Origin of the sequence: Pseudomonas syringae (genome assembly GCF_001698815.1) — a bacterium.
In the GTDB taxonomy this organism is placed as follows: Bacteria; Pseudomonadota; Gammaproteobacteria; order Pseudomonadales; family Pseudomonadaceae; genus Aquipseudomonas; species Aquipseudomonas syringae_A.
Map to the genome: position 1 here is coordinate 1 of NZ_LGSI01000072.1, position 57,671 is coordinate 57,671.

General features: G+C 59.0%; 48 protein-coding genes and 1 pseudogene (1 of these 49 running past the window's edge). 33 read left to right on the forward strand and 16 right to left on the reverse strand.

All coding sequences use genetic code 11. The features are described from left to right. Positions 1-231: 231 nt before the first annotated feature. The 5 genes from AFK24_RS26860 (at position 232) to araD1 (ending at position 6,228) form a co-directional block, all read left to right on the forward strand. Positions 232-1,581, forward strand: a complete 1,350-nt coding sequence (locus tag AFK24_RS26860; RefSeq protein WP_065836132.1) for an MFS transporter — start codon at positions 232-234, stop codon at positions 1,579-1,581. Beyond that, complete coding sequence (locus AFK24_RS26865; RefSeq protein WP_065836133.1) at positions 1,574-2,542, forward strand: amidohydrolase family protein; 969 nt, start codon at positions 1,574-1,576, stop codon at positions 2,540-2,542. The genes AFK24_RS26860 and AFK24_RS26865 overlap by 8 nt, the downstream gene beginning before the upstream one ends. Continuing rightward, positions 2,539-3,543 (forward strand): 4-hydroxythreonine-4-phosphate dehydrogenase PdxA, encoded by a 1,005-nt coding sequence (locus AFK24_RS26870; RefSeq protein WP_065836134.1) that lies wholly within the window; start codon positions 2,539-2,541, stop codon positions 3,541-3,543. Before AFK24_RS26865 ends, AFK24_RS26870 begins: the two co-directional genes overlap by 4 nt. A gap of 393 nt (positions 3,544-3,936) precedes the next feature. Then, complete coding sequence (locus tag AFK24_RS26875; protein ID WP_065836135.1) at positions 3,937-5,112, forward strand: L-rhamnonate dehydratase; 1,176 nt, start codon at positions 3,937-3,939, stop codon at positions 5,110-5,112. Positions 5,113-5,232: 120 nt separating this feature from the next. Next, a complete protein-coding gene (gene araD1, locus AFK24_RS26880) occupies positions 5,233-6,228 on the forward strand; it encodes an AraD1 family protein (RefSeq protein WP_065836136.1) in 996 nt (331 codons plus the stop codon). A 134-nt stretch (positions 6,229-6,362) separates the two neighbouring features. On the opposite strand, the gene trmA is transcribed toward araD1, so the two are convergent. Further along, positions 6,363-7,448 (reverse strand): tRNA (uridine(54)-C5)-methyltransferase TrmA, encoded by a 1,086-nt coding sequence (gene trmA, locus AFK24_RS26885; protein ID WP_065836137.1) that lies wholly within the window; start codon positions 7,446-7,448, stop codon positions 6,363-6,365. A gap of 10 nt (positions 7,449-7,458) precedes the next feature. Continuing rightward, positions 7,459-8,754 carry an NCS2 family permease gene (locus tag AFK24_RS26890; RefSeq protein ID WP_065836138.1) on the reverse strand — a complete coding sequence of 432 codons (1,296 nt, stop codon included), beginning with the start codon at positions 8,752-8,754 and terminating at the stop codon, positions 7,459-7,461. Positions 8,755-8,960: 206 nt separating this feature from the next. Here AFK24_RS26890 and AFK24_RS26895 point away from each other — a divergent pair, with 206 nt between their 5' ends. The 6 genes from AFK24_RS26895 to AFK24_RS26920 all read left to right on the forward strand — a co-directional run bounded on the left by AFK24_RS26895 (position 8,961) and on the right by AFK24_RS26920 (position 15,855). Further along, positions 8,961-9,509 (forward strand): DJ-1 family glyoxalase III, encoded by a 549-nt coding sequence (locus tag AFK24_RS26895; protein WP_065836139.1) that lies wholly within the window; start codon positions 8,961-8,963, stop codon positions 9,507-9,509. Positions 9,510-9,763: 254 nt separating this feature from the next. Further along, the gene (locus AFK24_RS26900; RefSeq protein WP_065836140.1) at positions 9,764-10,285 is read left to right on the forward strand and encodes a (2Fe-2S)-binding protein; all 522 of its coding nucleotides are present in this window, start codon (positions 9,764-9,766) and stop codon (positions 10,283-10,285) included. Further along, positions 10,282-11,271: an FAD binding domain-containing protein gene (locus AFK24_RS26905; RefSeq protein WP_065836141.1), complete on the forward strand. Its 990-nt coding sequence runs from the start codon at positions 10,282-10,284 to the stop codon at positions 11,269-11,271. The genes AFK24_RS26900 and AFK24_RS26905 overlap by 4 nt, the downstream gene beginning before the upstream one ends. Further along, positions 11,268-13,478 (forward strand): xanthine dehydrogenase family protein molybdopterin-binding subunit, encoded by a 2,211-nt coding sequence (locus AFK24_RS26910; protein WP_065836142.1) that lies wholly within the window; start codon positions 11,268-11,270, stop codon positions 13,476-13,478. Before AFK24_RS26905 ends, AFK24_RS26910 begins: the two co-directional genes overlap by 4 nt. 297 nt (positions 13,479-13,775) lie before the next feature. Then, a complete protein-coding gene (locus AFK24_RS26915) occupies positions 13,776-14,717 on the forward strand; it encodes a choline ABC transporter substrate-binding protein (RefSeq protein WP_065836143.1) in 942 nt (313 codons plus the stop codon). Positions 14,718-14,946: 229 nt separating this feature from the next. Further along, on the forward strand, positions 14,947-15,855 hold the full coding sequence (locus AFK24_RS26920; protein ID WP_065836220.1) for an alpha/beta hydrolase: 909 nt from the start codon (positions 14,947-14,949) through the stop codon (positions 15,853-15,855). Positions 15,856-15,959: 104 nt separating this feature from the next. On the opposite strand, the gene AFK24_RS26925 is transcribed toward AFK24_RS26920, so the two are convergent. After that, positions 15,960-17,213, reverse strand: coding sequence for an MFS transporter (locus AFK24_RS26925; RefSeq protein WP_065836144.1), 1,254 nt, complete (start codon positions 17,211-17,213; stop codon positions 15,960-15,962). 407 nt (positions 17,214-17,620) lie between these two features. Here AFK24_RS26925 and AFK24_RS26930 point away from each other — a divergent pair, with 407 nt between their 5' ends. Genes AFK24_RS26930 through AFK24_RS26940 form a run of 3 tightly spaced genes read left to right on the forward strand, consistent with a single transcriptional unit; the run spans position 17,621 to position 20,297 of the window. Continuing rightward, positions 17,621-19,063, forward strand: coding sequence for a cytochrome ubiquinol oxidase subunit I (locus AFK24_RS26930; protein WP_065836145.1), 1,443 nt, complete (start codon positions 17,621-17,623; stop codon positions 19,061-19,063). Positions 19,064-19,066: 3 nt separating this feature from the next. Beyond that, on the forward strand, positions 19,067-20,074 hold the full coding sequence (gene cydB / locus AFK24_RS26935) for a cytochrome d ubiquinol oxidase subunit II (protein ID WP_065836146.1): 1,008 nt from the start codon (positions 19,067-19,069) through the stop codon (positions 20,072-20,074). A gap of 52 nt (positions 20,075-20,126) precedes the next feature. Then, a complete protein-coding gene (locus AFK24_RS26940) occupies positions 20,127-20,297 on the forward strand; it encodes a DUF2474 domain-containing protein (RefSeq protein WP_065836147.1) in 171 nt (56 codons plus the stop codon). Between the two features lie 68 nt (positions 20,298-20,365). Here the strand turns inward: AFK24_RS26940 and AFK24_RS26945 are convergent, their stop codons facing one another. Both AFK24_RS26945 and AFK24_RS26950 read right to left on the reverse strand, forming a co-directional pair. Beyond that, positions 20,366-21,490 carry a methyltransferase gene (locus AFK24_RS26945; protein ID WP_065836148.1) on the reverse strand — a complete coding sequence of 375 codons (1,125 nt, stop codon included), beginning with the start codon at positions 21,488-21,490 and terminating at the stop codon, positions 20,366-20,368. Between the two features lie 120 nt (positions 21,491-21,610). After that, a complete protein-coding gene (locus tag AFK24_RS26950) occupies positions 21,611-21,844 on the reverse strand; it encodes a helix-turn-helix domain-containing protein (RefSeq protein WP_065836149.1) in 234 nt (77 codons plus the stop codon). Between the two features lie 347 nt (positions 21,845-22,191). Between AFK24_RS26950 and AFK24_RS26955 the strand changes: the two genes are divergently transcribed. Next, entirely contained in the window at positions 22,192-22,968 is a 777-nt protein-coding gene (locus AFK24_RS26955; RefSeq protein ID WP_065836150.1) for a ferredoxin--NADP reductase, read from the forward strand. Positions 22,969-23,220: 252 nt separating this feature from the next. Here the strand turns inward: AFK24_RS26955 and mscL are convergent, their stop codons facing one another. Continuing rightward, positions 23,221-23,667, reverse strand: a complete 447-nt coding sequence (mscL, locus tag AFK24_RS26960) for a large-conductance mechanosensitive channel protein MscL (RefSeq protein ID WP_065836151.1) — start codon at positions 23,665-23,667, stop codon at positions 23,221-23,223. Positions 23,668-23,861: 194 nt separating this feature from the next. Between mscL and radA the strand changes: the two genes are divergently transcribed. Then, positions 23,862-25,229 carry a DNA repair protein RadA gene (gene radA / locus AFK24_RS26965; protein WP_065836152.1) on the forward strand — a complete coding sequence of 456 codons (1,368 nt, stop codon included), beginning with the start codon at positions 23,862-23,864 and terminating at the stop codon, positions 25,227-25,229. 132 nt (positions 25,230-25,361) lie between these two features. Here radA and AFK24_RS26970 read toward each other — a convergent pair whose 3' ends face one another. Beyond that, positions 25,362-25,730, reverse strand: coding sequence for a PilZ domain-containing protein (locus tag AFK24_RS26970; protein ID WP_065836153.1), 369 nt, complete (start codon positions 25,728-25,730; stop codon positions 25,362-25,364). 287 nt (positions 25,731-26,017) lie between these two features. Between AFK24_RS26970 and AFK24_RS26975 the strand changes: the two genes are divergently transcribed. The 3 genes from AFK24_RS26975 (at position 26,018) to yjiA (ending at position 29,376) form a co-directional block, all read left to right on the forward strand. Further along, positions 26,018-28,093 carry a carbon starvation CstA family protein gene (locus tag AFK24_RS26975; protein ID WP_065836154.1) on the forward strand — a complete coding sequence of 692 codons (2,076 nt, stop codon included), beginning with the start codon at positions 26,018-26,020 and terminating at the stop codon, positions 28,091-28,093. Between the two features lie 27 nt (positions 28,094-28,120). Beyond that, positions 28,121-28,318 carry a YbdD/YjiX family protein gene (locus AFK24_RS26980; protein WP_065836155.1) on the forward strand — a complete coding sequence of 66 codons (198 nt, stop codon included), beginning with the start codon at positions 28,121-28,123 and terminating at the stop codon, positions 28,316-28,318. Positions 28,319-28,398: 80 nt separating this feature from the next. Further along, positions 28,399-29,376, forward strand: coding sequence for a GTPase (gene yjiA / locus AFK24_RS26985; protein ID WP_065836156.1), 978 nt, complete (start codon positions 28,399-28,401; stop codon positions 29,374-29,376). Between the two features lie 302 nt (positions 29,377-29,678). Here the strand turns inward: yjiA and glyA are convergent, their stop codons facing one another. Continuing rightward, entirely contained in the window at positions 29,679-30,932 is a 1,254-nt protein-coding gene (glyA, locus tag AFK24_RS26990; protein WP_065836157.1) for a serine hydroxymethyltransferase, read from the reverse strand. A gap of 211 nt (positions 30,933-31,143) precedes the next feature. Next, positions 31,144-34,299 (reverse strand): annotated as a pseudogene (locus AFK24_RS26995) (sensor domain-containing protein); the annotation flags it as partial. 1,115 nt (positions 34,300-35,414) lie between these two features. On the opposite strand from AFK24_RS26995, the gene ettA reads away from it, so the two are divergent. Then, complete coding sequence (gene ettA, locus AFK24_RS27000; RefSeq protein ID WP_065836158.1) at positions 35,415-37,079, forward strand: energy-dependent translational throttle protein EttA; 1,665 nt, start codon at positions 35,415-35,417, stop codon at positions 37,077-37,079. Positions 37,080-37,359: 280 nt separating this feature from the next. Here ettA and AFK24_RS27005 read toward each other — a convergent pair whose 3' ends face one another. From AFK24_RS27005 to AFK24_RS27020, 4 genes are all read right to left on the reverse strand, one after another. Next, positions 37,360-37,872 carry a GreA/GreB family elongation factor gene (locus tag AFK24_RS27005; protein ID WP_065836159.1) on the reverse strand — a complete coding sequence of 171 codons (513 nt, stop codon included), beginning with the start codon at positions 37,870-37,872 and terminating at the stop codon, positions 37,360-37,362. Positions 37,873-37,945: 73 nt separating this feature from the next. Next, a complete protein-coding gene (locus AFK24_RS27010) occupies positions 37,946-38,299 on the reverse strand; it encodes a hypothetical protein (RefSeq protein ID WP_065836160.1) in 354 nt (117 codons plus the stop codon). A gap of 244 nt (positions 38,300-38,543) precedes the next feature. After that, positions 38,544-40,397 (reverse strand): DUF4105 domain-containing protein, encoded by a 1,854-nt coding sequence (locus AFK24_RS27015; protein WP_065836161.1) that lies wholly within the window; start codon positions 40,395-40,397, stop codon positions 38,544-38,546. 80 nt (positions 40,398-40,477) lie between these two features. After that, positions 40,478-40,969, reverse strand: a complete 492-nt coding sequence (locus AFK24_RS27020; RefSeq protein WP_065836162.1) for a DUF3015 domain-containing protein — start codon at positions 40,967-40,969, stop codon at positions 40,478-40,480. Positions 40,970-41,248: 279 nt separating this feature from the next. Here AFK24_RS27020 and AFK24_RS27025 point away from each other — a divergent pair, with 279 nt between their 5' ends. The 5 genes from AFK24_RS27025 to AFK24_RS27045 all read left to right on the forward strand — a co-directional run bounded on the left by AFK24_RS27025 (position 41,249) and on the right by AFK24_RS27045 (position 46,171). Then, positions 41,249-43,684, forward strand: a complete 2,436-nt coding sequence (locus tag AFK24_RS27025; RefSeq protein ID WP_065836163.1) for a Lon protease family protein — start codon at positions 41,249-41,251, stop codon at positions 43,682-43,684. A gap of 288 nt (positions 43,685-43,972) precedes the next feature. Continuing rightward, positions 43,973-44,302, forward strand: coding sequence for a hypothetical protein (locus AFK24_RS27030; RefSeq protein ID WP_065836164.1), 330 nt, complete (start codon positions 43,973-43,975; stop codon positions 44,300-44,302). Between the two features lie 170 nt (positions 44,303-44,472). Next, on the forward strand, positions 44,473-44,961 hold the full coding sequence (locus tag AFK24_RS27035) for a TIGR00645 family protein (protein ID WP_065836165.1): 489 nt from the start codon (positions 44,473-44,475) through the stop codon (positions 44,959-44,961). 141 nt (positions 44,962-45,102) lie between these two features. Further along, positions 45,103-45,408: a DUF6482 family protein gene (locus AFK24_RS27040; protein WP_065836166.1), complete on the forward strand. Its 306-nt coding sequence runs from the start codon at positions 45,103-45,105 to the stop codon at positions 45,406-45,408. Between the two features lie 145 nt (positions 45,409-45,553). After that, positions 45,554-46,171 carry an FKBP-type peptidyl-prolyl cis-trans isomerase gene (locus AFK24_RS27045; protein ID WP_065836167.1) on the forward strand — a complete coding sequence of 206 codons (618 nt, stop codon included), beginning with the start codon at positions 45,554-45,556 and terminating at the stop codon, positions 46,169-46,171. 89 nt (positions 46,172-46,260) lie between these two features. On the opposite strand, the gene AFK24_RS27050 is transcribed toward AFK24_RS27045, so the two are convergent. Both AFK24_RS27050 and AFK24_RS27055 read right to left on the reverse strand, forming a co-directional pair. Beyond that, complete coding sequence (locus AFK24_RS27050; protein ID WP_020291026.1) at positions 46,261-46,503, reverse strand: PA4570 family protein; 243 nt, start codon at positions 46,501-46,503, stop codon at positions 46,261-46,263. A 265-nt stretch (positions 46,504-46,768) separates the two neighbouring features. Next, positions 46,769-47,737: a polyprenyl synthetase family protein gene (locus tag AFK24_RS27055; RefSeq protein WP_020291027.1), complete on the reverse strand. Its 969-nt coding sequence runs from the start codon at positions 47,735-47,737 to the stop codon at positions 46,769-46,771. Positions 47,738-47,977: 240 nt separating this feature from the next. Between AFK24_RS27055 and rplU the strand changes: the two genes are divergently transcribed. From rplU to AFK24_RS27080, 5 genes are all read left to right on the forward strand, one after another. Beyond that, on the forward strand, positions 47,978-48,292 hold the full coding sequence (gene rplU, locus AFK24_RS27060) for a 50S ribosomal protein L21 (protein ID WP_020291028.1): 315 nt from the start codon (positions 47,978-47,980) through the stop codon (positions 48,290-48,292). Between the two features lie 32 nt (positions 48,293-48,324). Continuing rightward, a complete protein-coding gene (rpmA, locus tag AFK24_RS27065) occupies positions 48,325-48,600 on the forward strand; it encodes a 50S ribosomal protein L27 (RefSeq protein ID WP_020291029.1) in 276 nt (91 codons plus the stop codon). Between the two features lie 228 nt (positions 48,601-48,828). Beyond that, positions 48,829-50,052, forward strand: a complete 1,224-nt coding sequence (gene cgtA / locus AFK24_RS27070; protein ID WP_020291030.1) for an Obg family GTPase CgtA — start codon at positions 48,829-48,831, stop codon at positions 50,050-50,052. Positions 50,053-50,155: 103 nt separating this feature from the next. Next, positions 50,156-51,274, forward strand: a complete 1,119-nt coding sequence (gene proB / locus AFK24_RS27075; protein WP_065836222.1) for a glutamate 5-kinase — start codon at positions 50,156-50,158, stop codon at positions 51,272-51,274. A gap of 29 nt (positions 51,275-51,303) precedes the next feature. Further along, positions 51,304-51,774, forward strand: coding sequence for a CreA family protein (locus AFK24_RS27080; RefSeq protein ID WP_065836168.1), 471 nt, complete (start codon positions 51,304-51,306; stop codon positions 51,772-51,774). A gap of 203 nt (positions 51,775-51,977) precedes the next feature. Here AFK24_RS27080 and rpsT read toward each other — a convergent pair whose 3' ends face one another. Beyond that, positions 51,978-52,256, reverse strand: coding sequence for a 30S ribosomal protein S20 (gene rpsT, locus AFK24_RS27085; protein WP_065836169.1), 279 nt, complete (start codon positions 52,254-52,256; stop codon positions 51,978-51,980). A gap of 251 nt (positions 52,257-52,507) precedes the next feature. On the opposite strand from rpsT, the gene murJ reads away from it, so the two are divergent. The 3 genes from murJ to ileS all read left to right on the forward strand — a co-directional run. Further along, positions 52,508-54,046, forward strand: coding sequence for a murein biosynthesis integral membrane protein MurJ (gene murJ, locus AFK24_RS27090; protein WP_065836170.1), 1,539 nt, complete (start codon positions 52,508-52,510; stop codon positions 54,044-54,046). 132 nt (positions 54,047-54,178) lie between these two features. Next, positions 54,179-55,129 (forward strand): bifunctional riboflavin kinase/FAD synthetase, encoded by a 951-nt coding sequence (gene ribF, locus AFK24_RS27095; protein ID WP_065836171.1) that lies wholly within the window; start codon positions 54,179-54,181, stop codon positions 55,127-55,129. Further along, on the forward strand, positions 55,126-57,671 hold the 5' portion of the coding sequence (gene ileS, locus AFK24_RS27100; protein ID WP_065836172.1) for an isoleucine--tRNA ligase. Its footprint extends 286 nt past the window's final position; the window shows 2,546 of its 2,832 coding nt (coding positions 1-2,546); the start codon lies at positions 55,126-55,128; its stop codon lies beyond the right edge, outside the window. The genes ribF and ileS overlap by 4 nt, the downstream gene beginning before the upstream one ends.

The following is a 57,671-nucleotide window of genomic DNA, read 5'->3' on the forward strand; positions in this document are numbered from 1 at the left end:
AGGACCGGACTTGTCCGGGAAAGCGTCGGGCCTGCCGAGGAAAATCTTCAGCGCTTGCACCGGCGTCTTCGGGGACAAGTCCCCTCCTACAGGAATCGCGGACTCGGCTTGCTCCGGGCGATACTCCTGGGTTATCACCGTATGTATTTTTTTGATTAGACGGTTATCACTCGACCTTTGATAGTGACCGCCAGCTTCACTCGACAAAAACAATAATTCGAGGTACGCACAATGGCTCGCTCCAGTGCCCCCGCGCATCTGCCCCATGCAGGTGTCAGCTCCGCTGTCTCTGATCCTGCGCTTGCAACCACCGCCCGAGCCACTTCGGTGCGCTGGCGGATCTTTGCAATCATCTTCCTGCTGACCATGGTCAACCTGATCGACCGCGTATCGCTGTCCATCGCGATGCCGACCATCGCCAAGGAATTCACCTTGTCGCCCGCCATGCAGGGCCTGATCCTCAGCAGCTTCTTCTGGGCCTACGCGCTGCTGCAGATTCCTGGCGGCTGGATGATCGACCGCTTCGGCCCGCGTCGGGTCATCACCTGGTCCACCGGTTTGTGGGGCGCGTTTCAAGTGCTCGCCGGTTTCGCCACGGGCGGCGCATCGTTGCTGTTTGCGCGGATGTTTCTTGGCGCAGCTGAAGCACCATTGTTCCCGTCCGGCGGCAAGCTGATTTCTCTTTGGCTGGCACCGAGCGAGCGCAGCCGGGGCGCGGTGATGATGGACAGCGGCAGCCCACTGGGCGTGGCGCTGGGTGGTTTGATCATTGCGTATCTGATTGCGACCCTCGATTCCTGGCGCATGGCCTTTGTCATCGCCGGGATCGCGACCTTACTGTTGGGCTGGGTCTCGTGGCGTTACCTGCGTGATGATCCGTCGGTGCATCCACAGGTCAATCAGGCCGAACTGGACAAAATCAACGCCGGCCGCGCTACTCCGGCCGCCGAAGCGGCGCGGGCGCCAGTCAAAGGTTTGGGTATTGCGGCTCGCTCGCTGACCGGTCTGCTGGTCGGACGCTCCAGTTGGGCCATGGTGTATTTCGGCTTGCTGACCTGGGGGCCGAGCTATCTGGCTCAGGCACGCGGCTTTGATATCAAGGGCATCGGCTTCGCCACCTTCGTGATCTTCATCTTTGGCTCGCTGGGCTCTCTGACTGGCGGCTTCCTGTGTGACGGGTTGATTCGCCGAGGTGTGCGTCGTGGCCTGGCGGTTAAAGGTCTGCTGACGTTCTCTGGCCTGATTGCCCTTGGCGCGCTGTTGTTGCTGCCGACCCTGACCAATCCAATCGGTGCCGTGGCGTTGCTGGCCATGACCGCGTTCTTCCTGATGTGGGGCAGCTTGTACTGGAGTTTCCCGGCATTGCTGGCGGCACCGGCCCGCGTCGGTCTGATCGGCGGGGTAATGAACCTGGCGGGCAGCGTCGGCGGGATCTTCGTGCCGATTCTGGTGGGTCTGATCCTGCAATTCTTCGGCGGTTTCGGCGCGGTGCTGGCGTTCTTCGCGGTGTGCGCGGCGCTGTTTGTCCTGGCCACGCTGTTTATCAGCCTGGACGGCCAACGTGAGGTGACGGATGTCTGAGTCAGCCTCTCAACCCTACGACGGGCCAATCGTCGATGCTCATCATCATTTCTGGGATCCGCAGGCCAATTACCACCCATGGCTCGCCGAGGGCGCGAACATCCCGTTTCGCTACGGCGATTACTCGGCGATCAAGCGTCGTTACCTGCCGCCGGAGTACTTTGCCGATGCTGGCGTGCATCAGGTGGTGCAGACCGTCTATGTCGAAACCGAATGGGACCCCAGCGATCCCATCGGCGAAACCCGCTTCGTCGAGCAACTGACCGCGCGATATGGCGTACCCAACGCTGTCGTCGCCCAAGCCTGGCTCGACCATCCGGATGCAGTCGACCTGCTGCGCGCGCAGGCGGCCTTCAACTGTGTGCGCAGCGTGCGCCACAAACCTGAAGGCCCGACCTCGCCGCAAACGGTCGGCAGCGAACTCAGCCTGATGAGCGATGAACACTGGCGTCGCAGTTTTGCTGCGTTGCACGGCTTGGGCCTGCACTTCGATTTGCAGACGCCTTGGTGGAATTTGCCCGAAGCCGAGCGGCTGGCGCGGGATTTCCCCGAGACTACGATCATTCTCAATCACGCCGGTCTGCCATCGGACCGCAGCGAGCAAGGGCTGGCTGGCTGGCATGCGGCGATGAGTCGCCTGGCCGAACAGCCCAACGTGATGGTGAAGATTTCCGGTCTTGGCCAGCGCGACAAACCTTGGCGCGCCGAAGACAACGCCTGGATCGTGGGCGAAATCATCGCCATGTTCGGCGCCGACCGGGCGATGTTCGCCAGTAACTTTCCGGTGGACAGCCTGTGCGGCTCGTTCGACGACATTTACAGCGGCTTCAAGCAGATCGTCCGCGACCTGCCTGACGCCGAGCAAGAGCAGCTTTTCTACAGCAATGCGCGACGTATCTACCGTTGCGAGCCTTCAGCCACCGAGCAGACGTGGCCCGAACAGATGAGGAATCAAGCATGAACAAGACCCGAATCGCGATGGTATTGGGCGACCCGGCCGGCATCGGCCCGGAACTGATCGCCCGCCTGCTGGCCCAGCCGGAGGTGCGCAGCCAGGCGCAGGTGATCCTGATCGCCGATGAAGCCGAGATGCAGCGCGGCATGCAGATCGCCGGCAAGGAGTTTCCGTATCGTCACGTGACGTCGCTGGAAAACCTCGATTTCAGCGACGACACGCCGCTGTTCTACAATTTTCGTGGCGCTACCGAAGGCGAATTCGCCCGCAGCGAAGCCAGTGTCAAAGGTGGGCAATATTGCCTGGATACCTTGAAAATCGCTGTCGAACTGACCGCCGCGAAGACCACCGATGCAGTGCTGTTCGGGCCGCTGAACAAGACGTCGCTGCACATGGCGGGCATGGCGCACAACGACGAGCTGCACTGGTTCGCCGAATTACTGGGCTTCGACGGGCCGTTCTGCGAATTCAACGTGCTGGATAATCTGTGGACTTCACGGGTGACCTCCCATGTTGCGTTGTCCGCCGTGCCGGGCATGCTCAGTCAGCCGCGGGTAATTGAAGCCATTCGCCTGATTGACACCGCGCTCAAGCGCAACGGCCTGCAACGCCCACGCATCGGCGTCTGCGGCTTGAATCCGCACAACGGCGACAACGGCTCGTTCGGCCGAGAAGAGCTGGACATCATCGGTCCGGCGGTCAAGACCGCACAGGAACAGGGCATTGCCGTCGATGGGCCGTATCCCGGCGACACGATATTTCTCAAGGTGCAGGGCGATGCCAGCGCGTTCGACGCGGTGGTGACCATGTATCACGACCAGGGCCAGATCGCGATCAAGTTAATGGGCTTCTCCCGTGGCGTGACCGTGCAGGGCGGCTTGCCGATCCCGATCACCACGCCTGCCCACGGCACCGCTTTCGACATCGCCGGCCAAGGCAAGGCCAACGTCGGTGCGATCCGCCAAGCCTTCGAAATCGCCTGCCGGATGGGCCGCAGTTCGTATTGACTCAACCCGCAGTTTTTTTGCCGCAGAACGGTTTGCATAACGTTTTGCGGTTTTTTTTGCGGCTGGATTTTGTCCTCATCCGTAGGAGCGGCTTTAGCCGCGAGGGCTGCGAGGGCTTGCTCCCGGCTAAAGCCGGTCCTACGAGCCGGTCCTACGAGCTGGTCCTACGAGCTGGTCCCATGAGCCGGTCCTGCGGATTGAACGGCGTCCGATAACCTTCACCGCCAAGATCCGAATTTACCGATCACCACTGGCTATCACTGGATACCCATAAGTGATTAGCCGACGACTCACGCAACTGGCTAAATTTCCCCATCGACTTAGTCGACCAACAACTACAAAAAGCCGGTCCAGCGCCATGCAGGACATACCGGCGCATTAGGGAAATCATCCATGAAAATCAAATCGATCCGTACCCGTGTCTTTGAATGGAAAGGCAAGGTCGTTCCTCCTCAGGCGCATTTCTGCACCAACGCCAGTGACATCCTGTTCGAACGCGGCGACGCCATGGGCTCGTTCCGGTTTCACGGCTGGCTGGTGGTGGAAGTCGAAACCGACACCGGTCTGGTCGGCATCGGCAACTGCGCGCTGGCGCCACGGGTTGCCAAGGAAATCATCGACACTTACCTCGCGCCTATCGCCATCGGTGAAGACCCGTTCGATAACGAGTACATCTGGCAGAAAATGTATCGCCAGAGCCACGCCTGGGGTCGCAAAGGTATCGGCATGGCGGCCATTTCGGCGATCGACATCGCCATTTGGGACATCATGGGCAAGGCCGTGAACAAGCCGGTTTTCAAATTGCTCGGTGGCCGCACCAAAGAGAAAATCTGGACCTACGCTTCCAAGCTGTACGCCAACGACAACCTCGACCTGTTCCTTGAGGAAGCTCAGGGTTATCTGAATCAGGGCTTCACGGCGCTGAAAATGCGCTTTGGTTACGGCCCGAAAGACGGCCCGGCGGGCATGCGCAAAAACATCGAGCAAGTGCGCGCCCTGCGTGAACTGGCCGGTCCCGACGTGGACATCATGCTTGAGTGCTACATGGGCTGGACCCTGGAATACGCGCGCCGCATGTTGCCGAAACTCGCCGAATTCGAGCCGCGCTGGCTGGAAGAACCGGTGATCGCCGACGATATCGAAGGCTACATCGAGCTGAAGAAGATGGGCATCATGCCGATCTCCGGCGGCGAGCATGAATTCACGTCCTACGGCTTCAAAGACCTGCTGGAACGCCGCGCCATCGACGTCATCCAGTACGACACCAACCGCGTCGGCGGCATCACCGCCGCGCGTAAGATCAACGCCATGGCCGAAGCCTGGTCCGTGCCGGTCATCCCCCACGCCGGTCAGATGCACAACTACCACCTGACCATGTCCACCACCGCGTCGCCAATGGCCGAATTCTTCCCGGTGTTCGATGTGGAGGTCGGCAATGAACTGTTCTATTACGTGTTCAAGGGCGAACCGCAGCCGGTCAACGGCTACATCCAGCTGGACGACGACAAGCCAGGGCTGGGCCTGGAGATCTCCGACGAGTATTTGAGCGACTTCAATATTATTGAGTAACCAATTCTGTAGGAGCGAGGCTTGCCCGCGAACCCTGCGCCTCGGTAGGGCAGGCACACCGCGTTTTTGTTCTTCGCGGGCAAGCCTCGCTCCAACGAATCGTTGTCTGGAGATTAATTCATGCGCCTGATCCAGTTTGAAACCCCATCCGGCCAGCGTCAGGTCGGTGTCGTCGATGGCGAGCGTCTCGACGTGGTCCGCAATACCCAAAGCACTCGCGAACTGGCCCTTGCCGCCATTCGTGGGCAACGCAGCCTGCAGGATGAAGTCGCCAGCCGTGGCACCGAAGCCGGTCCGGACTACAGCGCGTTGCTGCATAACCGACAAATCCTGCCGCCGCTGGACCACGAAGACCCGGCCCATTGCCTGATCAGCGGCACCGGCCTCACGCACCTGGGCAGCGCCTCGGCCCGGGACAAGATGCACCAGCATGACGGTCAGGTCGAAGCGGGCATGACCGACACCATGAAAATCTTCAAATGGGGCATCGAAGGCGGCAAGCCCGCAGCAGGGCAGGTCGGTGCGCAGCCGGAATGGTTCTACAAGGGAGACGGCAGCATCGTCGTGCGGCCTGGAGCTGATTTTCCGGTGCCAGCGTTTGCCGAAGATGCCGGGGAAGAACCCGAGCTGACCGGCCTGTATGTGATTGGCGACGACGGCCAGCCGTATCGCCTGGGTTATGCGCTGGGCAACGAGTTTTCCGATCACGTCATGGAACGGCGCAATTACCTGTACCTGGCGCATTCCAAATTGCGCTTCTGCGCCTATGGTCCGGAATTACGGGTGGGCGAACTGCCGCGTCATCTGTCCGGCATGAGCCGTGTGCTACGCGATGGTCAGGTGTTGTGGGAAAAGGAATTTCTCAGCGGCGAAGACAACATGTGCCACAGCCTGGCGAACCTTGAATACCACCACTTCAAGTACAGCCAGTTCCTGCGCCCTGGTGACGTGCACATTCATTACTTCGGCACGGCAACCCTGTCGTTTGCCGACGGGGTGAAAACCCAGCCCGGCGACCGCTTCCAGATCAGCCTCGACGCGTTCGGTGCGCCGTTGGAAAACGGTATCGGCGAAGGTGTGCGGGCGTTGGGGATAGGGCAGATAAAGGCGTTGTGAATGATGATCTGTAGGAGCCAGCTTGGTGGGAGCTAGCTTGCTAGCGAAGAGGTCGGTGAATCCGACACATCTTCGGGGCCTTAAACATAGCCTTCGCGAGCAAGCTCGCTCCCACCAAGCCTCGCTCCAACGGGTTAACGCCTTACCAACAAAACCCCCGACTCCATGTGATGGGTATACGGAAACTGGTCAAACAGTGCGCAGCGCTCGACACGATGGGTGTCGTGCAGTTGCGCGATGTTGGCGGCCAGGGTTTCCGGGTTGCAGGAGATATACAGGATGCGCTCGAAGCGCCGGGTCAGCTCGCAGGTGTCCGGGTCCATGCCGGCGCGCGGCGGGTCGACGAAGACGCTGCCAAACTCGTAGCTTTTCAAATCCACGCCATGCAGGCGACGGAACGGTCGTACTTCATTCAACGCCTGGGTCAGCTCTTCGGCCGAAAGACGCACCAGCGTGACGTTATCCACCGCGTTGTCCGCCAGATTGGCCAAGGCCGCATTCACCGAAGTCTTGCTGATTTCGGTGGCCAGCACTTTGCGCACTCGCGTCGCCAACGGCAGGGTGAAGTTGCCGTTGCCGCAATACAACTCCAGCAAGTCGTCATCCCGCGTGCCCAGCGCGTCGTAGGCCCAGTTGAGCATCTTCTGGTTCACCGTGCCGTTGGGCTGAGTGAACGCTCCTTCCGGCTGGCGATAGCTGAAGCTGCGTCCGGCGACGTCCAGTTCTTCGGTCACGTAGTCGCGGCCGATCACCAGACGCTGGCCCTTGGAACGTCCGATCAGGCTGACGTCCAGTTCAGCGGCGAGTTTTTCGGCGGCAGCGGTCCACTCCTCGTCCAGCGGGCGGTGATAACACAAAGTGATCATCGCGTCGCCAGCCAGCGTGGTCAGGAAATCCACCTGAAACAGCTTGTGGCTCAGCACGCCGCTGGCTTCCCAGCGGTCGCGCAGCACCGGCATCAGCGCGTTGATGCGCGCGCTGGCAATCGGCAAACCTTGCAGCAGGATCGGCGTGCGATTGTCGCCGGGGGCGAACATCGCGTAGTGACGCTTCTGATCTTCACGCCACAGGCGAAACTCGGCACGCAGCCGGTAATGCTCGCGCGGCGAGTCAAACACCTGCGGCTCGGGTGCGTCGAACGGCGCCAGCAATTCACGCAGGCGCACGGCTTTCTCTGCGAGCTGACGGTCGTAGCTGGCAGGATCGAATGGAACGCTCATTTAAGAAGACTCATGCAGGGAACCAACCCAACTTGATCACGAACAGAATCGACAGGATCACCAGCGCAGAATTCAGCTCGCGCCAGCGGCCCGACAACAGTTTGATCGCTGTCCAGGAAATAAAACCAAAGGCGATGCCGTTGGCAATGGAATAGGTGAAAGGCATGGCCAGCGCGGTGATGACCACGGGCGCAGCGACAGTAATGTCATCCCAGTCGATTTCAGCCAGACCGGAGGTCATCAGCACGGCCACGAACAGCAGGGCAGGGGCTGTGGCGAAAGCCGGAACGCTACTGGCCAGCGGCGCGAAGAACAATGCCAGCAGGAACAGGATCGCCACGACAATCGCAGTCAATCCGGTGCGCCCGCCAGCACTGACGCCAGCTGCGGACTCGATGTAACTGGTGGTGGTCGAGGTGCCCAGCAGCGAACCGGCCATGGCCGCCGTGCTGTCGGCGATCAGGGCGCGGCCCATTTTCGGCATGTGGCCGTTCTTGTCCATCAAACCGGCGCGTTTGGCGACGCCGATCAAGGTGCCGGAGTTGTCGAACAGATCGACGAACAGAAACGCGAAGATCACGCTGATCAGACCGATGTCCAGCGCACCCCTGATGTCCAGTTGCAGGAAGGTTGGGGCCAGCGAAGGCGGCATCGACATCACACCGCCAAACGGCGTGAAGCCCAAGACGATGGACGCGATGGTCACCGCGAGAATGCCGATCAGTACTGCGCCGCGTACCTGGAGTCTTTCCAGGGCGACAATCAGGAAGAAGCCCAGCGTCGCCAGTACCGGTGCCGGTTGCTTCAGGTCGCCCATGCCAACCATGGTCGCTGGATTGCTGACCACGATGCCCGCGTTGTGCAGGGCGATCAGCGCCAGGAACAGGCCGATACCGGCGGCAATTGCCGAGCGTAACGGCAGCGGAATGCTGTTGATGATCCATTCACGGATGCGAAATATCGACAAAATGAAGAACATCACTGCCGAAATGAACACCGCGCCCAGCGCTACTTGCCAGGTATGGCCCAGGTGCAGCACCACGGTATAGGTGAAGAAAGCGTTCAGACCCATACCCGGCGCCAGGGCAATCGGGTAGTTGGCGATCAGGCCCATGGTCGCCGAACCGATGGCGGCGGCCAGACAGGTAGCGACGAACAGCGCGCCCTTGTCCATGCCGGTTTCGCCGAGGATGCTCGGGTTGACGAACAGGATGTAGGCCATGGCCAGAAAGGTCGTGATGCCCGCGAGAATCTCGGTGCGCACATTGGTGTTGTGTGCCTTGAGTTGAAACAGCCGTTCCAGCATGTCTGGCTCCCCGTGACGCGCCTGCGTCGTAAATGAATCGACTAAAACAGCAAAGCACAGACTGCTCAGGCAGCCGGGACATTTTCTGTGGGTCGAAAAAGCCGCGCATCATACCAGTAGCGTGTTCATATGACTGCTCACCGATCATCGGCGGTTGTTCACAAATTCTGGCTAAGCTTGCCTTAAACCTTTTCGAGGAGTCGCCTGTGAGTAAAAGAGCCTTGATTGCGGTGGCGGATGGCATCGACGATCTGCAAAGCGTGACCTTGATCGACGTGTTGCGGCGCGCCGATATCGAAGTGGTAGTGGCCAGCATCGAAGCGCGGCGCATGCTGACTTGCGCGCGGGGCACTCGTTTGACTGCCGACACCATGCTGGTGGATGTGCTGGCGCAGACGTTCGATTTGATCGTGTTGCCCGGTGGCTTGCCCGGCACCCGGCATCTGGCCGAACATCAGCCGTTGGCCCAACGGGTTCGCGAACAGGCCGCCGCTGGCCGGTTTTACGCCGGTATGGATGAATCTCCGGCGCTGGCGCTTCAGGCATACGGCGTGCTCAAGCAGCGCCGCATGACCTGCAGCGAAGCGGTCAGCAATCATTTGTCAGGCTGTTCATTTGTTGATCAGCCGGTAGTGGTGGACGGCAATTGCATCACCGCCCAAGGTTCAGTCGCCGCACTGGAATTCGCCCTGATGCTGGTCGAGCAGCTGTGCGGCAAGGCGCGGCGGGCTGCGGTTTTGAAAACCATCGCCTGACGCTGGATCAGGTAGGAGGGGACTTGTCCCCGAAGGCGAATTCAGAGGCGTAGAGATTTTCCAGATTGTCTCGTTGTCCGTCCAATTGCCTTCGGGGACAAGTCCCCTCCTACCCGTTTGTACCGGCCCTCAAACTCGCTTTTCAGCACTTGATCGACGCCCGTCAACAAACCCTGAACGTTGCCAACCCCACGAAGTCGTACCCCTTAAGACGCAGAATAACTGCGCTAAAAAGTACCTACCGTGAGGTTTCCATGAGTGCAACGACCCCCAAGGATTTCGCCGGCCATGCGATAAGCCTGACCCTCAACGGCCAAACCCGGCAGCTCGATGTGCAGCCGTGGACAACATTGCTGGACCTGCTTCGCGACCGGCTTGACCTGACCGGCAGCAAGAAAGGCTGCGACCACGGCCAGTGCGGCGCATGTACCGTGCTGCGCGACGGCAAACGCATCAATGCCTGCCTGACCTTGGCGATCATGTGCGATGGCGCCGAACTGACCACCGTAGAAGGACTGGCCGATGGCGAGCAGCTGCATCCGCTGCAGCAAGCCTTCATCAAGCACGACGCGTTTCAGTGTGGCTATTGCACGCCGGGGCAGATTTGCTCCGCGGTTGGCCTGGCCAATGAAGGGCGCGCCAACAGCCGCGCCGAAATCCAGGAAATGATGAGCGGCAACCTGTGCCGTTGTGGGGCGTACAGCAATATCCTCGCCGCAGTTGAAGAAGTGCTGCCCGAAATGCGCGAAGCGCAACGCGCAAGGAGCGGCCAATGAATCCCTTCACTTATAGCAAGCCCGCGACCGTCAGCGACGCCGTCCACCTGAGCGGCGCGGCAACGCGATTTATCGCGGGCGGCACCAACCTGCTCGACCTGATGAAAGAAAACATCACCCGGCCTGAGCACCTGATCGATATTACCGGCTTGCCACTCAAGAGCATCACCCCGACCCCCAATGGCGGCGTGTTGATTGGTGCATTGGTGAGCAATGCCGATCTGGCCTGGAACCCGATCATCGAAAAGCAGTATCCGCTGTTGTCCAAAGCGGTTCTGGCCGGCGCCTCGCCGCAATTGCGCAACATGGCAAGTACCGGTGGCAATCTGTTGCAGCGCACCCGCTGCTATTACTTCTACGACGCCAGCGCGCCCTGCAACAAACGCGAGCCTGGCAGCGGCTGTCCGGCGCGCGAGGGCCTGAACCGGATTCACGCGATTCTCGGCGCCAGCGACGAATGCGTCGCGACTCATCCTTCGGACATGTGCGTCGCCTTGTCAGCACTGGATGCAGTCGTCCACGTTGAAGGCCGCGCAGGCCGCCGCACCATTGAATTCGCCGACTTCCACAGACTGCCGGGCGATGCGCCTGAGCGTGATAATCAGCTTGCCGATGACGAACTGATCACTGCTGTGGAGCTGCCGCCAGCCGGTTTCAGCGCCAACCACAATTACCTGAAGATTCGGGATCGTGCGTCTTATGCGTTCGCCCTGGTGTCCGTCGCCGCTGTGCTGGAGTTGGACGGCGGGATCATTCGCGACGTGCGCCTGGCGCTCGGCGGTGTCGCGCACAAGCCCTGGCGCGACAAGGCTGTCGAGCGATCACTGATTGGCAAGCCGGTATCTCGTGAGAACTTCGCAACAGCGGCTTATGCGCTGCTCAAGGAAGCCCAGCCACTGGAGCACAACGCCTTCAAAATCAAGCTGGCTCGCCGGGCGATCATTCGTGCCTTGAGCGATGCCGCTGTGGGAGCAAATGCCCAATGAACAGCCTGACACACCAACCGTCTTCACCTTTGGGCCAACCGCTGGACCGTGTCGATGGCAGGCTCAAGGTCACCGGACAGGCGCGATATGCCGGTGAATACCCGGAAACCAGCTTGCTCCATGGCAGCGTGGTGTCCAGCACCATCGCCCGTGGCCGCGTGACGCATATCGATATCAGCGAGGCGTTGCAGGTGCCTGGCGTGGTGATGGTCCTGGATCACAAGAACCGTCCGAGACTCGCCAGCTACGACGAAGATTATCAGGACGCCGACTCAGCCGAAGGCTCGCCGTTTCGTCCGCTGTATAACGACCGGGTGCTGTACAGCGGCCAGCCGCTGGCACTGGTGGTGGCCGAAACACTGGAGCTGGCGCGCTATGCCGGATCGCTGGTGCGTATCGAATATCTGGTTGAAGGCCACGAGACGGATTTGCTCGCAGTACTGGGGGATTCCCAGGACGCACCGGCCGAACTGCCCAAGCCTCGCGGCAACTTCCAGGCTGAGTTTGCCGGATCAGCATTGAGCGTCGACGTTCACTACAGCACACCCATCGAGCATCACAATCCGATGGAACCCCACGTGTCCACCGTGCTGTATCAGGCCGATGGCAGCCTGCATATTCATGACAAGACCCAAGGCCCGCAGAACTGTCAGGATTACTTGCACAAAATATTCGGCATGGAAAAGGAAAAGATCCGTGTGTTCGCCGCTTTCGTCGGTGGCGCGTTCGGATCGGGACTGCGTCCGCAATATCAGCTGCCACTGGCGGTGATGGCGGCGCTGGAGTTGAAGCGTTCGGTGCGCGTGACCTTGACTCGGCAACAGATGTTCACCTTTGGCTATCGTCCGCGAACCTTGCAGCATCTGCGTCTGGGCGCAGCGGCCAATGGTCGGCTGCTGGCGGTCGGGCACGAGGCAATCGGCCAGACTTCGCGTTTTGAAGACTTCACCGAGCACGTGGTGGAATGGAGCGGCATGCTTTATCAGTGCGACAACGTGCAGCTCACCTACAAGCTTGCGCCGCTGGATGTCTTTACGCCGCTGGACATGCGTGCGCCGGGTGCCGCGCTGGGCCTGATCGGCCTGGAATGCGCCATGGACGAACTGGCCTGCGCCGTCGCAATCGATCCGGTGCAACTGCGGCTGATCAATTTCGCCGAACGCAATGGTAACGAAGACAAACCTTATTCGAGCAAGGAACTGCGCGCCTGTTACACCCAGGGCGCGGAGCGTTTCGGTTGGAGCAAGCGCAATCCCGAACCGCGCAGCATGCGTGAAGGTCGGCAGTTGATCGGTTGGGGCATGGCCGGTGGCGTGTGGGAAGCCATGCAAATGAAGGCCAGCGCCAAAGCCCGGCTGGGCGCTGATGGGAAATTGATCGTCAGCAGCGCGACCACCGATATCGGCACCGGCACCTACACCGTCATGACTCAGATCGCAGCGGCGGCGGCGGGCGTTGCCACGCAAGACGTCAGCTTTTTGCTGGGCGACTCCTCGCTGCCCACTGCGCCATTGCAGGGCGGTTCGTTCACCGTGTCGTCAGTGGGCACCGCCGTGCAGCAGGCCAGCAAGGCCTTGCGCGAGAAACTTTTCGAAGCCGCCTGCCAGGTCGACGCGCAATGGGCTTCAGCCCGCGCCGATCAGATGACCCTCGCCCAAGGCTATCTGCATTTGGGCGAGCAACAGTTGGCATTGGCCGAAGTGTTGAGTGGCTTTCCCGACGGGCTTGAGGTGCAGATCGACGCCGAGCCGGACAAGAAACGCGAGGCCTATTCCACCGCGACACATTCGGCAGTCTTCGTCGAAGTGCAGGTAGACGAAGACTTGGGCAGCATTCGGGTCAGTCGGGTGGTCAGCGCCATCGCTGCGGGGCGGGTAGTCAATCCGAAAATGGCCCGCAGCCAGATCCTCGGTGGCGTGGTCTGGGGCATCGGCATGGCACTGCATGAAGAAACCCAGACCGACCATAACCTGGGTCGTCACATGAACCACAGCCTCGCCGAATATCACATTCCGGTTAACGCCGATATCGGCGACATTGATGTCGTTTTCGTTGACGAAGATGACGATATCGTCAACGCGCTGGGCTCCAAGGGTGTCGGCGAAATCGGCATCGTGGGCGTCGCAGCGGCGGTCGCCAACGCAATCTACCATGCAACCGGCAAACGGGTTCGGGACTTCCCGATTACGCTGGATAAGGTGCTTTGAACATCTGAATTGGATTGGGATTCGTTGGAGCGAGGCTTGGTGTAGGACCGGCTTCAGCCGGGAGGGCAATTGACGCCTTCGCGACTAAAGTCGCTCCTACTGCGCGATTCGCGGGCAAGCCTCGCTCCAACAGGGGCGGGGCTGTAATCCCTCAATGTCGCCAGAGTGCAAGCACAGGTCGCGCTGGTGCGCTTCGTGCAGCGTACTGCTGCGTAATTTGGTTACTTCGGCAACATTCGTATTGCCGCTGATGCTTGAAAAAAACCAAAAATATCGAGCCGACCCGAGGGAGCACGCATGAAGAAACTAATTCGTCATATCAGTTGCGGTGTATTGATGCTGAGCAGTACAGCGTTGCTGGCTGCCGAACCCGCTGCGTGCCAGAACGTACGCATGGGCGTGGTCAACTGGACCGACGTGATCGCCACCAGCGCGGTTGCCCAGGTCTTGCTGCAAAACATGGGTTATGACGTCAAGCAGACCAGCGCGGCGCAGCAGATTGTCTTCGGTGGCCTGCGCGACGGGCGTCTGGATATCTTCCTCGGCTACTGGAAACCGGCAATGGACAAGAACATCGCCCCGTTCCTGGCGGCCAATCAGGTCAAGGTGCTCGATAAACCCAGCATGAGCGACGCTCAAGCGACCCTGGCAGTGCCGGATTATGTGGCGGCAGGCGGACTCAAGACATTTGGCGATATTGCCAAATTCAAGGACAAACTGGGCGGCAAGATCTACGGCATCGAGCCAGGCACCGGCGCCAACACCAACATCAAGGACATGATCGCCAAGAACCAGTTTGGCCTTGGTGGCTTCCAGTTGGTGGAATCCGGAGAAGCCGGGATGCTTGCGGCGGTACAGCGCGCGGTCAAACGCAACGAATGGGTGGTGTTTGTCGGCTGGACTCCGCATCCAATGAACATCAACATGAAAATCGATTACCTGACCGGCAGCGAAGATGTCTTCGGCCCGAAAGAAGGCGCCGCGACCGTTTCCGTCGTAACCGCTCCGGACTACGCCCAGCGTTGCCCGAACGTCAGCAAATTGCTGACCAATCTGACGTTCACTGCGGCTCAGGAAAGCCAGATGATGGTGCCGATCATGGACCGCAAGGCGCCGGATGACGTCGCCAAGCAATGGCTTAAAGATCACCCGGAAGATTTGCAACGCTGGCTGGCCGGCGTGACAACCTTCGATGGCAAGGACGCAGCGCCAGCGGTTGTTGCCGCAATCGGGAAATAATCTGTTGGAGCGGGGCTTGCCCGCGATAGCGTCATATCAGTCGAAAAATAATGGCAGAACGAATCGCGAGCAAGCTCGCTCCCACACAAGTGGGAGCGTTCGGAGGTTACGACGGCCGCGAAGCGGTGTGTCGGACAGATGGCTATCGCTGCCTCGCGCTGCTCGTGAGCTCCCACACACAAACCCAAACGGAGTTTTTGTGACCACCCATTACCCTCTATCTGCCGAAATGGCCGGGTTCGTCGCGAGAACCCAGTCCTTCAGCTCCTCCGCCCCGGATATGCGCAAGCAACGCATTGCGTATTCGACGATGTGCCGGGCATTTACCCCGGCGCGTCGTGCGGGACTTGCCGTTACGGATTTCGAACTGGCTGATGTGGCCGTCCGCAGTTATCGGCCGGACAGTCTTTCCCCTGACGCCGCTGCCGATTGCGTGCTGTACCTGCATGGCGGCGGTTGGGTGGTGGGCGATCTGGATTCCCACGACTTCATCTGCACCGATCTCGCCCTTGATCTGGGCTGTGTGGTGATCGCCGTGGACTATCGCCTGGCGCCGGAGCATCCGTTTCCGGCGGCATTCGAAGATTGTGTGGCGGTCTGGCATGGCATTCAGGCGCAAGCGGAGTGGCTGCGCATCAATCCGCTAAAGGTCGCGGTTGCCGGAGATAGCGCGGGGGCGACCTTGGCGGCTGCGTTGTGCCTGGCGTTGCGCGACGCGGGGCAGCCTCAACCTCGCGCCCAAGTGTTGATTTACCCGGCCTTGGGCGGCGCAGCGGATTTGCCGTCGCGCAGTGAATGTGCCGATGCGCCGCTGTTGAGCAGCGTGGATATCGACTGTTATCAGGCGCTTTATGCGGCCAAACCTGAGCACATGCAGTCGCCTTATGCCTGGCCCTTGCTGGCGCAGGACTTCAGCCAGCTCGCCCCGGCGTTTGTTGCCGTCGCGCAGTTCGATCCGCTGCGTGATGACGGCACGGTTTATGAGCAGAAGCTACGCGAAGCGGGCGTTGCCACGAGCTTTTATCCGGGCAAGGGATTGGTCCATGGCTGTCTGCGGGCCAAGGGACAGGCGCAGGAGGCTGATGAGTTGTATCGGCGGGTAGTGGAGGCGTTGCGGATTATTGCCAAAAATACCTGACCCCGTTGGAGCGAGGCTTGCCCGCGAATGCGTCAATTCGGTCGATGAAAATATCGACTGAAAAACCGGTTCGCGGGCAAGCCTCGCTCCAACGGGCCGTTAAGTTAAACAGGCGCTTTCTGTACTTCCGCTTCTTCCACTACATCCCGCATCCGGTCGCGATTGGCCAGGGTCGGGAACAGTTTGATCCAGATTCCGGTCACCGCCAGGGTGCCGACGCCGCCCAGCACTACTGCCGGAACGGTACCCAGCCAATGCGCGGTCAAGCCGGATTCGAACTCCCCCAGCTGATTGGATGCGCCAATGAACAGCCCGTTGACCGCGCTGACGCGGCCGCGCATTTCATCCGGGGTTTCCAGTTGCACGAAAGAGGCGCGGATCACCATGCTGATCATGTCCGCAGCGCCCAGCACGACCAGAACCGCCAGGGAAAACCAGAACGACGTCGACAAGCCGAACGCGATAGTCGCCACGCCAAACACACCCACGGCGGTGAACATCACGCGTCCGACATTACGCTCGACGTTGAAGTGCGCGAGCCACAACGACATGCCCAACGCGCCCACTGCCGGCGCCGACCGCAACAGCCCAAGCCCCCAAGGACCGGTCAGCAGGATATCGCTGGCGAATACCGGCAACAGCGCAGTCGCGCCGCCGAGCAGGACCGCAAAAAGGTCCAGGGAAATCGCGCCGAGCACGTCCGGGCGGCTGCGGATAAAGCGAATCCCGGCCATCAGCGAATCGAACGTTGCCTTGCCCTTGTTCAGCGCCATCTGGCGAGCGGGCAGGCTTAGCATCAACACGCAGGCAATCACATACAGCAGCACGGTCGGGCCGTAGACCCAACTGCTGCCGAATGCATAAAGAAAACCGCCCAGCGCTGGCGCGACGATGGTCGCGGTTTGCTGTGCTGACTGCGCCGACGCTACCGCCCGTGGAAACAGCGAACTGGGTACGATGCTCGGCAGCAGCGCTTGGGTCGCAGGCATTTCAAAGGAACGGGACGCGCCGAGGGCAAACGCCAGAATGAAGATCATCTCCCGCGTCACACTGTTCGTGGTGCTGCCGATGAACAGCGCCAGAGCGATTAATGCCTGGGCGGTCTGGCATAGCGCGGCGATCTTGCGTCGATCGTACCGATCCGCAACGTGACCGGTGTGCAACATGAACAGCACGCGGGGCGCGAACTCCACGAGCCCGATCAGACCCAGGTCCAGGACGTTGCCGGTCAGCTGATAAAGATTCCAGCCAATGGCCACCGTCAGCATCTGAAAACCACTGGCGGTGAAGATACGGGCGAACCAGAAAGCGACGAACGGACGATGATTGCGCAACAGAACGGGGGCTTGAGTCGGCATGAGCTACAGCGGCCTGGCGGGGGGATGGCCGAGATTATCACTTTGTAACAATGCATTGCGTGAAACTAAGGCCGATGCTGCCGGGTTTTTTTGCGGTAGACGCGCCGGTTACAAATTCCAGTTCGATGTCAGAAAACTCCGAAGGCCAGGCTGGGCGGGCCTTTGCGGGGTGAGGCAAGACGTCACGCGACAAAAGACCACACAGAGCACGCGTTCAAATAGGTCTACTCTTTGATCGTTGGTTGACCTGCGTCAATGCGCGTAAAGCAATCGTGTGTCGGCGCAACCAACAGATCCCCCATGCCGGAAACAACACAGAACAATTCCACCCTGCCGTGCTCCATATTTGTGGGGGCAGTCGCTGATGGCCTCAAGTCACCAGCTGTATAACCTGAAGAGGAAGACCTATGTTCGGTTTGGAGGCAATTGATCTCGCCCGAATTCAGTTCGCGTTCACCATTTCGTTCCACATTCTGTTTCCTGCCATCACCATTGGTCTGGCAAGTTACCTGGCTGTGCTCGAAGGGCTGTGGCTGAAGACCCGTGAAGATGTCTACCGTGACCTGTACCATTTCTGGTCGAAGATCTTTGCCGTCAACTTCGGTATGGGTGTGGTTTCCGGGTTGGTCATGGCGTATCAGTTCGGCACCAACTGGAGCCGGTTTTCGGATTTCGCGGGGGCTGTCACCGGTCCGCTGCTGACCTACGAGGTGCTGACAGCGTTCTTCCTCGAAGCAGGCTTCCTCGGCGTCATGTTGTTCGGCTGGAATCGGGTCGGTCGCAACCTGCACTTCTTCTCGACGGTCATGGTGGCTATCGGCACCTTGATTTCGACCTTCTGGATTCTGTCTTCCAATAGCTGGATGCAGACCCCGCAGGGCTTTGAAATCGTCGACGGCCGGGTGATCCCTACCGACTGGTTCGCCGTGGTGTTCAATCCATCGTTCCCTTACCGCCTGGCGCACATGTCTGTGGCAGCGTTCGTGGCAACGGCATTCTTCGTGGGTTCGTCGGCGGCCTGGCATCTGCTGCGTGGTCGCGACACGCCGCCCATACGCAAGATGCTTTCCATGGCCATGTGGATGGCGCTGCTGGTCGCGCCGGTGCAGGCCGTGATCGGCGACTTCCATGGTCTGAATACCCTTGAACATCAGCCGGCGAAAATTGCCGCGATTGAAGGTCACTGGGAAAACGTCGGTGACGAGCCGACGCCGTTGATCCTGTTCGGCCTGCCGAACATGAAAACTGAAACAACTGACTTTGCCGTGGAAATCCCGTATCTGGGCAGCCTGATCCTGACCCACAGTCTGGACAAGCAAGTCCCGGCGCTCAAGGAATTCAAGCCTGAAGACCGGCCAAATTCGACCATTGTGTTCTGGTCGTTCCGGGTAATGGTCGGCCTCGGCTTCCTGATGATTTTCACCGGACTGTGGAGTCTTTGGCTGCGCAAGCGTGACGCGCTCTACAAATCCCGTCCGTTCCTGTATCTGGCGCTGTGGATGGGGCCGTCGGGCCTGATTGCGATTCTGGCGGGCTGGATCACCACCGAAGTCGGTCGTCAGCCTTGGGTCGTCTACGGCCTGATGCGTACCAAGGACGCCTCGTCCGGGCACAGCATCGAGCAGATGACTTTTACTCTGGTGCTGTTTGTCGTGGTGTATTTCCTGCTGTTTGGTACCGGCCTTGGCTACATGATGCGTCTGGTGCGCAAAGGTCCGGTGGTCAACGAAGGCGATACGCCCAAACACGGCGGCCCTGGTCAGAAACGTACTCCGGCTCGTCCGCTCTCCGCCGCTGAAGAAGGCGCCGAAGACCACGTCAATCAAGACAGCCTGAGCAAGGAGCATTAAGCCATGGGTATTGATCTTCCGCTGATTTGGGCCGTCATCATCATCTTCGGCATCATGATGTATGTCGTGATGGACGGCTTTGACCTTGGCATCGGTATCCTCTTCCCGTTCATGAAGGAAGAGCACGATCGCGATGTGATGATGAACACCGTCGCGCCCGTCTGGGACGGCAACGAAACCTGGCTGGTCCTTGGGGGCGCGGGTTTGTTCGGCGCATTCCCGCTGGCTTACTCGGTGGTGTTGTCGGCGCTTTATCTGCCATTGATCCTGATGCTGATCGGGCTGATTTTCCGCGGCGTTGCCTTCGAGTTCCGTTTCAAGGCCACCGCCGCCAAGCGTCACTTGTGGGACAAGGCCTTTATTGGCGGCTCGCTGACGGCCACGTTCTTCCAGGGGGTCGCGCTGGGGGCGTTTATTGATGGCTTCCCGGTGGTCAACCGGCAATTCGCTGGCGGTTCACTGGACTGGCTCACACCGTTCACGATGTTCTGCGGCGTGGCGTTGATTGTTGCCTATGCGCTGCTGGGCTGTACCTGGCTGATCATGAAGACCGAAGGCGCGTTGCAAAAGGCGATGCATGATCTGGCTCGTCCGTTGGCCTTTGCGGTTCTGGCCGTGATCGGCATTGTCAGTCTCTGGACGCCGCTGGCCCACCCGGACATCGCCAATCGCTGGTTTACCCTGCCGAATCTGTTCTGGTTCCTGCCAGTACCGATTCTGGTGCTGGTGACGATGTACGGTCTGTTCAAGGCAGTGGCCCGCAATGCGAACTACACGCCGTTCCTGCTGACGCTGGTGCTGATTTTCCTCGGCTACAGCGGCTTGGGTATCAGCTTGTGGCCGAACATCGTGCCGCCCTCGATTTCCATCTGGGACGCCGCTTCGCCACCGCAGAGCCAGGGTTTCATGCTGGTCGGGACGCTGTTCATCATCCCGTTCATCCTGGGTTACACCTTCTGGAGCTACTACGTGTTCCGCGGCAAGGTCACCCAGGAAGATGGCTATCACTAGCAGACAGGCCTCCGGCGCTCAGCGTCGGAGCCATTGATAGAGGAGATTGGCGATGTCTGGCAAAGAATCTTTTCATGACGACCAGGACCCGGCCCTGAAAAAGCCGCTCTGGCAGCGCGTGGCCTGGTTGATCGGTATCTGGGCGGGCAGTGTGTTCGCCCTGTATATCGTCGCCTACCTGCTGCGGATGTTCATGACCGCCGCAGGTATGCGCACGCATTGACACGAATCCCATCCCGCGCTCACTGGGCGCGGCTTTTATAACCCTCCGTCTGGAGGGTTTTTTTTGCTTTATTTGCGGACTTTGAGAATCACGAACTTCGGCGTGGCAGCCACTTGCTCGACACCGCGAAACAGTCGCGCCAGCTTGCTGTGATAGCCCAGATGGCGGTTGCCGACCACATACAGCGCGCCCCCGACGACCAGCGCCGAGCGGGCCTGTTGAAACATGCGCCAGGCGAGGAAATCGCCGACCACCTGTTGCTGGTGAAAGGGCGGGTTGCACAGCACCACGTCGAGGGAATCGGGTTCCTGGCTGGCGAGCCCGTCATCGGCGCGGATGACTGCTTCGCGCTCGCCCATTGCCGTTTTCCAGTTCTGCGCAGCCGACTGCACGGCCATGAACGACTCGTCCACCAGCGTGTAATGGGCTTGCGGATTAGCCAGCGCGCTGGCAATCGCCAGTACGCCATTGCCACAACCCAGATCGGCGACTCGCGCTGAGCCGAGGTTTTTCGGCAGATACGGCAAAAATGCGCGCGTGCCGATGTCCAGGCCTTCGCGGCAGAAGACGTTGGCGTGGTTGGCCAGTTCGATGGCGGGATCATCAAGCTTATAGGTGGTCGGGTAGGGCGAAGGCTGGAATTCGCCGGGTTGCGGCGTGGCAAACAGCAACCGTGCTTTCTTGACTGCCAGTGAGGCGGTCACCGGGCCGACATATTGCTCAAGCAACTCTCCGGCGGCCCGTGGCAGATGCTTGACCATGGCCGCAGCCACGACCCGCGCGCCCGGCGCCAGCTGGCCTTGCAGGCGGATAAGCTGTTCTTCCAGCAGCGCGAGGGTTTTCGGCACCCGGATCAGCACCCAGTCAAATGGTCCCTGCAGCGGCTCGCTCGCCGGAATCATCGGCACCGAGTCGTAAGCCATGTTGTTGCGGATCAGATTCTTTTCCAGGCCGTGAGCGGCCAGGAACGAATCCGTGCTGCTGATGACCGTTGCATGTTGCGCGAGGCTAACCGCCAGTGCGCCGAAGCTGTCGTTGAGCACCAGCACCCGGCTCTGCAATGTCACGCCATGCTCGGCCACGTGATTGAGCAAGTATTCATCGGCAGCGTCAAACGCCTGCAATGGCTCATCTTGCTGTTCCGGTTGGCGTATCAGATCGAGCTGGGCAAAGGGTGTGATAAGCAGGGGCATGGGCAGGCAAACTCAGGGGCAATCAACGTGTTGTCACATAAGCCCATGGTGCGCGGGCTCGCAGAAGACGGTGATTTTACGTGCTTTTTGCTGCTTGGCACTCTGTCGTTTGTCCTTTGCTCAGAACATGCCGCTTAGCGCAGCCTGCACCACCGCCGAGATTTTGTTGCACGCGCCCATTTTTTGCACAGCGTTTGCCACGTGGAAGTGTACGGTTCGTTCTTTCATGCTGAGGATGATGGCGATATCTGCCGCCGTCTTGCCCTCGGCGGACCATCGCAGAATTTCTATTTCTCGTGGAGTCAGGTGCTTGTCAGACACACCCTGCAATGAGCTGACTGAACTTCTATCCATTCTCGCCTCCGTGCTGCCTTTCACTCATTCCATGCGTCGAGACTCCAAGTGTAGGAAAAAACATCGAGGGAAATTTGGCGCTGAAAGGCTTGTGGACGGATGGATGCTGGCATTTATGGCCTGCTCCCGCCGGTGTAAAGATTTACACCGGCGGGAGCTGCGTGTCACTGCGGTTACGCCAAATTCAAGTCCGGATGCGGACCGTCTCGCGATAGCCGCAAGAGTGAAAGATTCTAAAACTTCAGCTTGTTTGGCGGCCTGAAGGGATACCACTACAAACCGGTGGTGTTTATCTGCAAGGCTTTGCGGGACACTGATCACCTTCTTTTCTTGCTTGCAGGTTGACCATGACCGCCAGTGCAGACAAATTCACTCGGCAAACCCTGCTGAATGTGACGCCACTCACCCCCAGCCTGTTTACCCTGCGCACCACGCGCGATGCGGGCTTCCGCTTCCGGGCTGGGCAGTTCGCACGCCTGGGTGTCACCAAGGCTGACGGCAGTGTTGTGTGGCGTGCCTACTCGATGGTTTCGTCGCCTCATGACGAGTTCCTGGAGTTCTTCTCCATCGTCGTGCCAGACGGCGAGTTCACCAGCGAGCTCAGCCGGCTGCGCGAAGGCGATTCGTTGCTGATCGAAAAACAGGCATTCGGTTATCTGACGCTGGATCGTTTTGTCGATGGCCGTGACTTGTGGCTTTTATCCACCGGCACCGGCATCGCCCCCTTTCTGTCGATCCTGCAGGATTTCGAGGTGTGGGAAAAATTTGAACGAATCATTCTGGTCTACAGCGTGCGCGAGGCCAAAGAGCTGGCGTATCAGGAGCTGATTGCAACCCTGACCGAGCGCGATTACCTGGCTGAATATGCCGACAAATTCCTGTTCCTGCCTCTCGTGACCCGCGAACATCCACCTGGCATGTTGCACGGGCGGATTACTCACCTGCTGGAAAGCGGCGATCTGGAGAAGGCTGCCGCGCTGGACATGGATGCCGAGCACTCAAGAGTGATGCTGTGCGGTAACCCGCAAATGGTCGAAGACACCCGCGCCCTGCTCAAGGAGCGCGACATGCAGCTGAGCCTGAGTCGGCGGCCGGGGCAGGTTGCGGTGGAAACGTATTGGTGAAGTCCAGGTGCGTTCTATCAACGGGTGGGAATTGATTCGCAAGGCGATCGCGTAGGTCGCGTAGGTTCCGTTGGAGCGAGGCTTGCCCGCGAATCAGGCGCCTCAATGGACCAGACATACCGCGTTATCGTTCTTCGCGGGCAGGCCTCGCTCCAACGGGCCGACGCGAAGAGGGCGGTACATTCGATGCGAATCTGGCGCATCGAATGCCGCTCTCCCGGATAAATCCGGTTCTACAGTTCTTGCGTCAAATCAAACCGGACGCAACGGATCAACAGTGATCGGCGCCGCAGGTTTGTTTTGCTCTTTCAGCAGATCACGAATTTCACCCAGCAGGATTTCTTCCTTGCTTGGCGTAGGCGGCAGGGTCGGAGCCTTGGCCTCTTCGCGTTTCAGGCGGTTGATCGCCTTCACGCCCATGAAAATGGCAAACGCCACAATGATGAAATCGATCACGGTCTGGATGAATTTGCCGTAGGCCAGCATCACCGCAGGTGTATTACCTTCTCCAGCTCGCAGAACGACTGCAAGGTCGCTGAAGTCCACGCCGCCAATCAGCAGCCCGAGAGGCGGCATGATTACATCGCCGACGAACGACGAAACGATCTTGCCGAATGCCGCACCAATGATGATACCGACGGCCATATCGACCACGTTACCTTTGACGGCAAAGGCTTTGAACTCGCTAAGTACGCTCATGGGTCATTCCTTGTTACAGATGAGTTTGGTCAATGCAGTGTAATTCAGCTCCGCACAACGCGCTTTACCTGCAATCGACCGGGCTCTGGCGCGGAAGTTTTATCGAAACACTCAAAAACATAGGCAATAGAGGCTCTGGAACGCAGTTGCGGCAACCTGCGTTATGATTGCCGACTTTTACGAATGGGGTTGTCATGGCCAAGGCCAAACGCATGTACGGTTGCACTGAGTGCGGTGCGACCTTTCCCAAGTGGGCCGGTCAATGCAGCGAATGCGGTGCCTGGAACACACTGGTTGAAACCGTTCTGGAAAGCGGTTCGGCAGCGCCGCCCAGTGGCCGTTCCAGCTGGACCGGCCAGCAAGCGCAGATCCGCACTCTGGCAGAAGTCAGCGTCGAGGAAATTCCACGCTTTTCGACCAATTCCACCGAGCTGGACCGCGTACTCGGCGGCGGTCTGGTCGATGGCTCCGTGGTCTTGATTGGCGGCGATCCGGGCATCGGTAAATCCACCATTTTGCTGCAAACCCTGTGCGCTATCGCCGAGCGCATGCCGGCGCTGTATGTCACAGGCGAAGAATCGCAGCAGCAGGTCGCAATGCGTGCCCGTCGTCTGGGCTTGCCTCAGGACAAGCTCAAGGTCATGACCGAAACCTGCATCGAAAGCATCATCGCTACGGCGAAGGTCGAAAAGCCGAAAGTCATGGTCATCGACTCCATCCAGACGATTTTTACCGAGCAACTGCAATCCGCGCCTGGCGGCGTTTCCCAGGTGCGTGAAAGCGCCGCGTTGCTGGTGCGTTATGCCAAGCAAAGTGGCACGGCGATTTTCCTGGTGGGCCACGTCACCAAGGAAGGCGCGCTGGCCGGTCCGCGCGTCCTCGAACACATGGTTGATACGGTGTTGTACTTCGAAGGCGAATCCGATGGGCGCCTGCGTCTGCTGCGCGCGGTGAAGAACCGTTTCGGCGCGGTCAACGAGCTGGGCGTGTTCGGCATGACTGACAAAGGCCTGAAAGAAGTCTCCAACCCGTCAGCGATCTTTCTCACGCGCGCCCAGGAAGAAGTTCCAGGCAGCGTGGTGATGGCGACGTGGGAAGGCACGCGGCCGATGCTGGTTGAAGTGCAGGCGCTGGTGGATGACAGCCATTTGGCCAATCCACGCCGGGTCACCCTCGGGCTGGATCAGAATCGCCTTGCCATGCTGCTGGCGGTCCTGCATCGCCATGGCGGGATTCCTACGCACGATCAGGATGTTTTCCTCAATGTGGTCGGCGGCGTCAAAGTGCTGGAAACAGCATCCGACCTGGCCTTGATGGCCGCCGTGATGTCCAGCTTGCGCAATCGTCCGCTGCCTCACGATTTGCTGGTGTTCGGCGAAGTCGGGCTGTCTGGCGAAGTGCGTCCGGTGCCCAGCGGCCAGGAGCGCTTGAAAGAAGCGGCCAAACACGGCTTCAAACGCGCCATCGTGCCCAAGGCGAATGCGCCGAAGGAATCACCGCCAGGGTTGCAAATCATTGGCGTGACGCGGCTGGAACAGGCGTTGGATGCGTTGTTTGAGTGAAGGCTAACAGCACGCAGGTAGGAGGGGACTTGTCCCCGAAGGCGTCCTTCAGATCGACATCAGTATCAGATTAACCTTCGTCTGAAGCCATCGCGTTCGGGGACAAGTCCCCTCCTACAATGATTGTTGGATTCAGACCGCAATCAGCGCCGCCAGTTCGCGGTCGAGCTCATCGTGATCAGCCAGGTTCAGCTCGATCAGGCGGCGTAGATGGCTGATCGACTCCAGGCCGATGTGCAGGCAGACAAACCCCAGTTGCTGATGATCGTCATGGGTCAGTTGGACATCCATCTGCACCTGAGCCTCGCCGCTCAAGCGGATATCTACCGAAAATGGCTTGGCGGTGTCGGCCAGCCACGCGGCGGGACGCTGGATGAGCAGACCTTTGAGCGACAGGTCGACCAACTGCACTTGCCAGAGTTTGTCACCCTGGCGCAATTCGGTCTTTGCGTCGAAGGCAATGCGCTTGAAACGTCGGCGGTCTGTCTGGGAGTCGGTCATCTGGTCAGTTCTCTTGTAATCGAGTGACTATACGTCAGCGGATCGACGCGCGTCAGCAGCGCCGCATCTCAGGACGATAGACCTGTTCAGAGTTGCCGAACAGTTCTCAACTGTATATTTATCAGGCGAAGTTCCTGTGCGAATTGTGCTTGTTTCAATCGGACTTTTCTGACGGACTGCATCGGTAAATTCTTTTACGCTGTATACCTTCGTGGGGGGTGGCCTTTCACAGCGACAGAGCTAAACTCGCATCGTTGGTCTTCTAGTCATTCTGCTGGAATAAAAAAATGAAAAATAATAATAGCCTCATGCGCCATGTGCCTTGGCTGATCGTTGCAATTATCGGGGCCTGTGCCCTTGGGGTCGTGGCCTTGCGCCGCGGAGAAGCAATCAACGCGTTATGGATCGTGGTGGCAGCGGTTGCCATCTATCTGGTTGCGTATCGCTATTACAGTCTGTTTATCGCTACGCACGTGATGCAACTCGATCCGCTGCGGGCAACTCCTGCAGTGGTCAACAATGACGGTCTGGACTATGTGCCGACCAACAAACACATTCTTTTCGGTCACCACTTTGCTGCCATCGCTGGCGCAGGTCCGCTGGTCGGACCGGTTCTGGCGGCGCAAATGGGCTATCTGCCCGGCACGCTGTGGCTGATTGCTGGCGTGGTGCTGGCCGGTGCGGTGCAGGATTTCATGATCCTGTTCCTCTCCACACGCCGTAACGGTCGCTCGCTGGGCGACATGGTTCGCGAGGAAATGGGCCGCATTCCCGGCACCATTGCCTTGTTCGGCTGCTTCCTGATCATGATCATCATCCTTGCGGTGCTGGCGCTGATCGTCGTGAAAGCCCTGGCCGAAAGTCCATGGGGCATGTTCACGGTGCTGGCGACCATCCCGACGGCGATGTTCATGGGCATTTACATGCGCTACATCCGTCCGGGTCGTATCGGGGAAATCTCGGTCATCGGCGTGGTGTTGCTGCTGCTGTCGATCTGGGCCGGTGGGCAGATTGCCGCGAGTCCCGAGTGGGCACCGATGTTCACCTTCACCGGTGTGCAGATCACCTGGATGCTGGTGGGCTACGGTTTCGTAGCGGCCATGCTGCCGGTCTGGCTGCTGCTGGCGCCGCGTGACTACCTTTCAACTTTCCTGAAAATCGGCACCATCGTTGCCCTGGCAATCGGCATTCTGATCCTCGCGCCAGAGCTGAAAATGCCTGCGCTGACCCAGTTCACCGACGGTACCGGTCCGGTCTGGAAAGGGGCGCTGTTCCCGTTCCTGTTCATCACCATCGCCTGTGGCGCGGTTTCGGGTTTCCACGCACTGATCTCGTCGGGCACCACGCCGAAACTGCTGGATAACGAAACCAACGCCCGTTACATCGGTTACGGCGGCATGTTGATGGAGTCCTTCGTGGCCATCATGGCAATGGTTGCCGCTTCGGTGATCGAGCCGGGTGTGTACTTCGCCATGAACAGCCCGGCGGCCATCGTCGGCGCTGACGTCGTGACCGTTGCGCAGACCGTGACCAGCTGGGGCTTTGCCATCACGCCTGATCAACTGACCGCAGTGGCCAAGGACATCGGCGAGAACACCGTGCTGGCTCGTGCTGGCGGTGCGCCGACTCTGGCGGTCGGTATCGCGCAGATCCTGCACCAGGCGTTGCCGGGCACCAGCACCATGGCTTTCTGGTACCACTTCGCGATCCTGTTTGAGGCGCTGTTTATCCTGACGGCGGTTGATGCCGGTACGCGAGCCGGGCGTTTCATGCTGCAAGACTTGCTCGGCAGCTTCGTGCCAGCCCTGAAACGCACCGAGTCCTGGACCGCCAACGCCATCGGCACCGGTGGTTGCGTCGCGCTGTGGGGCTACTTGCTGTATCAAGGCGTGATCGATCCGCTGGGTGGGATCAACACTCTGTGGCCGCTGTTCGGTATCTCCAACCAGATGCTGGCCGGGATCGCGCTGATGCTGGCGACGGTCGTCCTGATCAAAATGCAGCGTCAACGTTATGTCTGGGTGACCATGTTGCCAGCCACCTGGCTGCTGATCTGCACCGTGACGGCGGGCTTCATCAAACTGTTCGACGCCAACCCGGCGGTCGGCTTCCTGGCCCTGGCCAAGAAATACAGCACTGCCGCTGACGCCGGTCAGATCCTGGCTCCGGCCAAGACCATGGACCAGATGCAGCATGTGATCTTCAACGCTTACACCAACGCAACGCTGACCATCTTGTTCCTGTTCGTGGTGTTCAGCATTCTGTTCTACGCGTTGAAAATCGGCATTGCGGCTTGGGGCAAGAAGGAGCGTACCGACAAGGAAGCTCCATTCCACGCCCTGACCACGCCGACCCAAGTGTGAAGAGCCAGCTGAAAAGAGGATCTGCTTATGTTCAATGACCTGAGTCGTCTCGGGAAATACCTCGGTCAGGCCGCACGCCTGATGGTGGGCATGCCCGACTACGACACCTACGTCGCGCATATGCAGGTCAAACACCCCGACAAGCCGGTGATGGATTACGAGGCGTTCTTCCGGGAGCGCCAGGAAGCCCGATACGGCGGCAAGGGTGGGCCCAAATGCTGCTGATCGGCTGATCAACCGCAGGCTAGCTTGACCAACGCGCCACGCTTGTCGTGGCGCGTTTTTTTATTTTTACAGGAGCACCCATGACCATCGCACAACCCATTCCCGTCACCGTCCTCAGCGGTTTTCTCGGTGCGGGCAAGACCACGTTGCTGCGCCATCTGCTCAAGGCCGAGCACGGCCTGAAAATCGCCGTGATCGAGAACGAATTCAGTGATGCTGGCATCGATACCCAATTGTTGGGTGCGGAGCCGGTGCAAGTCATGACTCTGTCCAACGGCTGCGTGTGCTGCACCATTCACACCGACCTGACCAAAGCGTTGTTCCTGCTGCTGGAGCGCCTGGACAGCGGTGAAATCGCCTTTGATCGGCTGGTGATCGAGTGCACCGGGCTGGCTGATCCAGCTCCGGTGGCGCAAACCTTCTTCATTGATGAAGAACTGCGCGAGCGCTACATCCTCGACGGGATCATCACCTTGGTCGACGCGGCGAACGCCGATACCCATCTGGCGCAAACCATCGCTCAGGCGCAGATCGGCTTTGCCGATCGTTTGCTGGTCAGCAAACGCGATCTGGTGGATGACGCGGCATTCGAGGCCCTCAGCGCGCGGCTGACGCGCATCAACCGACGCGCGCCGATTCGCATCGTCGAGCACGGCAAGATCGATCTGGCTGAACTGCTGGACGTACGTGGCTTCAACCTCAACGCCGACCTGGGCGGCGGTATGAGTTTGCGGCCGGTGGCGCCCGCCGGTCATTCCGTCGACCGGATCAGCAGCCTGGTGCTGCGCAGCGACCAACCGCTGGATCTCGACAAGCTCAGCGAGTTCATGAACGAGCTGCTGGAAGAGCACGGCTCGCAACTGTTGCGCTACAAAGGCGTGCTGAGCATCGTCGACGAACCGCGGCGCATGGTGTTTCAGGGTGTGCTGAAACTCTATGGCTTCGACTGGGATACCGAATGGGCCGAAGACGAAAAGCGCGAAAGCGTGATCGTGTTCATTGCCGATGAGTTGCCGGAGGAGAAGATTCGGGCGGGGTTTGCGAAAATCACCGAGTAACGACCTGTGAGGGCGAATTTATTCGTGAAGAGGTCAGCGCTGGCGAAGGTTCTCCAGCTGACTCAAAGCCGCCTTCCCGGACAAGTCCGGTCCTACCGAGCAACACACAGCCTTGTAGGAGGGGACTTGTCCCCGAAGAGGCCAGAGTAAGCGCAGAAGACTTGCTCGGCAGACCCGACACTTTCCGGAAAAGTCTGATCCTGCCGAGCCATACACAACCCAGCAATCCGGTTTCAGGGCTCAAGGAAACAAAAAGCCCGGCTCTAGAGCCGGGCTTTTTGTTGGTGCCGAAAACGCGCTGATTAAGCGCCGTATACCGGCAGTTTGGCGCAGATAGTTTTTACTTTTTCGCGTACTGCGTCGATCACGGCTTCGTTGTTCAGGTCAGCCAGGATGTCGCAGATCCAGCCAGCCAGTTCCTTGCACTCTGCTTCCTTGAAGCCACGAGTGGTCACCGCCGGGGTGCCGAAACGCAGGCCCGAGGTCACGAACGGAGAACGTGGATCGTTCGGTACGGAGTTCTTGTTCACGGTAATGAACGCGCGACCCAGGGCAGCGTCGGCGTCTTTACCGGAAATGTCCTGTTTGATCAGCGACAGCAGGAACAGGTGGTTTTCAGTACCGCCGGAAACCACGTCAAAGCCGCGTTCAATGAACACGCCCGCCATGGCCTTGGCGTTTTTCACCACTTGTTGCTGGTAAGTCTTGAACTCAGGCTGCAGCGCTTCCTTGAAGCAAACGGCCTTGGCCGCGATAACGTGCTCCAGCGGGCCGCCTTGTGCGCCCGGGAAAACGGCCGAATTCAGCTTTTTCTCGATTTCGGCGTTGGCGCGAGCCAGGATCAGGCCGCCACGTGGACCGCGCAGGGTCTTGTGCGTGGTGGTGGTCACGACGTCAGCGAAAGGCACCGGGTTTGGGTAAACGCCCGCGGCAACCAGACCGGCCACGTGAGCCATGTCGACGAACAGGTACGCGCCGACTTTGTCAGCGATGGCGCGGAAGCGTGGGAAGTCGAGGATCTGCGAGTAGGCAGAGAAACCGGCCACGATCATTTTCGGCTTGTGTTCAACGGCCAGGCGCTCGACTTCGTCGTAATCGATCATGCCGTTGCCGTCGATGCCGTACTGCACAGCGTTGTACAGTTTTCCCGACGAGCTGACGCTGGCGCCATGAGTCAGGTGACCGCCGTGAGCCAGGCTCATGCCCAGAATGGTGTCGCCGCCTTGCAGCAGTGCCAGGTAAACCGCGCTGTTGGCCTGGGAGCCAGCGTGGGGCTGAACGTTGGCGTAATCGGCGCCGAACAGCTCTTTGGCGCGATCGATGGCCAGTTGCTCAACCACGTCGACGAATTCGCAGCCGCCGTAGTAGCGCTTGCCTGGATAGCCTTCGGCGTACTTGTTGGTCAGGACCGAGCCCTGAGCTTCCATGACCGCTGGACTGGTGTAGTTTTCCGAGGCAATCAGCTCGATGTGCTCTTCCTGGCGCTGAGCTTCTTGCTCCATTGCGGCAAAGAGATCGGAGTCGTACTTGGCGAGAGTCAAATCACGGCTGAACATGGCGGTCCTCAAGGATCGGGGCAGAAAAGGAGGGCATTCTACCCCATCGGCTTTTATCTGGCATATGAAAGGGAGTCATGTCGTGGACAAGCGGTTTTCACGCAGCGCGGCTTACACCCGTTGGAGCGAGGCTTGCCCGCGAATGCGTCAATTTGGGTGATGAAAATATCGACTGAAACATTGATTCGCGGGCAAGCCTCGCTCCAACAGATCAGTCGAGCATGAACAACGCATCATTGCTGAATTGCGCTTCGAAGCGGCCTGGCGGCATTGGGCGGCCGAACAGGTAGCCCTGGACTTCATCACAGCCATGCTCGCGCAAGAACTCCAGCTGCTCGTGAGTCTCGACGCCTTCGGCGATGACCGCCAGATTCAGGCTGTGGGCCATGGCAATGATCGCCCGTGCAATCTGGGCGTCCTGTTCACCTGAGGGCAGGCCGTCGACGAAGGTGCGGTCGATTTTCAGCACGTCGATGGGGAATTGCTTGAGGTAGTTCAGCGATGAGTAACCAGTGCCGAAGTCATCGACAGCGATGCTCAGACCCAGGCATTTGAGGCCGTCAAGAATCTGCATGGCTTCGCTGACTTCACGCATCAGGATACTTTCAGTCAGTTCCAGCTCCAGACAAGCGGGTGGCAGTCCGGATTCCTTGAGGATATTGGCGATCCGCGTGCCAAGCTGACCGTCGGAGAATTGCCGGGCGGAGATGTTCACCGAAACTTTGGGCACGCGGACTTTGGCCACATGCCACGCCTTGAGCTGGCGACAGGCTTCGGCCAATACCCAATCCCCGACTTCCACCACCAGCCCGAGTTCTTCCAGCACGGGGATGAATTCGTTGGGCGATACCAGTCCACGGCGGGGATGGCGCCAGCGCAACAGGGCTTCGGCGCCGGTCAGGCGTTTGCCGTCACCGCTGAACTGCGGTTGATAGTAGAGGGTGAATTCTTTCTGTTCCAGAGCGTGGCGCAGGTCGCTTTCCAGTTCCAGGCGTTCCAGCGCCGAGGCGTTCATGTCGGCCTGATAGAACTGGAAGTTGTTTTTGCCGCGCTCTTTGGCGTGATACATCGCCGTGTCGGCGTTTTTCATCAACTGGCTGAGCTCATTGCCATCCTGTGGGCTGAGCGCGATGCCGATACTGGCGGTGACGAAGAACTCGCGGCCTTCGAGCACAAACGGCGTGACCAGACTGGTCAGGATTTTTTCGGCGACGTTGATTGCGCGGTTCAAGGCCAGTTGGCGAGTGGCACCGGGTTGCAACAGCAAGGTGAATTCGTCGCCACCCATGCGCGCCACAGTGTCGTCATCGGCAACGCAGGCCAGCAGGCGCGTGGCCATTTCCTGGAGCATCCGGTCGCCAGCGGCATGGCCGAGGGAGTCGTTGATCGGTTTGAAACGGTCAAGATCGAGGAACATCAGCACGACCCATGACTGCTGCCGTTCGGCCTGTTGCAAGGCCGAATGCAGGCGATCCTGAAACAGCGTGCGGTTGGGCAGGTGAGTCAGTGCGTCGTAGTAAGCCAGGCGATGGATGCGTTGCTCGCTGGCCTTGCGCTCGCTGATGTCGCTGAAGAAGCACACGTAACTGGCCAGATCGCCTTCATCGTCGAGCACCGCATTGATGCCAACCCATGCCGGGTAATGCTCGCCGCTGCGGCGCTTGAGCCACACTTCGCCTTCCCAGCTGCGCCGCTGATGCAATTGCTTGACGATGTAGCGCAGGTGCGCTTCCTGGTGTTCGTCAACGGTCAGCATGGTCGGCAACTGATCCAGCACTTGCGCCACTTTGTAGCCGCTGACTCGACTGAACGCTTCGTTGGCCTGGACGATATAGCCTGCCGGGTCGGTAATAATGATGGCGGATGTGGAATGTTCAAACACCGTGGCCGCCATGCGCAGGTCTTTTTCCGCCCGACGCTGCTGACTGACATCGCGTCCGACGCCGAGGATGCCTTCGAAAACACCGTGCTCGTCCCAGACCAACACCAGACGTAGCTCGATGGGGATCTTTCGGCCATCGGCTCGCAGGGAATCGAACAGAAACAGCTGGGTGGGGACTTCCAGGCGCAGCTTCTGCAATTCGTCGGGCTGGTCCAGCGCCTTGCTCACGCGCGCCAGCAGCGCGTACATGTCCGCCAGTTGCGCAGGGTTGGCGAATGTCGTGTCCCAGCCGTTTTCGAGAATCCACTCGGCGCTGTAGCCCAGGACAGTGTTAACCGATGGGCTTACGTAATTGGGGTTCAGCTGGCTGTCGGTGGAGAAAATCACATCGCTGATGCTTTCGGCGAGCATCCGATAGCGTTGTTCGCTGTCACGCAAGGATTCGCTCGCTTCCAGCTGTTCAGTCACGTCCTTGGCGACGCCGATGATGCGGGTGACCTGATCGTCCTTGTCTCTGGCCAGCGCTTGTTCGCGAATGTCAAAGCGCCGCCACTTGTTGTTGCAGTCACGAAAACGCAGCAGGCAATGCAGCAACTCGCTATGGCCTCGATGACGCTGACGCAGGCGCATATCCTGATAACTCTGCGCGTCATCGGGGTGCAGCAGGATTTCCCAGAAAAACTCGCCCATCCTCAGCAGCTCAGTCCTGCTGTAACCCAGCGTGTGCCCCAGGTGATGGTTGCTGTAGATCATTCGCTGGCTGAGCACGTCCTGAACATAGAGATGATCCGGAACGGTGCGCACCACGTCGGACCAGAAACTCTCGCGTTCCTGCAATGACAACTCGACCTGCTTGCGCCGGGTAATGTCGCCGATGCTGAGAATCACTGCATGGAAGTCGTCAATATGTTCCGGCAGGCGCAGAACCAGCCATAGATGCTGGTCTTCGCCGTCATCCTGAGTCAGGCGGATTTCCAGTTCGAGCTGGTTTTGCCTGGACAACACCGCGTGCAGCACCTGTTCGCCAATGCCCTGACGCGTGCGCGGACAGCCTTCGATCAAGTACTCCCAGGCCTGCTGGCTGGATTCAACCTTGAGCAGGCTCAGCGCGACCTGATTGACCTCGGTGATGCGCAATTGCCGCAACAGCGCCTTCAATTGGCCAGGCTGAGCCCGCAGCAAACCTTCCAGATCGTCGCGGGTGTTGAGTTTCAAGGCATTCAGATGGTCCGGCAGGCCGGACATGTCCAGCACGCAGATGGCAACACCGGCGCCTTCGAAAATCTCCTGATAACGGCGGCGACTTTCGTGCAACTGGCGCTGGCGGCGACGCAGGCTGACCAATGCCAGCAGCGGCAGAATTGAACACAAAAGGCCGATCAGGCACTTACCGATCAACGGCGGCAGCAGTTGCTCGCGTGCCTTTTGCGCGTCAAACAGGCCACGCAATTGCCAATCGCTATTGGTCAACGGCTGGAGCAACACCGTTTCGTTATCCCCCAGGCTGCTGCGGCTCGGCTCGTTATCTGGCGGGGTATCACGAAACAACATGCGTTCGGTGGTGCTGTTTTCCAGGCGCCACAGCGGCTGGAAATCCTGAGCGGTCTGTCGAGCCAGCGCTTTCAAGGCATCCGGGGCCATCCGCAGCGCCCAGTATTCCCGAGCGTCGCCGGGCTTGCGCACCAACAGATAGATGACTGAGCCATCGGGCGCGTTGTCGTAGTAATAAGGTCGGCCCGCTGCCAGTTGCATGGCCTTTTTCAGAACATCGGCGTCCTGAGGGTTGTCGACGCTATCGGCGATTACATTGCCGGTGGCGTCGAGCAAGGCAATATTGCGCAACGAAGGCAGGGACTGACGCAGAGCTGCTAGCTCGGTCAGTCCGGTCGAGTCTTGTGGTAGTTGCGTGCTGTCGGCCAGCAGATTGAGGCCGACCTGGGCGCTCAGGGCCATGTTCAGGCTCAGGCGGTCAGCCAATTGCACGCTGTAATCGAGACTGCGTTGCCGCTGGCGCTCCTGAGTCTGCTGGAACTGCTCGATCAATTGCCACAACAACAACGCCAGCATCAGCAGCACCAAAGCCGCCAGCGCACCTTTCAATGAGCCGCGCAAAGGCGTGACGGTCGCGCCTTCTGCCATACGCGTTGAATATGGGTGAATTGGTGTGGACAAGCTCTGATCCTGACTACTACTGGACTGAACAGACAGCGTGAAAACTCCTGCAATTACGTTTTCACACGATCGGTGGGGCAACTAATGCGAAATGCACTATAAGCCGGACGCCCAAAGGGCGGCTAGCATGCCTTTAGTTGTGGCAAAGTGCCAGCCCCGTTAGGCTGGATGGTTTGCCCTGCCGAGCGCATTCGGGTAGCTTTGCCCGACGCGCGGCCCTGATTTCTGCATGAGTGATTCCACTACTTGCATTTAATGATCCCGATCCCAACCCTATCGTTCATCGCCTAGTCGCTGTGCTTGATTCAAGGCTCGGAAACGTCAAACGGCAAGTGCCGTCGATAAAAAAAGCTTTTTTCAGGACGGGGCTCTAAGCTCGCGCTCTATTCAGCCCTATTTAATAGCCACATACACCAGGTTTTTATTCCATGGCCCAATACGTCTTTACCATGCATCGGCTGAGCAAAGTTGTGCCGCCGAAGCGGGAAATTCTCAAAAATATCTCCCTCTCGTTCTTTCCGGGCGCCAAGATCGGCGTTCTGGGCCTGAACGGGTCGGGTAAATCGACTCTGTTGAAAATCATGGCCGGTGTCGACACCGAGTTCGATGGCGAAGCACGGCCGATGCCCGAGCTGAACATCGGCTACCTGCCGCAGGAACCACAGCTGGACCCGACCAAGACTGTCCGTGAGGTGGTCGAGGAAGCCGTGGCGGTGATCAAGAACGCCCAGGCGCGTCTGGATCAGGTCTACGCCGAATACGCCGAGCCGGATGCCGATTTCGACAAGCTGGCCGCCGAACAGGCCAAGCTCGAAGCCATCCTGCAGGCCAGCGACGGTCACAACCTTGAGCGGCAGCTGGAAGTGGCGGCCGATGCGTTGCGTCTGCCTGCGTGGGACGCGAAAGTCGCGGTTCTTTCCGGTGGTGAAAAACGTCGCGTGGCCTTGTGCCGCCTGCTGCTGTCCGCGCCGGACATGCTGCTGCTCGACGAACCCACCAACCACCTGGACGCCGATTCTGTCGCCTGGCTTGAGCATTTCCTGCACGATTTCCCAGGCACCGTGGTTGCGATCACGCACGACCGGTACTTCCTGGATAACGTCGCCGGCTGGATTCTGGAACTCGACCGCGGTGCGGGCATTCCTTACGAGGGCAACTATTCGGGCTGGCTTGAAGCCAAGTCCGACCGTCTAGCCCAGGAATCCAAGCAGCAATCGGCCCATGAAAAGGCCATGAAAGAAGAGCTGGAATGGGTTCGGCAGGGCGCCAAGGCGCGTCAGTCCAAATCCAAGGCTCGTCTGCAGCGCTTTGAAGAAATGCAGTCGCAGGAATTCCAGAAACGCAGCGAGACCAACGAGATCTACATCCCGGCCGGTCCGCGTCTGGGCGACAAAGTCATCGAGTTCAAAAACGTCAGCAAGGGTTACGGCGATCGTGTGTTGATCGACAACCTGTCGTTTGCCATGCCTAAAGGCGCGATTGTCGGTGTGATCGGCGGTAACGGTGCTGGTAAGTCGACCCTGTTCCGCATGCTCATGGGCAAGGAGCAGCCGGATTCGGGCAGCATCGAAATCGGTGAAACCGTGCAGCTGGCCTGCGTGGATCAAAGCCGTGACGATCTGGACGGCAGCAAGACGGTATTTCAGCAGATTTCCGACGGCTCTGATCAGATCCGCATCGGCAACTACGAAATCCCGTCGCGCACTTATGTCGGTCGTTTCAACTTCAAGGGCGGCGATCAGCAGAAGTTCGTCAAGGATCTGTCCGGTGGTGAGCGCGGCCGCTTGCACCTGGCATTGACCTTGAAAGAGGGCGGCAACGTCCTGCTGCTCGACGAACCGTCAAACGACCTCGACGTGGAAACCCTGCGTTCGCTGGAAGAAGCCCTGCTGGACTTCCCTGGCGCCGCCATTGTGATCTCTCACGATCGGTGGTTCCTGGACCGTGTGGCAACGCACATCCTGGCCTACGAAGACGACTCGCAAGCGGTATTCTTCGAAGGTAACTACACCGAGTACGAAGCCGACCGCAAAAAGCGCCTCGGCGACGCGGCCGCCCAGCCACACCGGGTACGACACAAGAAACTGGCCTGATACTCAGGTTTCACAGAATCAGGTGTTACAAGAACGGAGCCTTCGGGCTCCGTTTTTGTTGGGTGGAATATTCCCCGCGCGGCAAACGCCTGTCCCCGTTGGAGCGAGGCTTGCCCGCGAAGAACGATGACGCGGTGGATCTGGGCCACCGAGGCGCCTGATTCGCGGGCAAGCCTCGCTCCAACGAGCATTTCAATTCAATGGTTGTGCGGTGTTTAATAGGAGCAACTTGTTGGCGAGGCGGTGTATCAGGCTGACCGCTTCGCGAACAAGTTCGCTTCTACGAAGGCATCGGCGAAACATCCTCCTCAATCAACACCACCTCAATCAACTGATCCCCGGCCGGGCGTTTCCACAGCACTTCATCGCCCAGTTGCGCACCCAGCAGCGCGCGGCCCAGCGGGGAACCCCAGTTGATCAAGCCAGCAGCGGCGTCGGCCTGATCCTCGCCGACCAGTTGCACGCGCTGCTCGGCGCCTTGTTCGTCGGCGAACGTCACCCAGCTGCCGATCTGCACCTTTTCCGTTGAAATCGCAGGCGTGACGACCTGTGCGCTGAGCAAACGCTGATTGAAGTAGCGCAGATCCCGTTCAAGATCGGCCAGGCGCTGTTTGTCCGAGTTGTCGCCCAGCGCGGATTGCGCGCTGTGTTGCGCTTGAAGTTCAGCGACCCGGTTCTGCAGTTGCAGTAAGCCGTGAGCGGTGACGTAGTTGGGTTGCTGGCTGACGAGGCGCTCGACCGGCTGGCTGGCGTCCGCAGCGGCATTATCTTCATTGACGAAGGCGCGGCTCATGGGTTTCTCCTGTTCATGAGATTTGGGCCACGCCTGCGGCTGATTAGTTTCGTTGAATCGCTATCCGGCCAGCTCAGTGCGACCGGTAAGCCTTGCCCGCGCCTTGGGTTTTTTGTTGCTCCCAGGCTCGATCACGGTCGTTCCAGATGTGATCGGTGTCCAGCCGGTCGCGGCTTTCCAGCATGCTCTGGCACTGACGAAAACCGTCGCTCCAGCCTTGAGCGTAAGTCACATCCTTGAGGTAACGCGGCACATCCTTCTTGTATTGCCCGCCGATTGATCCAGCTGCCTGCCGACCACTACCGCAGCCATCCTGAAACCCGTCGGCGAACGCCGGAGGATAACCTTCGGCCAATAACTGCTCATGAGTCGATTGACAACCAGCGACCAGCACTACTAACCACAACACAGCCCAACGCACGTTCATCACGGATTCCTCGACTTGTGGATAAAGTCTAAAAGCCGCTCTGTGAGTTATTCGTTAAAGACGTGTAGGAAATTAGTGATTTGCTGGCAGCCTCGTAGGCGCGCTCGTAGGAGCGGCTCGTAGGAGCGGCTTTAGCCGCGAGAGTGTCAGTCGCGAGAGTGTGCTCCCGGCTAAAGCCGGTCCTACGGCCGGTCCAATAGCCGGTCCAATAGCCGTTCCAACAGCCAATTAAGCAGCCGATAACTCAATAGTGATACCACTTCACCTCTAGCATCACTTCATTCTGCGGCGAAGTCAGCTGGCTGAATTCGCGCTGGGCGCTCAGGCGCAGGCCGAGGTTGCGCGACAGTTCCCATTGTTGGTTAAGGCTGATGCTGCGGCGTACTTCGCCGTTGGTGAAGTAATCGCCCTTGGTTTCCAGGCTCAGGTTGCCCAACGGATTGCGCCACAGCACGCCGGTATTGAACCCGGCCGCCGGCGAGACGAACTCGGCGAAGTCGTTGTTGTGCTCGACCCGCACCGTGCCCAACGCAAAGCCCAGCACGTCTTCGCCCAACTGCCAGGTGCCGCCCGCGCCGCCGTTCACATGGCTGACCAGCGTTTCGTCGCCATGCTTGCCCAGCACCCGCTCCAGCCCACCGGCCACTTGCCATGACCAAGGTTGCAGCAGTTCATTGCGCGGCGTCAGCGAGCGAATGGTGGCCAGATCCAGTTGTTGCAGCTGCCACTTGTTGCCTTCGTACTGACGCAGCTTGAGTTGCAGGATTTCAATCTGCGCGCCCAACGGGAAGCCGTAAGCGTTGTCATTGAGATCGTGATAGGCCATGCGCAAGCCGTACTCGGCAAAGGCCTTGTCGTCTCGCGTGCCCGCGCCAATCTGCCAGGTGCGCGATTGATGACCGTCTTCCGGCAAACCGGGCCGGGCGATGTCCAGCGCGGGTGGCGGATTCTGATTGATGGCGCGCAGCAGCTCGAAGCTGCGCTGCGAACGCTCACTGTCTCGTTCCAGGCCGTTGGCGCGGTAGCGTTCCAGGCGATACGCCGCGTCTTGAATCAACGCTCGGCGCTCTTTGGGCTGGGCAAGATAATCGGCATTTTGCAGTTGTTTCTGATCGGCGCTGACATTCAGCACCCACTGCTGCTCGTCGCTATTCAGCGGCTTGGCGCGCTCCAGCAGCTCGCGTTCCCGTGACGGGCGATAATCGATTTTCTCTACCAGGCCGGCTGCTTTCACAGCCTTTACGGTATCGGTCGGGATAGCGGTCAGCGGGAATTGTTCAGTCAGCTGCAAGCCGGGGCGAGCGACCTGAAGCAATTCCAGCAGGCGGTACGAACAGTTTTCGTCGAAGAAGAAGTAACCGAAGCGAATCTGTTTCAGTTCCCAGACATGCTCGACCATGCGCCCGGTTTCTTCCGGCGTCAGGTTCAAGCGGTATTCCCAGAGGTCACGGTTTTCCAGGCTGCGGTATTCCGAGAGCTTCTCTTGATACGGCACCAGCGCGAACAAGCCCGGATAACCACCCATCAAGCCTTTCCAGGCGTACAGAATGCTGTTGTCCATGCCTTCAATGTAGGCGCCGAAGTTGATGGCGTAGCTGAGCAGGGCGGTGTGATTGGTCTGCACGTCAGCCTGATCGATGCGCAGCAAGGTGTGGCCGAACATCGACGACGGGCTGTTCAGATACGCGGCGGGGAAGATCAACACTGCGCTGTCCGGGGCGACATCCTTGAACCACTGCTTGAATTCCTTGCAGTCAACCGCAGGCAGATCGGTCAGCTTCAGTTGATCGCGCAACCAGCGGGTGCGAGCTGGATAGACGCATTGCGCATGTTTTTCACCCGCACTGGCCTGCGCGTAGATCGCGTCCAGCGTGGCGCTCAGCTCAGCCTTCGGGTCATGGGCACCGTTGGCGGCGAGAAAGAATTTGGGATCATCGACATAGCTGCGCCAGCCGCCGAGCTTGGCGGTTTCGTAGTGGCCCAGGGAAATCCAGAACGGCTCATTGGCCAGTTGCTGCAAACGGGCATCGCTCGCATGGGGAGCGGCGCACAGCGGGGCGCAGACAAACAGCGCCAAATACACAAGGCGTTTGAGCATAGAGAGCAACTAGTCAGGGGATCGGACGTGGAAGCGCAACAAATCCCGCCCCTCCGGACAGAGGGGCAGGCGCAACGAGCTTAAGCCTGGGTAGCGTATTTCGCCAGGGTTGGATCGTTTTTCAGAACGTTGATGGTGTTGTTGTGGACGTCGTCAGCAGTAGCGTCGGCTTTGCTGAAGATCTGATTGAAGTGCTCGTGGGTGACTGCGGCGAAATGCGCACGGTCTTCCGGTGCAACGCCCAATACCACCGCGTAAGTGGTCAGCGCTTCGCCTTGACCCATGGCCATGTCTTTGGAGAGTTCATCCATCATGCCGTTCATGGCAATCCAGGATTTGCCGCCGTAGGTCAGCGCGCTGTTGGTGGAGCAACCGTTGGTGCCCGAGGTCATGCCGAAAGTGGCGTTACCGGAGGTGCCGTTGGTGGTCGATGCGAGAAAGTGAGCGGGCGTGCCGCGCTGACCTTCAAACAGCATGTTGCCCCAGCCACAATCCGGGCCGCCTGGAGCCTGGGCCATTGCGTTGTTGATGGAAACAGCTGCGAAGAGAGTACCAAGAAGAATCCGTTTCATAGCTTTGTTCTCTTTTATATTCAACCAAGGGTCAGGGTTCATGGCCATTGCAAGCGCCAAGGCGGCCAGAGGTATGTTTATTCTGGTACGCGGAACTTGGAGTTTAGGCAGGTTCCAAGGGTTCCGCTGTTTATTACAAATTGTTGTTTGGAGAAAACCCCCGCGTGTCTGTTCGCCGCTTGACGGGTCAATCCGCCCTTGAGGATTTTCCTGCCTTGCAAGTCATGTACAGCGAGCGCCAGAATGCCAGTCATCTGCCCCGTGATGTAAGGATGCCCGATGCCCGATCCTGTTGCTGCCAGCCTGCGTCTTGCGCCTGAAGCGCTGACCCGTCCGTTTTCCGCTGAACAGTTCAGCTTTTCGACGACCAATGATCTGGAACCCTTTCGCGGAGTGCTCGGTCAGGAACGAGCAGTCGAAGCCCTGCAATTCGGCGTGGCCATGCCGCGCCCCGGTTACAACGTATTTGTCATGGGCGAGCCCGGCACCGGTCGGTTCTCGTTCGTAAAGCGCTACCTCAAGGCCGAGGGCAAGCGCATGCAGACCCCGTGCGACTGGGTCTACGTCAATAATTTCGATGAACCCCGCGAGCCTCGCGCTCTGGAGCTGCCGCCGGGTACCGCGCACCAGTTCATCACCGATATCGGTGGTTTGATCGATAACCTGTTGGCGACTTTCCCGGCAGTGTTCGAGCACCCGTCCTACCAGCAGAAGAAAAGCGCCATCGACCGCGCCTTCAATCAGCGCTATGACAAGGCGCTGGACGTGATCGAGCGACTGTCTCTGGAAAAAGACATCGCTCTGTATCGCGACAGCACCAACATTGCGTTCACGCCGATGCTGGACGGCAAGGCGCTGGACGAAGCCGAGTTCTCGCAACTGCCGGAAGCGGATCGCGAACGCTTTCACGACGATATTTCGGCGCTGGAAGAGCGCTTGAACGAAGAACTGGCCAGCCTGCCTCAGTGGAAACGCGAATCGAGCAATCTGCTGCGCCAGCTCAACGAAGAAACCATCACTCTGGCCTTGCAGCCATTGCTGGCGCCGCTGTCCGAGCAGTACGCGGAAAACGCTGCGGTGTGCGCCTACCTGCAAGCGATGCAGGTTTACCTGCTGAAAACCGTGGTCGAGCAACTGGTCGACGAAAGCAATACCGACGCTCAGGCGCGCAAGCTGCTCGAAGAGCAATACAGCCCGAGCCTGGTGGTCGGTCATTCTGCCAGCGGCGGTGCGCCGGTGGTGTTCGAGCCGCATCCGACTTACGACAATCTGTTCGGGCGTATCGAGTACAGCACTGATCAAGGTGCGCTCTACACCACGTATCGTCAGCTGCGGCCGGGCGCCTTGCATCGCGCCAATGGCGGTTTTCTGGTGCTTGAAGCGGAAAAAATGCTCAGCGAGCCCTACGTTTGGGATGCCCTGAAGCGAGCACTGCAATCACGCAAGCTGAAAATGGAATCGCCGCTGGGTGAAATGGGTCGTCTGGCGACCGTGACGTTGACCCCGCAAGTGATCCCGTTGCAGGTCAAAGTCATCATCATCGGCGCACGTTCGCTGTATTACACCCTGCAAGACCTGGATCCTGACTTCCAGGAAATGTTTCGTGTGCTGGTGGACTTCGACGAAGACATCCCGATGTACGACGAAACCCTTGAACAGTTCGCGCAACTGCTGAAAACCCGCACTTCGGAGGAGGGCATGGCGCCGCTTACCGCCGATGCCGTGGCGCGACTGGCGACCTACAGCGCACGTCTGGCCGAGCATCAGGGGCGTTTGTCGGCGAAAATCGGCGATCTGTTTCAGCTGGTCAGCGAAGCGGACTTCATTCGCCAGTTGGCCAACGACGACAAGACCGACGCCGGGCACATCGAACGAGCCCTCAAGGCCAAGGCGACGCGCACCGGACGGGTTTCGGCGCGGATTCTCGACGACATGCTGGCGGGCATCATTCTCATCGACACCGACGGCGCGGCCGTAGGCAAATGCAACGGCCTGACGGTGCTGGAGGTCGGCGACTCGGCGTTCGGCGTGCCTGCGCGGATTTCCGCGACGGTTTACCCCGGCGGCAGCGGCATTGTCGACATCGAGCGCGAGGTCAATCTCGGCCAACCAATCCACTCCAAAGGCGTGATGATCCTCACCGGTTATCTGGGCAGCCGTTATGCCCAGGAATTCCCGCTGGCGATTTCCGCGAGCATCGCCCTTGAGCAATCCTACGGTTACGTGGACGGCGACAGCGCGTCATTGGGCGAGGCTTGCACGCTGATTTCTGCCTTGTCGAAAACCCCGCTCAAGCAGTGCTTTGCGATCACCGGCTCGATCAACCAGTTTGGTGAAGTGCAGGCGGTGGGCGGGGTCAACGAGAAAATCGAAGGCTTCTTCCGACTGTGCGAGGCGCGTGGCCTGACCGGCGAGCACGGCGCAATCATTCCGCAAGCCAACGTCGCCACGCTGATGCTGGACGAACGCGTGCTGCAAGCGGTACGTGCCGGGCAGTTTCATGTCTATGCGGTGCGTCAGGCCGACGAGGCGTTGAGCCTGTTGGTGGGCGAACCTGCCGGCGAACCCGACGAAAATGGCGAGTTTCCTGAAGGCAGCGTCAATGCGCGGGTGGTGGAGCGTCTGCGCGACATCGCTGAAATGCTCAGTGACGAAGACCTCAAGGAAGAACTGGAGAAAGACCCCGCGCAGGTGGCGCCTGAGCTGAAGGCTTAACAGTTTTCAGCGAATGGCTTCAATGTAGTTAGCGCGATCTCGTTGGAGCGAGGCTTGCCCGCGAAGGCATTGGATCAGATATCAAGGATTCGATGAACGCATTGGCCTATTCGCGGGCATGCCTCGCTCCAACGGTGCTTGCGCCGCACGGCCGATGACCATTCATCCCCAGCTCCTTTCGATTCCGGCTTTTCTTCTATCCTGTCTTGTTACCACGGTTGTCAAAAGGACTGACGCGCCGCTTCAGCAGTATCGGGAGGTGAATACCGTATCAACGAGGAGCTCGCCATGTTGCGTAGCCTCTGTCTTACTCGCCAATGCCTGGGTCTGATGACCCGAATCGAATGCGCAATCCGCCCCCTTTCAGGTGACAACGGCATGTGGACGTTGCTGTTTGCCGCAGGAATGTCAGGGAGTCAGCCTTCTGCAATCAAGGTTCAAGGACCGTTCCACGGCTCTCTGGCCGCTGAGTCGGTGATGATCGCCATTGCCGAAAGCCTTGCTCTGCAAGGCTATCAGGTGAGCGACGACATCCCCATCTGGAGTGTGCATCTGCAAGGTGAACTGCGCCGTCTCAACGGCGACGCCACTAAACCCAGAAGAACCTCGCCGTTCTAGCGAGGCCATTCGATCTCTTCCTTGCGCGGTGTCTTGCAAGCCATGCTCCAGGCGTGGAATGCAGCAGTGGCATCGTTCGCTACAATCTTTTGCTCGCCGTTTAACTGCGTTCTATGAATTCCGGAGCTGCTGGTATACTCGCCGGCACTTCCAACCATCTGTGAGTTTCAATGGAACGTTTTATCGAAAATGCCATGTACGCCTCGCGCTGGCTGCTGGCGCCGCTTTATTTCGGTTTGTCTCTGGGTTTGCTGGCGTTGGTCCTGAAGTTTTTTCAGGAAATCGTCCACGTCCTGCCCAACGTGTTTGCCCTGGCTGAGTCGGACCTGATTCTGGTGCTGCTGTCGTTGATCGACATGGCGCTGGTCGGTGGCCTGCTGGTGATGGTGATGATCTCGGGTTACGAGAACTTCGTCTCGCAGCTGGATATCGATGAGGACAAGGAAAAGCTCAACTGGCTGGGCACCATGGACTCTTCCTCGTTGAAGATGAAAGTGGCCGCGTCCATCGTTGCGATTTCCTCGATCCATCTGTTGCGGGTGTTCATGGATGCCAAGAACATCGAGCCGCAATACCTGATGTGGTACGTGATCATTCACATGACCTTCGTGGTGTCGGCCTTCGCCATGGGATACCTGGACAAGCTGACCAAACACTGATCCGGGCTTCCTGCAGTACCACGCCGCCCGGCCATCGTGAGATGGACGGGCGGTGTCGTTACCGGTGTATTAATCCGCTATGTTGTTGTACGGGGTTGGTGTTTCTGCACAACAATCGTGCAACTTTTAGAGGGATAGCAAATGAACGCATATGAATTGGCAAGGCATGCCAACGCAGGAAGCATCGACGAGCTGAACCTGATCTCCATCGAAGGCGGTATCTACCTGCTGCAAGCGCGATTGCAGGGCACGGTGGGCTACCTGAATGACGACAACGGCGAAATCATGCATTTGCGCTCTGTCGAGCATGCCCGTGAGTTGCTCAAGGATTTACCGCCCTTGCCGTTTCACCTCGTCCACGCCGTGGTCCATGACGAAATGTGCGGAATGCCGATGGACAAGCGCGACCCGCTGCGCGTGCCGATCAGCTTTCATTCGAAGTGGTGAAGGCGTCATTTTCAAGGGCATTGCTGTGCCGCTGTCCGTAGGACCGGCTTCAGCCGGGAGGAATCGGGTCGTGCATCTGTGCTAGGCTGCTCGCCCTTTTGGTTCGGGGCGCTCTGTTTGAGCGTTCCCCTTGCGGAGCAGCGATATGTCCGAAGTTAACCTGTCTACCGATGAAACCCGCGTCAGCTACGGCATCGGCCGTCAACTGGGCGACCAGCTGCGTGACAATCCACCACCTGGCGTAAATCTGGACGCAATCCTGGCTGGCCTGACCGATGCATTCGGTGGCAAGCCAAGCCGTGTGGGTCAGGAAGAAATGTCCGCCAGCTTCAAGGTTATCCGCGAAATCATGCAGGCCGAAGCCGCTGCCAAGGCTGAACAGGCTGCTGGCGCCGGGCTGGCTTACCTGGCCGAGAACGGCAAGCGTGACGGCGTGACCACTCTGGCTTCCGGTCTGCAGTTCGAAGTGCTGACCACTGGTGATGGCACCAAGCCGTCGCGCGAAGATCAGGTTCGTACGCACTACCACGGCACACTGATCGACGGCACTGTGTTCGACAGCTCCTACGATCGTGGCGAACCGGCTGAATTCCCGGTTGGCGGCGTAATTCCTGGCTGGACCGAAGCACTGCAATTGATGAGTGCCGGCAGCAAATGGCGTCTGCACGTGCCGAGCGAGCTGGCTTACGGCGCTCAAGGCGTTGGCAGCATCCCGCCGCACAGCGTGCTGGTATTCGACGTCGAGTTGCTTGACGTTCTCTGATCGACTCCAGTCGCATCAGTTGAATGCTGAACGAATCGTCCTGATCCGTTCAGCATCGACGTTCGGTCGGGGAGTGCGGTGGCTCATGGTCAGTGCAGCTCTCCCGCCGGGCGTAGCGCTCGCGCATAGCAGAACAGAAACAGATTACGCACCAGCTCCTTGAGCACGACCGGTTCGCTCGAACTCAGGTCATGTACATCCAGATCACCCTGATCACGCAATTCATCCAGCGCTTCCTCTTCCAGCACTGCACAGACTTCGCCCGTTTCCCGGTGAAGAATCCTGAGGTAGGGGTGCGGGCGATCCAGCCATGCATCGATCAAATAAGTCATGTGTCTTCTCCTTGGTAAGTCCAATGAGAATAATTCTTATTGATGGAATAGCAAGTCTCTATTGAGAATTATTCGCATTTTGCGCTGAATGGTTGACGGAGGTCAGTCAATAGCCCGACAACGGAATCGGTAGGAGGGGACTTGTCCCCGATAGCGTCAGTTCAGGCTGCGGTGATTTTCACGCTTGCCGCTGCCCATGCCCTGCATCGGTCAGGCAACAAAAAGCCCGTCACATGGACGGGCTTCATTTTGCTGCGACAAGCAATCAGTGCGTACGCGCTACCGCAAACTCGCTCAACTCGACCAACGCATCGCGATATTCGCTTGGCGGCAGGGCGTCGAGGCAGGCAATTGCGCGGGCCACGTAATCACGGGCCAATTGCGCGGTGTAATCCAGCGCACCGGCCTTCTCGACAGCATCGCGGATGCTTTCCAGATCTTCCAGGCCGCCTTTCTGAATGGCCTGACGCACCAAGGCTGCCTGTTCCGGCGTGCCTTCGCGCATGGTGTAGATCAGTGGCAAGGTCGGCTTGCCCTCGGCCAGGTCGTCACCGACGTTCTTGCCCAGGGTTTCCGCGTCGCCGCGATAATCGAGCAGGTCGTCAACCAGCTGGAAGGCAACGCCCAAGTGGTCGCCGAACGTGCGCAGGGCTTCGCTCTGCGCCTCGCTCGCATTGCACAAGGCTGCGGCGCTGTGAGTCGAGGCTTCGAACAGCATGGCTGTCTTGCCGCGAATCACTTCCATGTAGGTTTCTTCGGTGGTACTGGCGTCGCGGATCTTCGACAGCTGCAGCACTTCGCCTTCGGCAATCACTCGCGTCGCTTTCGACAGAATCTTCATGACCGGCATCGAGCCAAGCTCAACCATCATTTCGAACGAGCGCGAATAAAGGAAGTCGCCGACCAGCACGCTGGGCGCATTGCCCCACAGCGCATTGGCGGTCGAGCGGCCACGGCGCATGCCGGACATGTCTACGACGTCGTCGTGCAGCAAGGTTGCGGTGTGCAGGAATTCGATGGTGGCGGCCAGCAGGCGCAGGTCATCGCCTTCGCGGCCCAGGGCTTTGCCACACAGAAGTACCAGCAACGGGCGCAGGCGTTTGCCTCCGGCCGAAGTGATGTAGTCACCGATTTTCGAGACCAGCGGTACGCGCGACGTCAGCTGCTTCTTGATAATAACGTCAACGGCACTAAAATCGTCCGCCACCGCGCGGTAGAAGGCTTGAGGTTGCATCAGCGACAGGTGCTCCAGAAGGGATGCGCCGCATGCTAGGTTGCGGGTCGGAAGGTGTCAAGGCATGACGTTTGGGCTCTTGCATCAGTCTTGCGCCTTGCGTACAATCGCGCACCCTAACTTTCCTGGGCAGCACCTGCCTTACGCAATTGCAAACGGGCCGTTCCAGCCCCAAGCAGCCATGCCAGCCGATACTCTACTTATAAAGAGCTGGGTGAGCAGGATTTACGGAGAAATACCATGTCTTATGCAGTAATCGTAACCGGTGGCAAGCAATACAAGGTTGCCCCAGGTGAATACCTGAAGATCGAAAAACTGGAAATCGCCACTGGCGAATCCGTTACTTTTGATCGCGTTCTGTTGGTTGCCAATGGCGACGACGTGAACATCGGCGCTCCAGTTGTTGTTGGTGCCACCGTTGTTGCTGAAGTGATCTCCCAAGGTCGTCACGACAAAATCCGCATCATCAAGTTCCGTCGTCGTAAGCACCACATGAAACGTATGGGCCACCGCCAGTGGTACACCGAGATCAAAATCACCGGTATTCAGGCTTAATTCAGCCTAATCCTCATTTGGAGAATTGACTCATGGCACACAAAAAAGCTGGTGGTAGTACCCGTAACGGTCGCGACTCAGAAGCCAAACGCCTTGGCGTTAAGATGTATGGCGGCCAGGCTATCATTCCGGGCAACATCATCGTGCGTCAGCGCGGCACCCAATTCCACGCTGGCTACGGCGTTGGCATGGGTAAAGATCACACCCTGTTCGCGAAAGTGGAAGGCGTGATCAAGTTCCAGGTTAAAGGCGCCTTCGGTCGTCGCTACGTGAGTATCGTTCCGAAGACTGCAGTCTCCGCAGCGTAATCATGCAGCAGCTGGAAAAGCCCTGTCTCGCGACGGGGCTTTTTCGTTTTTGAAGGTTGTTGGTTGTAAAAGCTTTTGGTGAGTCTCTTGCAAAACTGTTTGTGCGGGCTGTTGTGATGTTGACCCCTTGAGGTCGCTGGTTTCTGATCGGTATCGCAACGCTCATTTTTGCAAGAGTCTTATGAATTTATGTTGTTCAGCTCGTCCCTGTGGCGGGAGGCGTGCGTTATGAAATTTGTTGATGAAGTATCCATTCGAGTAAAAGCCGGTGACGGCGGCAACGGTTGCATGAGCTTCCGTCGCGAAAAATTCATCGAAAACGGCGGTCCTAACGGCGGCGACGGTGGCGATGGCGGCTCGATCTACATGATCGCCGACGAGAACCTCAACACTCTGGTCGACTACCGTTACACCCGTCACTTCGACGCCGAGCGCGGTTCCAATGGCGGCAGCGCCGATTGCACCGGCAAGAAAGGTGAAGAGCTGGTGCTGCGCGTACCGGTTGGAACCACGGTTATCGATGCAAGCACTCAGGAAATCATCGGCGACCTGACCAAGGCTGGTCAGCGTCTGCTGGTCGCCATGGGCGGCTGGCACGGTCTGGGCAACACTCGTTTCAAATCCAGTACCAACCGTGCGCCACGTCAGACCACGCCGGGCAAGCCTGGTGATCAGCGCGATCTCAAGCTAGAGCTGAAGGTTCTGGCTGACGTCGGTCTGCTGGGTTTGCCGAACGCCGGTAAAAGCACATTCATTCGCTCGGTGTCCGCTGCCAAGCCGAAAGTGGCCGATTACCCGTTCACCACCCTGATCCCTAACCTGGGTGTGGTCAGTGTTGATCGCTGGAAGAGCTTCGTTGTTGCCGATATTCCCGGCCTGATCGAAGGCGCCTCCGATGGCGCGGGCCTGGGGATTCGTTTCCTCAAGCACTTGGCACGGACTCGTCTGCTGTTGCACCTCGTCGACATGGCGCCGCTGGATGAATCCAGTGCTCCGGATGCCGCCGAAATCATCGTCAATGAGCTGGTCAAGTTCAGCCCGTCCCTGGCTGAGCGCGATCGCTGGTTGGTGTTGAACAAGTGCGACCAGATCCTTGAGGAGGAGCACGAGGCTCGGGTCAAGGAAATCGTCGATCGTCTTGAGTGGACCGGTCCGGTCTATGTGATTTCTGCGATTGCCAAAGAAGGCACCGAGCAGCTGAGCCGCGACATCATGCGTTACCTCGAAGAGCGCAATCTGCGTCTCGTCGAAGAGCCTGGTTATGCTGAAGAGCTGGCTGAGCTGGATCAGCGCATCGAAGATGAAGCGCGTGCCCAGCTGCAAGCGCTGGACGATCAGCGTGCCCTGCGCCGCAGCGGCGTGAAGAGCGTGCATGACATTGGTGAAGACGATTGGGATGAAGATGACGAGGACGATGAAGATGGTCCGGAAATCATTTACGTCCGTGACTGATCGGGTGCAGTAAACTAGACGCCGCTTATTTATAAGCGGCGTTTTTGTATCCGGTTTCTCGAATTTGTATCTACCAAAATTCTCTGGCTAAGGTTGGAAGATGATGCGCAGCAAAGTGACGGGCGCCCAGCGCTGGGTCGTGAAGATCGGCAGTGCCCTGCTTACGGCAGACGGCAAAGGCCTTGATCGTTCGGCGATGGGTGTGTGGGTCGAGCAAATGGTGGCGCTGCATGAGGCGGGCGTTGAACTGGTATTGGTGTCGTCCGGGGCTGTCGCGGCCGGGATGAGTCGTCTGGGCTGGACGGTGCGACCCAGTGCCATGCACGAACTGCAGGCTGCTGCCGCTATCGGTCAGATGGGGCTGGTTCAGGCGTGGGAGTCGAGCTTTGCCGAGCATGGCCGGCATACTGCGCAAATCCTCCTGACCCACGACGATCTTTCTGATCGCAAGCGCTATCTGAACGCCCGCAGCACCTTGCGTACGCTGGTCGAGCTGGGTGTCATCCCGGTCATCAACGAAAACGACACGGTCGTGACCGATGAAATTCGTTTCGGCGACAACGACACGCTGGCGGCGCTGGTTGCGAATCTGGTTGAGGCTGACCTGTTGGTGATTCTCACTGATCGCGACGGCATGTTCGACGCTGATCCGCGCAACAACCCCGAAGCTCAGTTGATCTACGAAGCGCGTGCCGATGATCCGGCGCTGGACGCTGTTGCTGGTGGTACGGGCGGCGCGTTGGGTCGTGGCGGCATGCAGACCAAGTTGCGTGCGGCGCGTCTGGCTGCTCGTTCCGGCGCACACACCGTTATCGTCGGTGGGCGCATCGAGCGGGTGCTGGCGCGGCTCAAGACCGGTGAGCGCCTCGGTACGCTGCTCTCGCCGGAGCGTGAAATGCTCGCGGCGCGCAAGCAATGGCTGGCGGGGCATCTCCAGACCCGTGGCACGCTGGTGCTCGATGCCGGTGCCGTGAAGGCGCTGAGCACTGATCACAAAAGTCTGCTGCCGGTAGGTGTCAAGCTGGTGCAAGGCAGCTTCCGTCGCGGTGAAATGGTGGTCTGTGTCGCGCCGGACGGTCGCGAGGTTGCGCGGGGCTTGAGTAACTACAGTGCGCTTGAGGCGCAGAAGATTATTGGTCAGTCGTCCGACGCCATCGTGCGTGTGCTTGGCTACATGGCAGAGCCGGAGCTGGTGCACCGGGATAATCTGATTCTGGTTTGATCGGACTTTTTTGCTGGAAGGAAGATTTGATGCGCGTCATGAAGGGAATATTGGGGTTGCTGCTGGCGTTTCCGCTGCTGGCTTCCGCCGAAGAGATTGGTCAGGTTTCGACCGTGTTCAAGTTTGTCGGGCCGAACGACCGGATCGTGGTCGAGGCTTTCGATGATCCCAAGGTCGAGGGCGTGACCTGTTATCTGTCCCGGGCCAAGACCGGGGGAGTGAAGGGTGGTCTCGGGTTGGCTGAAGATCGCGCCGAGGCGTCCATCGCTTGTCGTCAGGTCGGGCCGATCCGCTTCAAGGAAAACCTGAAGGACGGTGATGAGGTGTTCAAGGAGCGCACATCGCTGGTCTTCAAGACCATGCAGGTCGTGCGTTTCCTGGACAAGAAGCGCAACACGCTGGTGTATCTGGTCTATAGCGACCGCGTCATCGAAGGCAGCCCGCAGAATGCCGTGACAGCGATTCCGATCCTGCCGTGGGTGCCCGCGCCCGCGCCTTGAGCGTTTGAGTTGCGTAGGACCGGCTTTAGCCGGGAGGGGGGCAATTGATCCGCAGCAGCTGCGTCGTCAGAATTCCGGTCTCCCCGGCTGAAGCCGGTCCTACGGGACCCATCACGTCCAGCCCCATTGGCTCAGCTGCGCATCTCCAAATCCCACCCAATAAAAAACCGACCCTGAGGTCGGTTTTTTAACAAGCGTGTCGCTTAGGCAGCAGCAGCAAGGTTCAGAGCCTTGATGTGACCATTCAGGCGACCTTTATGGCGAGCAGCTTTGTTCTTGTGGATGATGCCTTTATCGGCCATACGGTCGATGATTGGCACGGCCAGAACATAAGCAGCTTGCGCTTTTTCAGCGTCTTTTGCGTCGATGGCTTTAACTACATTCTTGATGTAGGTACGAACCATGGAACGCAGGCTGGCGTTGTGGCTGCGACGCTTCTCAGCCTGTTTTGCACGTTTTTTGGCGGAAGGTGTGTTGGCCACCGTCGAGCTCCTCGAAAGACTTTTTAGGAAATAGCAAACAAAATAGGCCGCGAATCATGCCGATGAGTTGATGTGTTGTCAAGGGCAGTTGATGTGTTCCGCTGAGTGGTCGTTGTGTTTGACCGGGATATTTATTTCCGGGGCGCGACCTGTAAACTCGCCGACTTTGACTCTGGGCTTTTGCGGCGCGGAGTATCGCATAAATGGACAGGTTAATCGCCCGGTCCTTTAGCCAAGGCAATAATTCCTTAATGAATCTACTCAAATCACTGGCTGCCGTCAGCTCTATCACGATGCTTTCCCGGGTTTTGGGCTTTATTCGGGACACAATCATCGCGCGAACTTTCGGTGCCGGAATGGCCACGGACGCGTTTTTTATCGCATTCAAGCTGCCCAACCTGCTGCGCCGCATCTTCGCCGAGGGGGCTTTCTCTCAGGCTTTCGTGCCGATTCTCGCCGAATATAAAAGCCAGCAGGGCGAGGAGGCGACGCGAACCTTCGTCGCTTATGTGACCGGCTTGCTGACCCTGGTGTTGGCGTTGGTGACCTTGCTGGGCATCATTGCCGCCCCTTGGGTGATCTGGGCCACGGCCCCCGGCTTTGCTGACACGCCGGAAAAATTCGCGCTGACCTCCGACCTGTTGCGGGTGACCTTTCCTTATATATTGCTGATCTCGTTGTCATCGCTGGCGGGCGCGATCCTCAATACCTGGAATCGCTTCTCGGTGCCGGCCTTCGTGCCGACCCTGCTCAACGTCAGCATGATTTTTTTCGCGCTGTTCCTGACTCCGTACTTCGATCCGCCGGTCATGGCGCTGGGCTGGGCAGTGCTGGTCGGTGGTTTGCTGCAGCTGCTCTACCAACTGCCGCACCTGAAAAAGATCGGCATGCTGGTCCTGCCGCGACTGAATTTGCGCGACTCTGGCGTCTGGCGGGTAATGAAGCAGATGCTGCCGGCCATCCTTGGCGTTTCCGTGAGTCAGATTTCTCTGATTATCAATACGATTTTTGCCTCGTTCCTTGTGGCCGGATCGGTTTCCTGGATGTACTACGCCGACCGTTTGATGGAATTGCCATCAGGTGTGCTGGGCGTTGCGCTCGGCACGATCTTGCTGCCGATCCTCTCCAAGACCTACGCCAGCAAGGACCGCCATGAATATTCGCGGATCCTCGACTGGGGCTTGCGCCTGTGCTTCGTGCTGGTCCTGCCATGCACGCTGGCCTTGGGTATCCTTGCTGAACCGCTGACCGTTTCTCTGTTTCAATACGGTAAATTCGATGCACTGGACGCGGCCATGACCCAGCGCGCATTGATCGCTTATTCAGTCGGCCTGCTGGGCATCATTGTCATCAAGGTGCTGGCGCCCGGCTTTTATGCGCAACAAAATATTCGTACCCCGGTGAAAATCGCGATCTTCACCCTCATTGTTACTCAGCTGCTCAACCTCGCGTTCATTGGTCCACTGCAGCATGCGGGCCTGGCGTTGGCGATCAGTGTCGGTGCATGCATCAACGCCGGATTGCTGTTCTGGCAGCTGCGCAAGCAGGATTTGTTTCAGCCGCAACCCGGCTGGACCAAGTATTTGTTCAAGCTGGTCGTGGCGGTGGCGGTGATGTCGGGGGTTCTGCTGGGGCTCATGCATTTCATGCCGGCCTGGGACGAGGGGCATATGCTGGAGCGCTTCGTTCGCCTGGGCGGCTTGGTGGCTGCGGGGTTGGCGACGTATTTCGTGATGCTTCTGGCATTGGGCTTTCGTCTGAAAGACTTCGCCCGCAGTGCCGTGATGTAGGAAGGGATTCAAAGGGTAGTCGTCGATTTTTGCCGTTATGGGCACACGACTGTTGTTTTGCCTTGGCGTGTTGCCTGTCGTCCAGGGCTGTGTGTGGTTATAATCGGCCACTTTATGAGCAAGAAGCGCGTTATGCAGCTGGTTCGAGGCCTTCACAATCTGCAACCCCGACATCGGGGTTGCGTCGCCACTATCGGCAACTTCGACGGTGTTCACCGAGGCCACCAGGCTATTCTGGCGCGCTTGCGGGATCGTGCTGTCGAGTTGGGCCTGCCCAGCTGTGTGGTGATTTTCGAGCCGCAGCCGCGTGAGTTCTTCGCCCCGGCCACCGCTCCAGCCCGTCTGGCACGCTTGCGCGACAAGCTGGAATTGCTGGCGGCCGAGGGTGTTGATCAGGTGCTGTGCCTGGCTTTCAATCAGCGCCTGAGCGAGCTGAGTGCCGCCGAGTTCGTCGAAACGGTGCTGATCCAGGGCCTGGGCGTGCGGCATCTTGAAGTGGGCGACGACTTCCGTTTCGGTTGCGACCGGATCGGCGATTTCGATTTTCTGCAACACGTGGGTGCCACCAAGGGCTTTACGGTCGAGGCGGCACAGACCGTTGAGATCGATGGTGTTCGGGTCAGCAGCACCAAGGTGCGTAACGCCTTGGCTGTGGCGGACTTCACCCTTGCCGAGCGCATGCTCGGTCGTCCGTTCCGGATTGCAGGACGAGTGCTGCATGGCCAGAAACTGGCGCGCCAGTTGGGTACACCCACGGCCAACGTGCAACTCAAGCGTCGTCGTGTACCGCTGACCGGGGTTTATCTGGTCAGTGCGAGCATCGACGGCAAGACCTGGCCGGGAGTCGCCAATATCGGCGTGCGCCCGACTGTGGCAGGTGATGGCAGTGCCCACCTTGAAGTGCATCTTCTGGATTTTGCCGGTGACCTGTATGGCCGGCGTTTGACGGTGGCTTTCCACCATAAGCTGCGTGATGAGCAGCGTTTCGCCTCACTGGAGGCGCTCAAGACGGCGATCAATGCGGACGTCGCCGCCGCCCGTGCCCATTGGCATGGCCAACCGCTAACGAAGAGCCTTAAATGACCGACTACAAAGCCACGCTAAACCTTCCGGACACCGCCTTCCCAATGAAGGCCGGCCTGCCCCAGCGCGAGCCGCAAACTCTGCAGCGCTGGGACAGCATTGGCCTGTACCAGAAGCTGCGCGAGATTGGCAAGGATCGTCCAAAGTTCGTCCTGCACGACGGCCCTCCTTATGCCAACGGTAATATTCACATCGGTCACGCCGTAAACAAGATTCTCAAGGACATGATCATCCGCTCGAAAACCCTTTCGGGCTTCGACGCGCCTTATGTTCCGGGTTGGGACTGCCATGGCTTGCCGATCGAGCACAAGGTCGAAGTCACCCACGGCAAGAACCTGCCTGCGGACAAGACTCGCGAGCTGTGCCGTGCCTACGCGGCCGAGCAGATCGAAGGCCAGAAAGCCGAGTTCATCCGGCTTGGCGTATTGGGCGACTGGGACAATCCGTACCGCACCATGGACTTCGCCAACGAAGCCGGAGAAATCCGTGCACTGGCGGAAATGGTCAAAGGCGGTTTCGTGTTCAAGGGCCTCAAGCCGGTGAACTGGTGCTTCGATTGCGGTTCGGCGCTGGCTGAAGCGGAAGTCGAATATCAGGACAAAAAGTCTTCGACCATCGACGTCGCTTTCCCGATTGCCGATGAGGCCAAACTGGCTGCGGCCTTTGGTCTGCCTTCGCTGAGCAAGCCTGCATCCATCGTGATCTGGACCACTACTCCGTGGACCATTCCCGCCAACCAGGCGCTGAACGTCCACCCCGAGTTCGAATACTCGCTGGTTGATGTCGGTGACAAATTGCTGGTGCTGGCTTCCGAGCTGGTCGAGTCGTGCCTGGCGCGCTACAAGCTGCAAGGCACCGTGATCGCCACCACGACCGGTGCCGAGCTGGAACTGATCAACTTCCGTCACCCGTTCTACGATCGCCTGTCGCCTGTGTATCTGGCGGACTACGTCGAGTTGGGCGCTGGTACTGGCGTTGTTCACTGCTCGCCCGCTTATGGCGTCGACGACTTTGTGATCAGCAAGAGCTACGGACTGACCAACGACGACATCATCAGCCCGGTGCAGAGCAACGGCGTGTATGTCGAGTCGCTGGAGTTCTTTGGTGGCCAGTTCATCTTCAAGGCCAACCAGAACATCATCGACAAGCTGGCCGAAGTCGGCAGCTTGATGGACACCGAAACCATCACGCACAGCTACATGCACTGCTGGCGCCACAAATCGCCGCTGATCTACCGCGCTACGGCGCAGTGGTTCGTGGGCATGGACAAGCAGCCGGAAACCGGCGAAACCCTGCGCGAGCGTGCCGTCAAAGCCATCGAAGAAACCCAGTTCGTACCGGCCTGGGGCCAGGCACGCCTGCACTCGATGATCGCCAATCGTCCTGACTGGTGCATCTCGCGTCAGCGCAACTGGGGCGTGCCGATCCCGTTCTTCCTGCACAAGGAAAGCGGTGAGCTGCATCCGCGTACCGTGGAGCTGATGGAAGAAGTGGCCCTGCGTGTCGAGCAGGAAGGCATCGAAGCCTGGTTCAAGCTGGACGCCGCCGAGTTGCTCGGTGACGAAGCGCCCAAGTACGACAAGATCTCCGACACGCTGGATGTATGGTTCGATTCCGGCACCACGCATTGGCATGTTCTGCGCGGTTCGCACCCGATGGGCCACGAGACTGGCCCGCGCGCTGACCTGTACCTGGAAGGTTCGGACCAACACCGTGGCTGGTTCCACTCGTCCTTGCTGACCGGTTGCATGCTGGACGACCACGCTCCGTATCGCGAATTGCTGACCCACGGTTTCGTCGTCGACGAAAATGGTCGCAAGATGTCAAAGTCGCTGAACAACGTGGTTGCGCCGCAGAAGGTCAACGATTCCCTGGGCGCCGACATCATGCGTCTGTGGGTTTCCGCAACTGACTACTCCGGCGAGATGGCGGTGTCCGATCAGATCCTGCAGCGCAGCGCAGACGCCTATCGGCGGATCCGCAACACTGCACGCTTCATGCTCTCGAACCTGACCGGCTTCAACCCGGCGACAGATATCCTGCCCGCCGAAGAAATGCTCGCGCTGGATCGCTGGGCCGTGGATCGCGCTGCGTTGCTGCAACGCGAACTGCAAGAACACTACGGCGAATACCGTTTCTGGAACGTCTACTCGAAGATCCACAACTTCTGCGTGCAGGAGCTGGGTGGTTTCTATCTGGACATCATCAAGGACCGTCAGTACACCACGGCGGCCGACAGCACGGCACGGCGCTCCTGCCAGACCGCGCTGTTCCACATCTCCGAGGCGCTGGTGCGCTGGATCGCGCCGATCCTGGCGTTCACTGCCGACGAGCTGTGGCAGTACCTGCCGGGCGAGCGTAACGAGTCCGTGATGCTCAACACCTGGTACGAAGGCCTGAGCGAAATGCCAGCCGACTTCGAACTGGACCGCGCCTACTGGGAGCGGATCATGGAAGTCAAAGTCGCGGTCAACAAGGAAATGGAAAACCTGCGGGCAGCCAAGGCTATCGGCGGCAACCTGCAAGCTGAAGTGACCTTGTA

Coding starts and splice junctions, on each gene's coding strand:
- AFK24_RS26865 (WP_065836133.1), top strand. CDS start 1,574: ATGTCTGAGTCAGCCTCTCAACCCTACGACGGGCCAATCGTCGATGCT.
- AFK24_RS26950 (WP_065836149.1), bottom strand. CDS start 21,844: ATGGATAGAAGTTCAGTCAGCTCATTGCAGGGTGTGTCTGACAAGCAC.
- AFK24_RS26945 (WP_065836148.1), bottom strand. CDS start 21,490: ATGCCCCTGCTTATCACACCCTTTGCCCAGCTCGATCTGATACGCCAA.
- AFK24_RS26890 (WP_065836138.1), bottom strand. CDS start 8,754: ATGCTGGAACGGCTGTTTCAACTCAAGGCACACAACACCAATGTGCGC.
- AFK24_RS26915 (WP_065836143.1), top strand. CDS start 13,776: ATGAAGAAACTAATTCGTCATATCAGTTGCGGTGTATTGATGCTGAGC.
- AFK24_RS27015 (WP_065836161.1), bottom strand. CDS start 40,397: ATGCTCAAACGCCTTGTGTATTTGGCGCTGTTTGTCTGCGCCCCGCTG.
- AFK24_RS26925 (WP_065836144.1), bottom strand. CDS start 17,213: ATGCCGACTCAAGCCCCCGTTCTGTTGCGCAATCATCGTCCGTTCGTC.
- AFK24_RS27035 (WP_065836165.1), top strand. CDS start 44,473: ATGGAACGTTTTATCGAAAATGCCATGTACGCCTCGCGCTGGCTGCTG.
- radA (WP_065836152.1), top strand. CDS start 23,862: ATGGCCAAGGCCAAACGCATGTACGGTTGCACTGAGTGCGGTGCGACC.
- ribF (WP_065836171.1), top strand. CDS start 54,179: ATGCAGCTGGTTCGAGGCCTTCACAATCTGCAACCCCGACATCGGGGT.
- AFK24_RS26970 (WP_065836153.1), bottom strand. CDS start 25,730: ATGACCGACTCCCAGACAGACCGCCGACGTTTCAAGCGCATTGCCTTC.
- AFK24_RS27025 (WP_065836163.1), top strand. CDS start 41,249: ATGCCCGATCCTGTTGCTGCCAGCCTGCGTCTTGCGCCTGAAGCGCTG.
- AFK24_RS26955 (WP_065836150.1), top strand. CDS start 22,192: ATGACCGCCAGTGCAGACAAATTCACTCGGCAAACCCTGCTGAATGTG.
- rpmA (WP_020291029.1), top strand. CDS start 48,325: ATGGCACACAAAAAAGCTGGTGGTAGTACCCGTAACGGTCGCGACTCA.
- AFK24_RS26870 (WP_065836134.1), top strand. CDS start 2,539: ATGAACAAGACCCGAATCGCGATGGTATTGGGCGACCCGGCCGGCATC.
- AFK24_RS27080 (WP_065836168.1), top strand. CDS start 51,304: ATGCGCGTCATGAAGGGAATATTGGGGTTGCTGCTGGCGTTTCCGCTG.
- trmA (WP_065836137.1), bottom strand. CDS start 7,448: ATGAGCGTTCCATTCGATCCTGCCAGCTACGACCGTCAGCTCGCAGAG.
- AFK24_RS27020 (WP_065836162.1), bottom strand. CDS start 40,969: ATGAAACGGATTCTTCTTGGTACTCTCTTCGCAGCTGTTTCCATCAAC.
- AFK24_RS26980 (WP_065836155.1), top strand. CDS start 28,121: ATGTTCAATGACCTGAGTCGTCTCGGGAAATACCTCGGTCAGGCCGCA.
- AFK24_RS26940 (WP_065836147.1), top strand. CDS start 20,127: ATGTCTGGCAAAGAATCTTTTCATGACGACCAGGACCCGGCCCTGAAA.
- AFK24_RS27040 (WP_065836166.1), top strand. CDS start 45,103: ATGAACGCATATGAATTGGCAAGGCATGCCAACGCAGGAAGCATCGAC.
- AFK24_RS26975 (WP_065836154.1), top strand. CDS start 26,018: ATGAAAAATAATAATAGCCTCATGCGCCATGTGCCTTGGCTGATCGTT.
- AFK24_RS26860 (WP_065836132.1), top strand. CDS start 232: ATGGCTCGCTCCAGTGCCCCCGCGCATCTGCCCCATGCAGGTGTCAGC.
- glyA (WP_065836157.1), bottom strand. CDS start 30,932: ATGTTCAGCCGTGATTTGACTCTCGCCAAGTACGACTCCGATCTCTTT.
- AFK24_RS26875 (WP_065836135.1), top strand. CDS start 3,937: ATGAAAATCAAATCGATCCGTACCCGTGTCTTTGAATGGAAAGGCAAG.
- AFK24_RS26930 (WP_065836145.1), top strand. CDS start 17,621: ATGTTCGGTTTGGAGGCAATTGATCTCGCCCGAATTCAGTTCGCGTTC.
- AFK24_RS27050 (WP_020291026.1), bottom strand. CDS start 46,503: ATGACTTATTTGATCGATGCATGGCTGGATCGCCCGCACCCCTACCTC.
- AFK24_RS27005 (WP_065836159.1), bottom strand. CDS start 37,872: ATGAGCCGCGCCTTCGTCAATGAAGATAATGCCGCTGCGGACGCCAGC.
- cydB (WP_065836146.1), top strand. CDS start 19,067: ATGGGTATTGATCTTCCGCTGATTTGGGCCGTCATCATCATCTTCGGC.
- AFK24_RS26910 (WP_065836142.1), top strand. CDS start 11,268: ATGAACAGCCTGACACACCAACCGTCTTCACCTTTGGGCCAACCGCTG.
- AFK24_RS27055 (WP_020291027.1), bottom strand. CDS start 47,737: ATGCAACCTCAAGCCTTCTACCGCGCGGTGGCGGACGATTTTAGTGCC.
- proB (WP_065836222.1), top strand. CDS start 50,156: ATGCGCAGCAAAGTGACGGGCGCCCAGCGCTGGGTCGTGAAGATCGGC.
- AFK24_RS26905 (WP_065836141.1), top strand. CDS start 10,282: ATGAATCCCTTCACTTATAGCAAGCCCGCGACCGTCAGCGACGCCGTC.
- AFK24_RS27045 (WP_065836167.1), top strand. CDS start 45,554: ATGTCCGAAGTTAACCTGTCTACCGATGAAACCCGCGTCAGCTACGGC.
- yjiA (WP_065836156.1), top strand. CDS start 28,399: ATGACCATCGCACAACCCATTCCCGTCACCGTCCTCAGCGGTTTTCTC.
- AFK24_RS26920 (WP_065836220.1), top strand. CDS start 14,947: ATGGCCGGGTTCGTCGCGAGAACCCAGTCCTTCAGCTCCTCCGCCCCG.
- mscL (WP_065836151.1), bottom strand. CDS start 23,667: ATGAGCGTACTTAGCGAGTTCAAAGCCTTTGCCGTCAAAGGTAACGTG.
- AFK24_RS27010 (WP_065836160.1), bottom strand. CDS start 38,299: ATGAACGTGCGTTGGGCTGTGTTGTGGTTAGTAGTGCTGGTCGCTGGT.
- cgtA (WP_020291030.1), top strand. CDS start 48,829: ATGAAATTTGTTGATGAAGTATCCATTCGAGTAAAAGCCGGTGACGGC.
- araD1 (WP_065836136.1), top strand. CDS start 5,233: ATGCGCCTGATCCAGTTTGAAACCCCATCCGGCCAGCGTCAGGTCGGT.
- ettA (WP_065836158.1), top strand. CDS start 35,415: ATGGCCCAATACGTCTTTACCATGCATCGGCTGAGCAAAGTTGTGCCG.
- AFK24_RS27030 (WP_065836164.1), top strand. CDS start 43,973: ATGTTGCGTAGCCTCTGTCTTACTCGCCAATGCCTGGGTCTGATGACC.
- AFK24_RS26900 (WP_065836140.1), top strand. CDS start 9,764: ATGAGTGCAACGACCCCCAAGGATTTCGCCGGCCATGCGATAAGCCTG.
- rplU (WP_020291028.1), top strand. CDS start 47,978: ATGTCTTATGCAGTAATCGTAACCGGTGGCAAGCAATACAAGGTTGCC.
- murJ (WP_065836170.1), top strand. CDS start 52,508: ATGAATCTACTCAAATCACTGGCTGCCGTCAGCTCTATCACGATGCTT.